This window comes from Luteibacter mycovicinus, assembly GCF_000745235.1.
Taxonomy (GTDB): Bacteria; Pseudomonadota; Gammaproteobacteria; order Xanthomonadales; family Rhodanobacteraceae; genus Luteibacter; species Luteibacter mycovicinus.
This window is the reverse complement of the sequence record NZ_JQNL01000001.1, coordinates 4,283,796-4,339,665: the sequence shown is the minus strand read 5'-3', so window position 1 is coordinate 4,339,665 and position 55,870 is coordinate 4,283,796. Positions and strand designations below refer to the sequence as shown.

The window sequence follows — 55,870 nt, the reverse complement described above, 5'->3', positions numbered from 1 at the left end:
TCGACCTCGTCGAGATCGAGGTACACCTGCGCCATGCGGTAGGTGAATGCATGGTCGTGAGGCGCGTGGCGATGGTGTGTCACCACGCCTTCGTAGATCGCGCTGGCGAAGCGACCGGTCATGCCATAGCCTCGCGACGTAGCGCCGCCACGCGCTCGAAGTCGTGCGAGAGTTCGACCGCGCTGCGCATGCCGTCCTCGTGGAAGCCCCAGCCCCAGTAAGCCCCGGCGAACCAGGTGCGACGCTGGCCCTGGATCTCGTCCTTGCGGGACTGAGCGGCGACCGAAGCGTGTGTGTAGACCGGATGGTGGTAACTCATGCGCCGCAGGATGCGCGCCGGGTCGATCGCGCCGGTCCGGTTGAGCGTCACGACGAACGGATCGGGCGAATCGATGCCTTGCAGCAGGTTCATGCAATAGCTGACGGTGCATGCGGCACCCGTTTCCGCGGGGACGAAAGCGTTCCAGGCGGCCCACGCCTTGCGCGACCTCGGCAGCAGTGAGGCATCCGTGTGCAGCACGGTATCGTTGGCCTGATACGTCATGGCGCCAAGCACGGATCGCTCGACCGCATCGGCGTCGCCGAGCAGCGCCAGCGCCTGGTCGCTATGGCAGGCCAGCACGAGTTCGTCGAAAGCTTCCGTGCCCGCGTGCGTCACGACTTCGACAGTATCGTCGTGGCGACGAACACCGACCACCGGCGTATTCAGGCGCTCCCGTACGTCCCAGCGTGAGCGCAACGCGTCGACGTACGTGCGCGAACCGCCTTCGACCACGCGCCACTCCGGCCGGTCGGTCAGCCGGAGCATGTGGTGATTGGCCATGAACTTGACGAGGTACTTCGCCGGGAAGCCGAGGATCGACGACGACGGCGACGACCACAGCGCGCAGGCCATGGGCACCAGGTGCTCATCACGAAAGGCTTCGCCGTAACCATGGGCTTCGAGGTACGCCCCCAGCGCGGGGCCTTCGCCAGGCACATCGAGCAGGCGCGGCGCTTCGCGATAGAACCGCGCCAGGTCCCTGAGCATCCCGAGGAAGCGCAGCGACACCAGATTGCGCCGCTGGCAGAACAACGTGTCCAGCGTGGTCGCGTTGTACTCGAGGCCCGTGGCATCGTTGCGGACCGAAAAGCTCATCGTCGTCGGCCGGGTCGCCACGCCGAGTTCGTCGAAGAACGCCGACAACAGCGGATAGTGCGCCCGGTTGTGCACGATGAAGCCGGTATCCACCGCGTATTCGCGACCCGCCTGGCTCACCCGGTGCGTATGGGTGTGGCCGCCGGGATAATCGTTGGCCTCGAACAGCGTGACCTCATGACGTCGCGACAGCAGCCAGGCGGAAGCCAGTCCGGCGATACCCGATCCCACAACGGCCACGCGCATGTCAGCCCCTCGCCTTTGCCGCGACCCACGCGGGAATCGGCTTCAGGTCACGGACCAGACCCAGCCACGACATGGCGACCAGGCCGTAGTACGTCATGTCGACCTCCCACCAGCGAAAGCCCTGACGAACGGTGCCCGGGAAAAAGTGGTGGTTGTTGTGCCAGCCCTCGCCGAAGGTGATCAGGGCCAGCCAGAGGTTGTTGCGGCTGTCGTCACGGGTCTCGAAACGCCGGCGCCCATAACGATGAGCCAGTGAGTTGATCGTGACCGTGGCGTGAAACAGCACGGTGGTGGAGATGAAGAATCCCCAGACCAGCATTTGCCAGCCGTCCGTACCCAGGCCGGGAGCCAGATAGTGCAGGAGCTTGCCCAGCCCGAACAGGGCGACGGCCAGCAGCACCGGCACGGCCGTGTCGAAACGGTCCAGCCAGCGCAGCTCGGGGTAGACGGCGAGGTCGGGAACGCGGTCGATCTGCGTCCGGAAGCCGCGCGGCGTCAGGAACCATCCCGCATGACTCCAGAGAAACCCATGGACGCGCGGCGAATGAGGGTCCAGCGGGGTATCGGTATGCTTATGGTGATGGCGGTGGTGCGCCGCCCACCACAGCGGACCGCGCTGCACGCAACTCGCGCCGATCACCGCGAAGACGAACTGCACCGCACGCGACGTACGGAACGTGCGATGCGAGAAGTACCGGTGATAGAACGCGGTAAGCGCGAACATCCGCAGCGCATACAGCGCGACGGCGACACCGATCGCTATGGGCGACACCCCGGTCCAGATCGCGCCAAGGCAGGCGAGATGCATGACCACGAACGGCGACGCGCGCAGCCAGTCGATCCGGTCGGCACGGGCCTCATCGGACGCATCGGCAACGGACGTATCGAACCAGCGACGCCATGCCGCCTTGCGAGGCGGCAGGGGGGCGTTCTGGATGGCATCGAAGGACATGGTCGTGGCTGCTCCCGTGGGTTCTCCACTCTATACGGGACGAGGCGTCAGGCGGATGCACGATCCTGGCCGCGATGCTCCGGGCACACGGTTCATGCTATAGAACGTGATGCAACGCTGACCGGCCCCGTCCGACCAAGGAACCCGACGTATGCCCGCCACCAGCCCCGCCGAGCGCGACGAGCTGAACCGACTTCTGCAACGCACCGCGGCCGGGGACGAACGCGCCTTCGCCGAGCTTTACCGTCGCATGTCACCACGCCTGTTCGGCGTGTGCGTGCGCGTGATGAACGATCGCGACGAGGCCGAGGAGGTCCTTCAGGAAGCCTTCGTCACCGTCTGGAAGCGCGCCGGCAGCTTCGACCCGGCATTGGCCAGCGCCGTCACCTGGCTGATGACCGTGGCGCGCAACAAGGCCATCGATCGCCTTCGACAGCGCCCGGACATGCGCCAGCAGCACGACGTCGACTTCGACGCCATGATCGACGACACACCCGGTCCCGCCCACGACGCGGAGAACGATGAGGAGTACCGCCGCCTGCGTGCCTGCCTGTCCGAGCTCGAGCAACAACAGCGTCGCTCGATCCGTGAAGCCTTTTTCGGCGGCGCTACGTATAACGAGCTGGCGGAACGTGCAAAGGTGCCCCTGGGCACCATGAAAAGCTGGATCCGTCGCGGTCTCCTGCAGCTCAGGGCATGCCTCAATCCATGAACAGTACTTTCGAAGCGGACAAGGACAACTTACGGTATGCCGAGTACGTTCTCGGCCTGCTCGATGCGGATGCGCGCGCCGCCGTGGCACGGGAGGTCGAGACCAGCCCCGAGGCCGCCGCCGCGGTGGCGCTGTGGCAGCGGCATCTGACGCCGCTCGCCCTGGAGATCGCCGACAAGGTGCCGCCCCCGCACGTATGGGCCGCGATCCGTCGTCGCCTCCGTTTCGACGCTCCCGCGGAACACCCCCGTACCAGTGTCTGGGACAACGTCGCGCTGTGGCGCTGGCTGGGTCTGGGCGCCACCGCCGTGGCCGCCTGCCTGCTCGTGCTGACCGTCACCCGGCCGACTACGCCGGTCGCTCCACCGGTCGTGACGGCGCCCAGCGGCCCGACGACGCTCATGGTCTCCACCATCGCCGGCGAAAGCGGTGTCGCCGGCTGGACCGCAACCATGGACATCGGCCGTTCCGAACTGCTCGTGGTACCGGCAAGCCCCGACGCGGTCGCCTCCGATCGGAACACCGAACTCTGGCTGATTCCGGAGGGCGGCAAACCGATTTCGGTCGGCGTCTTCCCGCCCACCGATCCCAAGCGGTTCCACCTGGAGAAGGCCCTCCTCGAGCGGCTCGGCCCGACAGCCGCGCTGGCGGTTTCGCTGGAACCGGTCGGCGGCTCGCCTACCGGCCAGCCCACGGGTCCGGTCATTGCCAAGGGGGCAATCCGCGCCGCGTGACGCGGAGGCGCTCCCGCTGGCTGCGAACTTCACACTTTTTGGCGAGCGTGCCGTAACAATGGCGTCATGGCCCTCAACCTGCCGCTCTTCCCGCCGATATGACTACTGCGTTGCAGTCGGGGGAAGGACGCCAATGAAAGCGCTCACCGCCGCGGCCCTCATCGTCGCGGCTCACGTTGCCGGTCTCGCGCTCTTCCCCGCGCGCGGGATGGCGGTGTCGTACGTTTTCTTTTTCTCCGTGGCCGCGCTGGCGATGGGCAGCGTCGTGCATGCCTGGCGTCGCTCGGGGCCGCCGCGCGACCGGCGCTGGTGGCTGCTCCTGGCCAGCCTCGCGCTCTGGGTCATCGGCATGTCGCTGTCCGCCCGGCAGAACTACGCACTCGACAACTCGAATCCCGCCCCTGGCGACAGCATGTTCTTCTACATCCTGTACGTCCTGCCGGTACTGGTCGCCGTGTCGTCCGCGCCGGTGGCCGCACGGAAACACTGGGCCATGGGGATCGACCTGATACTGGCCGCGCTGCTGGGCGTGCTGTTCTACGTACGTACGTTCTCGATCGTTTCGCTCGAAGGGGCCATGGGTCCGCAACAGGCCATCGATGTCGCGTACATGCTCGACTTCGAGAACGCGTGCCTGGCCGTCGCGGCTTCGCTGCGTTTCCTGGCCACCGACCGTAGCGACGACCACGCCTTCTTCCGATCGGTCATGTTCTTCTTCGTCAGCTACGCGTTCGCCGGCTACTTCTACAACCACTACGTCGCACTCGGCGGACATCCGGATTTCGGTACGTCGCCGTGGGACGCCTTGCTGGACGTCCCCTTTCTCGCGTTGTTCGTCGCCATCGCCGTGCGCCTTCCGCAGCGCCACTGGCATCCGCCCGTCTATCTCGTGCGCTTCGTGCAGAGCGCCAGCCCGACGTTTCTGGCCATGAGTGTTCTGGGCTTCGGCCTGATGGTCATTCCCGGCTATCCCTCGCTGGGTATCGCCGGCGCGATCGCCGCCGTGATCGGTATCGGTCTGCGCGGCACGCTTGCCCAGGTGGATCTGGTGGAAGAGGAATACCGCCTGTCGCGCAGTCGCGAGGAACTGCAGGGACTGGTCTTCGTCGACGCTCTTACCGGACTGGCCAACCGCCGGGCGCTCGACGAGCGCCTCCTGCGCGAATGGCATCGGCCGGGACAGCGCGAGCCCATCGGTCTCCTGATGATCGACGTGGACTACTTCAAGGAATACAACGACCGCTACGGTCATCTCGCCGGCGACGATTGCCTGCGCGCGCTCGCCGAGACACTGACCGCACGTGGCCTGCGCCCCAGCGACTTCATCGCACGCTTCGGCGGTGAGGAGTTCGCCGTGGTCGCCCCGGGCACACGGCTCGAGGAAGCGCTGGCCCTCGCCGATGATCTGCGCGCGCACGTCGAGGCCCAGGCGATCATCCACCCGATGAGCCCGTTCGGCGTGTTGACGATCACGATCGGCGTCGCGGCGTCGCAGCCATCGGCCAACAGCGGCCCGCTGGACCTGCTCAACGCCGCCGACCGTGCGCTGTACCGCGCCAAGCATGCCGGTCGCAATCGTGCCGGCGGGCCGGTCGAACCACGTAACGAAAGCTCGCGGGCCTGATCGCGTCATTGCTTTAACCCCGTTTGCCTTGCTTCCGCGTTTCACCGTCATGTCCCCCACGAGGTCGTGCACGATGAATACGCTACGCATCACTCTGCCCCTGCTGTTGGCCGGCCTGGTCGCCGCCGCCGGCAGCGCCGCGTCGTCCGGACAAACGGCGGCGCCACGCTCACGCGCATCCCTGCCCGAGCCGGTCGACACGGGCAATGACTGCTCCGCCCAGGCGTTTCCGCCGCGCTTCCGACATGGTGGGCCCATGAACGGGGCATACGCCGCGGCACCCGTCGCGGTGCCCGCGCCACCGCCTGCACCGCCTGCACCGCCTGCTCCGCCGGCACCTTCACCGGAGGCCGGGGCGCAACTATCGGCGGCACCGATCGCCTCGCTGGAGGCCGCCAGGGCGTCGCCCTCGCAAGGTGTGATGGCCGCGGGAACGATCGACCGCGACCATTACGCACACCGCGACGCCAACCCCGTGCATCTCGCCGCCGCCGATCCCGTGTCCACCTTCAGCATCGATGTCGATACCGGCTCGTACACGAACGTGCGGCACATGCTGAAGGAAGGGCGCCTGCCGCCTGCCGACGCCGTGCGTACCGAGGAATTCATCAACTACTTCGACTACGGCTACACGCCACCCACCACGCGTGCGCGTCCCTTCAGCGTCACCACCGAATTCGCACCGTCACCCTGGAACGCCGATCGTCAGTTGCTGCTTGTCGGTATTCAGGGCTACGCCGTGCCGGCCAGCGAGATTCCGGCGGCCAACCTCGTGTTCCTGGTCGACGTGTCGGGTTCGATGAGCGAGGAAGACAAGCTGCCGCTGTTGAAGGCCTCGCTGAAGCAGGTGGTGCCGAAGCTGCGCGCCCAGGACCGCATCTCGCTCGTGACCTACGCAGGCGCGACGTGCGTCGCCTTGCGGTCCACACCGGGCGACCAGCACGCGACCATCAACGCCGCGATCGATGCGCTCGGCGCGGGTGGGTCGACGAACGGTGCCGCGGGTATCGACCTTGCCTACGCGCAGGCGGCGAAGGGATTCATCAAGGGCGGCGTCAACCGTGTGATCCTCGCCACCGACGGCGATTTCAACGTCGGTACGGTGGGCGTGAAGGAGCTGAAGGATCGTATCGCCGAGAAGCGTAAAAGCGGTGTCGCGCTGACCACGCTGGGCTTCGGTGAAGGCAACTACAACGACGAAATGGCGGTGGAACTGGCCGATGCCGGCAACGGCAGCCATCACTACATCGACAGCCTCGAGGAGGGACGCCGCGTGCTGGTCGACGAGATGTCGGCGACGCTGCTTACCATCGCGAAGGACGTGAAGATCCAGGTCGAGTTCAACCCCGGTGTCGTCGCCGAGTACCGCCTCATTGGTTACGAGAAGCGTGTGCTGGCTCGCGAGGATTTCAACAACGACGCGGTCGATGCCGGCGAGATCGGTGCCGGTGCGAATGTCACGGCCCTTTACGAGATCACATTGAAGGGTGCGAAGGGTGCACGGATGGATCCGCTGCGTTACGGCGACACGCCGACGGCCTCGGCGGGGAACGAACTCGCCTTGCTGCGGATGCGCTACAAGTCGCCCGAAGGCGGTGCGAGTCGGTTGATCGAGCAGCCGCTTTTTCCGGTGGTGTCGGCGGCGCCGAGCGAGCGGATTCGATTCGCCGCCGCGGTGGCCGCGTTTGCCGAGAACCTGCGTGGCGGGAAGTATGCGGAAGGCTTCGATTATTCGAAGGTGACGGCGCTGGCGCGTGCGTCGCTGGGCGCGGACAAGGGCGGGTATCGCGCGGAAATGGCGCGGCTTGCCGAACTGGCCAGTGGGATGCAGACGGAGCCGGTGGCAATGCCGTAACCTTCCCGGCCATGGACGCTCCCCTGACCGACGATGGCGGACTGATGCTCGCCTGGACAGGTGGGGACGCGGCCGCGTTCAGGGAGCTGTACAGCCGGCACAAGGGCCCGCTGTACCGCTTCCTGCTGAAGACGGTCAAAGACCGCGCGCTGGCGGACGAGCTTTTTCAGGAAACCTGGAGCCGCGTCATCGTGGCGCGCGACCGCTACCGCCCCGACGCGAAATTCAGCACCTGGCTTTTGCAGATCGCGCACAACCTGGCGATCGACAGTTTCCGCCGCCAGCGACCACAGGCGGGCGAACGGGAAACCGAGGCGGTGTTCGCCGCGCAGGCCGCGCCCGAACGCGAGCAACCCGAACATGCCCTGTCCGATTTCGAACTGCGCCGGCGTATGCAGCGCGCGGTCGAAAGCCTGCCCGACGAGCAGCGCACGGCGTTCGTGCTGCGCATGGAGAATGAACTTTCCCTGGAGGAGATCGCCGCCATCACCGGTGTGGGACGCGAGACCGCCAAGTCGCGACTTCGCTACGCCATGGCCCGCATCCGCGAACTCGTAGCCGAATGACATGAATCCGAATACGCCCTCCCCCAGCGACGACGATCTGCCCGACGAGCAGGAGCTCAGGGCACTCTACGCGCGCCTGCCGAAAGTCGAACCCGACGCGTCGCTCGATGCGGCCGTCTTCGCCCAGGCGACACGTGCGACCCCGGTGCGGCGCCGGCCGCGGTGGCCCGTGGCGTCTGGCTCCGCCGCGGTGCTGTTGCTGGCTGTAGGTGTGGCCTGGCAGGTGCGCGACACGGCGCCCCTGACCGTGCGTCCCGAGGCCGTTCCTGCCGCGCCGTCGGCCGCGGCGCACACGGCCGAAGAAGCGAAGACTTCCGCCGTCCGGACGGACACGGGCGTCGACGGGACAACCGCCGAAGCGGCCAGGCCGTCGATGAAGGCGAGCACGGTCGCGCCGACGCCTCACCACACCGTTCGCAGTGCCCGCGTCGCCACCGAGGCGCCTGTCGTATCGTCCGCTCCCGTGGCGACACCCGCGCCGGCACTGGCCGAGGCTGACATGGCTCCGGTGCCCGCGCCGCCGCCTGCACCTCCTGCACCTCCTGCACCTCCTGCACCGCCCGCGCCGTCGGCTCTCGCGGAACCAGCGCCCGCCAGCGCATCCGGCGACAGCGATACCCATCGCGGCGCTGTCCCGTCGGAGGGCCTGATCACTCCGGACCCGAAGACCGATCTCCCGCCCGACGACCGCATCGGCGACATTCGCCGGCTGCTCAACCAGGGACAGCGCGACGAGGCAATCCGCCAGCTGCGCGACTTCCGACGCCGTTATCCTCACTACGACCTGCCCCAAGACCTCCGCGATCTGAATCCTTGAGCACACCGCTGGACACCCTCGCAGCCCCCTGGCAGCACGAAGAGGACATCAGGAAGAGCCGTTTCCTGGCCCAGGCGTCGCCGGTCTCCTCGCCCGCGGAAGCCCTCGCGTGGTTCGACGAGGCGGGCGACCCCGCCGCCACGCACAACTGCTGGGCCTACCGCATCGGCGACGCCTACCGCTTCAATGACGATGGCGAGCCCGGTGGCACCGCCGGCCGGCCGATCCTCGCGGCCATCGATGGCCAGGGTTGCGATCGCGTCGCCGTCCTGGTCACCCGTTGGTACGGCGGCATCAAACTGGGTGCGGGTGGCCTCGCCCGCGCTTATGGCGGCAGCGCCGCCGAATGCCTGCGCCTGGCACCCCGCACGCCCATCGTGCTGCGGGGGCAGCTGCTCCTGCACTGCGACTTCTCCGAACTCGCCCTGGTCGCCGCGCGTATCCGCGACATGGACGGCCTGATCGAGAGCGAGCGGTTCGTGGCCGACGGCGCCGATCTGGTGGTGAGCGCGCCACGCGACCGTCTCGACGCCATCGCGTCCCGCATCGTCGACGTATCCCGTGGCAAGATCCAGCCGCGACGCGCCGACGCAGGCGACGAGCGTTGAATACTGCACCGCCAGGCCCCATCCGTTGGCGAATGACTAAAGGAAGCCACCGCGCATGACCGTCGAACGCAGGGAGAAGTCACGCAAAATCGGTGCCTTGCGCAATCTGTGGCCCTTCATCAAGCCGCACAGGGGCTTGGCCATCGGGTGGCTGATCTTCCTCGCCATTTCCTCCGGTGCATCGCTGACCCTTCCCGTGGCCGTGCGGCACATCATCGACCGCGGTTTCCTCGCGGCCAATCTGTCCACCATCAACGGCACCTTCCTGGCGCTGTTCGGCGTGGCCATCGTGCTGGCCATCGCCACGGCCGCGCGTTACTACTGCATCGCCCTGCTGGGCGAGCGCTCGCTGGCCGAGCTGCGGACCTCCCTGTACAAGCATGTCATCCAGCTGGATGTGGGCTTCTTCGAAAGCACACGCGTGGGCGAGCTCACTTCCCGCCTCGGCACCGACACCGAGGTCGTCCAGACCCTGATCGGCTCGGGCATTTCCGTCGCGCTGCGCAGCGCCGTGATGCTCATCGGTGCCGCGGCGGCGATGGCCTGGACCAGCCCGCGGCTGGCGGGACTCACCGCGCTCGTGATTCCGGCCGTGATGCTCCCGATCCTGATCTTCGGCCGCCGGGTCCAGAAGCTGTCGCGCACCAGCCAGGACCGCATCGCCGACGCCGCCGCCGTCGCCAACGAAACGCTGAACGCGGCTCAGGCCGTGAAAGCCTATGCGCGGGAGCCGACGGAAAGCCGTCGATACGCGCATGCCATCTCGCTCGCACTGGCTACCGCGCGTCGTCGTATCGGTATGCGTTCACTGCTGACCGCCGCCGTGATCGTATTGATCTTCGGCGCCATCACGCTGGTGCTCTGGGCCGGCGCCCGTGACGTCATCGCGGGTACGCTGGAACCCGGCATTCTCAGCCAGTTCGTCCTCTACGCGATCTTCGCGGCGGGCTCGGTGGCGGGCCTCTCGGAAGTGTGGGGTGACGTGCTGCGCGCGGCCGGCGCCATGGAGCGCATCGGCGAGCTGTTCGCCGAGAAGGCGACTATCGCGACGCCCGACACTCCCGAATCGTTGCCGCGGCCGGTCAGGGGCGCCCTGCGCTTCGACCGGGTGCAGTTCCGCTACCCGTCGCGCCCCGATGTGGCTGCCCTGTCCGACTTCGACCTGGAGATCTCGCCCGGTGAAACGGTCGCGCTCGTCGGCCCTTCGGGAGCCGGCAAGAGCACGGTCTTCAGCCTGCTGCTGCGCTTCCACGATCCGGTCTCCGGCGCGGTTCGTGTCGACGGCGTCGACCTGCGTGCCCTCGCTCTTCCCGAGCTGCGCGGCGCGATTGCGCTGGTGCCGCAGGAAACCGTGATCTTCGGCGGCAGCGCCGCCGACAACATTCGCTTCGGCCGCGAGAATGCAACGGACGACGAGGTCCGTGAAGCCGCGCGTCTCGCGGAAGCCGATGGCTTCATCAGCGCCTTGCCGGAAGGCTATGAAGCGGCGCTGGGTGAGCGTGGTGTCCGCCTGTCCGGCGGCCAGAAACAGCGCATCGCGATCGCACGCGCGATCCTGCGCGACGCGCCGCTGTTGCTGCTCGACGAGGCGACCTCCGCGCTCGATGCGCAATCGGAGGCGGCGATACAGCACGCCCTGGAGCGACTGGAGAAGGGCCGGACCACCCTGGTGATCGCGCATCGGCTGGCGACCGTGCAGCGGGCGGACCGCATCGTGGTCATGGATGGTGGGCGGATCGTGGCGCAGGGAACGCATGAGTCGCTGCTGCGTGAGGGCGGGCTTTACGCCGAGCTGGCCAGGCTGCAGTTCGTGGCCTGAGGTCATCGGCGGAGACTTGGCTCTTGCCGTCATCCGCACACCGCGTTGACGCCCGTCTGCCTAACGTCGCCTCATGGATAGCGACCTTCTGCTACCCCGACCTGAAGGCCTTTACTGCCCGGCGGGGGACTTCTACATCGATCCGATGCAACCGGTACCGCGGGCCGTGGTGACGCACGCCCATGGCGATCATGCGAGATCGGGCAGCGGTCTCTATCATGTCGCCCGGGCCGGCGGCGGCCTCATGCGCGAGCGTCTGGGCGCCGCGTCGGACATCCGCGAGTTCGCCTATGGCGAGCGATTCACACTGGGTGAAACCGTGCTGTCGCTGCATCCCTCCGGGCACGTGCTCGGCGCGGCGCAAATCCGCATCGAAGGCCGAGGCCTCGTCGCGGTGGTTTCGGGTGACTACAAACGCGATCCCGATCCGACGTGCGTGCCTTTCGAGCCCGTGCCGTGCGACATCTTCGTCACCGAATCCACGTTCGGTCTGCCGATCTATCGCTGGCCACCCATGTCGGGCGTCGTCGAAGAGATCCTTGCATGGCTCGACGAATGCGCCGCGCGCGGCGTACCTGCCGTGCTGTTCTCTTACGCGTTGGGAAAAGCTCAGCGCATCCTTGCCGAACTGGCCACGCGCACCGACCGTACCGTGCATCTGCACGGCGCCATGGTCCGCCTCGTCGAGGCGTACCGCGAAGCCGGTGTCCACATGCTGCCCACGGTGCCGGTGAGCGATTCGGCGAAGGGGCGCGACTTCGCGGGCGAGCTGGTGATGGCGCCGCCGTCGGCCGCCGGCTCGCCATGGATGAAGCGGTTTTCCAAGGCGTCCACCGGCTTCGCCTCGGGCTGGATGCAGGTACGCGGCGCGCGGCGCCGACGCGGATACGACCGCGGCTTTATCGTCTCCGACCATGCCGACTGGTCGGGCCTGATCCGCAGTGTCGACGACTGCGGTGCGAAGCGCATCTATGTCACCCACGGCGATGGGGAGGCACTGATCCGCCATCTCCGCGAAACGGGTCACGATGCGCGACCGCTGCGGTCACTGGGTGGCGTCATGCCGGACGAACGCAGTAGTGAGGAAGGCGACTGATGCGCCGCTTCGCCCAGCTTTTCGAAGCGCTGGACCGCACCGCATCGACGTCGGCAAAGCGTGACGCCATGGCGGCTTACTTCGCGGTGGCGCCCGCTGAAGATGCGGCGTGGGCCGTCTATGTCCTCGGTGGCGGCAAGCTCAGACGCACCGCCAGCTCGACCGAGCTGCGCACCGCCCTCGCCGACGAAACGGGCTACGCCGACTGGCTCATCGACGACAGTTACCAGCACGTCGGCGACCTTGCCGAAACGATCGCGCTGATGTTGCCCGCGATCGACGACGAGGGCGAAGACACGCCACTGCACGTATGGATGGAAGCGCGCCTTCCCTCCATCGGCAAACTCGAACCGGGCGAGCGAATCGCCCTGCTCCGCGAATGGTGGCGATCCACGCCCAGGGAACAGATCTTCCTCGTCAACAAGCTCCTTACGGGCTCGCTTCGCGTCGGCGTGTCGCAGCGGCTGGTGGTACAGGCTCTGGCACAGTGGTCCGACCTTGCCACCGATCTCATCGCCCACCGTCTGAGCGGCACCTGGAAGCCGGGGGCGGAGGCCTTTCGCGCACTGGCCGGTCCGGAACGCGATGACGAACATGCGGGCGAACGTCCGTACCCGTTTTTCCTTGCCTCACCGCTGGAACAGGGTGTCGAGAACCTCGGCGACATCCACCAGTGGCTGGCGGAATGGAAATGGGACGGCATCCGCGCTCAGCTGATGCGTCGTGCCGATGGCGCACTTATCTGGTCCCGTGGCGAAGAACGCATGGATGGCCGCTTCCCGGAACTCGAGCAGGCCGCCGCCGACTTGCCTGACGGCTGCGTGATCGACGGCGAAATCCTGGCCTGGCTACCGGACGAGGCGCATCCCCTGCTCTTCGCCGCCTTGCAGAAGCGCATCGGCAAACTGAAGCCCGGCCCGAAGCTGCTGGCCGATACACCCGTGCGCCTCATGGCGTACGACGTGCTCGAACTCGGTGGGAAGGATCTGCGCGAACACCCGCTGGCCGAGCGCCGTGCACTTCTCACGAGCCTCCTGGAGGGACGGGGTCCGACGCTGACCGTGTCGCCCGCGGTGTCCGCGCCGGACTGGGCATCGCTCGCCGAGGTGCGCGCGGAGTCACGAGAACGCCGCACCGAAGGCCTGATGCTGAAACGCACCGACTCACCTTACCGCGTCGGACGCAAGCGCGGCGACTGGTGGAAGTGGAAGGTGGACCCGTACACCGTCGATGCCGTCCTGCTGTACGCGCAGCCGGGCCACGGTCGGCGCTCGGGCCTGTTCACCGATTACACGTTCGGCGTCTGGGACGGAGAGACGCTGGTACCTGTGGCCAAGGCGTATTCCGGCCTCGACGACAGCGAAATCGGCAAGCTGGACCGCTGGATACGCGCTCACACCATCGACCGCTTCGGCCCCGTGCGTTCGGTCGAGCCCACCCATGTCTTCGAACTCGCTTTCGAGGCGATCCAGGCCTCCGGCCGCCACAAAGCCGGCGTCGCGGTGCGTTTCCCACGCATCCTCCGCTGGCGTACCGACCTCGCGATACGCGATGCCGACAAACTCGACGACCTCCGCCGCCTGGCGTCGGGCTGAGGCTCGCCTCGTCGCCTGGTTCGCCGCGCAGGAGCGGCGACCGGCCCCGTTCCAGCGCGCCGCATGGCGCGCCTGGGCGGAGGGCCGCAGCGGGCTCGTGCATGCGCCCACCGGCACCGGCAAGACGCTGGCAGCGGCGGGTGGCCCCCTGATCGACGGATTGCTCCGGCCACGAACCGGTCTGCAGTTGTTGTGGATCACGCCACTGCGATCGCTGGCCACCGACACCACCCAGCACCTCACGGCAGCCGTCGAGGCGATGGAGTTGCCCTGGCGCGTACTTCGCCGCACCGGCGACAGTGGCAGCGCCGAGCGCGCCCGTCTGCGGCGTGGCGCCTGCGAGTTGCTGGTGACCACACCCGAGAGCCTGGCACTGTTGCTGAGCTATCCCGACGCGCGCGAACGCTTCGCCACGCTGCGCGGCATCGTCGTCGACGAATGGCATGAGTTGCTCGGCAACAAACGCGGCACCCTGCTCCAGCTCGGCCTGACCCGCCTGCGCCACTGGCTTCCCGAGCTGCGCACCTGGGGCCTCTCGGCCACGCTCGGCAATCTCGATGAAGCCCTGGGCGCGCTGGTCGGTAACGGCGAGAGTAACGGCGTCATGATCGGCGGCGGTGGCCGGAAGAAGACGTCGATCGAGACCGCGCTGCCCGAGGGCGGTGAACGGTTTCCCTGGGCAGGCCATCTCGGTTTGTCGCAGCTTCCGCGTGTACTCAAGGCGGTGCTCGACGCGCGCACGAGCCTCGTTTTCGCCAATACCCGCTCTCAGGCCGAGCTCTGGCACGAGGCGCTCGCCTCCGTCTGGCCGGAAGCCCCCGAGACGCTGGCCCTCCATCACGGCTCGATCGATCCGAAGCTGCGTCTGGCCACCGAAGAGAAACTGCGCATCGGCGCGCTGCGCTGTGTCGTCGCCACCTCCAGCCTCGACCTCGGCGTGGATTTTTCCAGCGTCGAGCGCGTCATCCAGATCGGCAGCCCGAAGAGCGTCGCGCGGTTGTTGCAACGTGCCGGTCGCAGTGGCCACCGTCCCGGCGTGCCGTCGAAGATCCTCTGCGTCCCCACCCATCTGCTTGAACTGGCTGAAATCGCCGCGGCACGACGCGCGCTCGCCGAGGGGCACCTCGAACCGCGTCACCCGATGCGCGGTTGCCTCGACGTGCTCGCGCAGCATCTGCTGACGATGGCACTCGGCGGCGGATTCACGGCGGACGAGGCGTATGCGGAAATCACCTCATCGCTGGCGTATGCCTCCCTGCCGCGCGAACGCTTCGACGCCGTGCTTGCTTACCTGCGCACCGGCGGCTCGGCACTCGCAAGCTATCCCGAATACCAGAAGCTCGCGACAACCGACGGTCGCTTTCACGTGGAGAGCGGCCGCATCGCACGCATGCACCGCCTGTCGATCGGCACGATCACCTCCGACGGCAGCCTCGCCGTGCGCTACATGAAAGGCGCGCGGCTTGGCACGGTGGAGGAAAGTTTTCTGTCGCGACTGCGTCCCGGCGACCGCTTCCTGTTTGCCGGACGCCACCTCGAGCTGGTTCGCGTCCGCGACATGACGGCCTACGTACGTGCCGCACCGAACCGTCGCGGCGGCGTTCCCCGCTGGATGGGTGGACGGCTGCCGCTATCGGGCGAGCTTTCGGACGAACTGCGACGCACCCTGGCGGGGCAAGGCCGGGAAGCCGAAATGCGCGCGCTGATTCCCCTGCTCTCGATCCAGCGCCAGCATTCGAGCGTGCCCGACCTTCATGAGACGCTCTGCGAAAGCACGCGTACGCGCGAAGGCGACTATCTGTTCGTGTATCCGTTCGCAGGGCGCCTCGCGCATGAAGGCCTCGCGGCGGTGATCGCACTCAGGCTCGCGCGCATCCAGCCCGGCGATTATGGCTACGCCGTCAATGACTACGGGCTCACGATCACCGCCGCGCGCATGCCTGCCATCGATGCGGAAATGATGCGCATGCTGCTGCATCCGGCGGGACTTCGCGACGACATTCGCTCGAGCGTCAATCTTTCCGAACTGGCGAAACGGCAGTTCCGCGAGATCGCACGCGTGGCGGGCCTGGTGTTCAACGGTTACCCGGCGCACAACAAGACGATGCGTCAGCTACAGGCTTCCAGTGGACTGCTTTACGACGTGCTCCGTCGCCACGATCCGGAGCACCCGCTGCTCTGGCAGGCGGAGCGCGAGGTGCTGGACCAGCAGCTCGACTACACGCGTCTGCGCCACTGCCTCGTCCGCGTCGCGCGGTCACGCCTGCTGTGGAACGAACCGAAGCGGCTCACGCCGCTGGCCTTTCCGCTGTGGGTCGAGCGGCTTCGTGGAGGCATCGCGGCGGACGACTGGAAAAGCCGGGTGGAACGCATGCTGGCGACGCTCGAAGCGGGAGCCGACCGATGACGACGCACGAGATCGAGGTTGCCGGTGAACGCCTCACCCTGCACAGCGAACGCGCCACCTACTGGCACGCGCAACGCATGCTGCTCGTGTCGGACGTACATTTCGGTAAGGGCGCCGTGTTCCGTCGCGCCGGCATCGCCGTACCCAGCGGCGACACGGCCGACGATCTGGCACGACTCGACGCCCTGATCGCCGCGTTCGCTCCCGCGACCATCGTGGTGCTCGGCGATCTGGTGCATGGCGCGGCCACGGAGCGCAGTGTCTGGGTGGAACGTGTGCGTCGGTGGCGACAGGCGCACGCGGATATCGCCATCATTCTGGTCGCCGGCAATCACGACCGTCACTTCGACGTGCGTCTGCTCGGTATCGACGTACGACCGGACCGGCTGCTGGTCCCACCGTTCGTGCTCGCGCATCATCCGGAGCCGCACGTCGATGGCTATACGCTATCGGGACACGTGCACCCGGGCGTCGTCGTCCGCGACGGCTGGCGTAAACATCGCCTGCCCGCCTTCGTCTTCGATCGCGAGGTGGCCATGCTCCCCGCCTTCGGTACGTTGACCGGCCTGCACGAAACGCCGGCAAAACCCGGTCGGCGCATCATCGCGGTGACCCCTGCCGGATTGTTACCTGTCATAGTGTAGATGGCATACTCCGCGGACATCCCGACACGGAGTGATACGCATGAAGCGTTTTATCGTTGGTGTGACGTCCCTTGCCATCACGGGACTGGCGTTGGCCGCTGGCCCGGGCGCGGTACGCAAACAGGTCGAGGCCAGCATGCTGCTCACCGGCACGATCGTCGTCGCGCCCGATGGAAGCGTGAAATCTTACGAGCTGGATAAGGCGGAAAAAATTCCCGCCAATATCACCGCTCTCGTGAGCAACGCGACGCAGCAATGGCACTTCGATCCGGTCATGCGTGACGGTCAGGCGGTCACGGCGAAAGCCCGCATGTCGCTGCGCGTCGTCGCAAAACATGAAACGCCCGATAGCGGCGATTACACGGCGCGCATCTCGGGCGCCACCTTCGGTGACTACGACGCCGCGTCGACGGACCAGATCACCTATATCGAACGCAATCCGCCCGTCTATCCACAGGTCGCAGCGCGCGGTCATGTGGGAGGAACGGTCTACGTCCTGCTGCGCATCGGGCGCGACGGCAAGGTGGTCGATGCCGAGGCGGAACAGGTCAACCTCAATATCGTTTCCAGCGACGCTGACATGAAGGCCTGGCGGAAAGTGCTGGCGAGCCCCTCCGTGACCGCCGCCAGACACTGGACGTTCCACATTCCGACCACCGGGCTGCATGCCAACGATCCCTATTACGTGACGCGCGTGCCCATCGTGTACCGAACCGAACGCACGAGCCCCGACGCCGAATACGCCACGTGGCAGGCCTATGTACCGGGCCCGAAAGATCGCGTCTCGTGGGCCGATGACGACCGCGCGGCCGGTGGCGGCACCGACGCCCTGCCCGACGGTCAGATCCAGCTCGTCGGTACGGGTCTGAAGCTGACGACGCCCGTGTCGAAGGGCTAGCGCGCGGGCTGGGTCGACGCTTCTCCCGCCATCAAGCCAGCGCGGCGACGATCGCGCGCACGGTCTCGACGTCCGTGCGCGTTTCACCCGCGCCCATGCCGAGTGGATCGACCGGCAGTTGCATGCCCGAAGGAAGCCGCCGCTTGGCTGAGGCGTGAAACTCCCGCGCACGCGTGGTCGCACGCAGTGCCGCGGCGTTGCCTGGCTCGACACCGGCGCCCGGCATGACGACGATACGGCCGCCTGCCTGGGCGACGAGCCTCGCCAGCGATGCCGCTCCGGCCACGGCACTCGGCATGCCCCCCGAGGTCAGTACCCGCTCGAAGCCAAGGTCGATCAGGACTTCCAGCGCCGCGCTGCGATCGGCCACCAGATCGAACGCACGATGGAAGGTCACACCCATCGTTCCCGCGGCGCGGATAAACATCCCACACGCCTCGGTGTCGATCTCGCCGTCGGCGGTCAGCGCGCCGACGACGACGCCATCGCAACCCAGATCGCGACAGTGCTCGATGTCGTCGAGCATCGCTTCGATCTCGACGTTCTCATAAAGAAAGTCGCCCCCGCGAGGACGAATGAGGACATACAGCGGAATCGTCAGGCCTTCGCGAGCGAGGGTGATCGTCCCGTGCGAGGGTGTGACTCCACCCTCGTCGAGGCTGGCGCACAGTTCGACACGACCTGCCCCGCCTTCCTGCGCGGCGAACGCCGAGGCCACGGAGTTGGCCGCGACTTCCAGCAAGGCCATGATCAGTAGGTGCTCTTGCCGGGAATCAGCGCATCCTGCTTTGTCGCGTCGCACACGGCGTACGAAAAACCTTTCTGGATCGACCACGCACCGACATTGCCCTTCTTGTCCAGGGCAAGAAAGCCGACCTGGAGATCTTTCGCTTCCGGCTTGCGCCTGAGGATACGTTCGACCGCTTCGCGGCAGGCATCCTCCGGCGAACGTCCCTGCCGCATCAACTCGACGACGAGGAAGCTGCCGACATTGCGAATCACTTCCTCACCGACGCCGGTCGATGTGGCGCCGCCGACCTCGTTGTCGACATAGAGTCCCGCGCCGATGATCGGGCTGTCGCCGACACGACCGTGGAGTTTCCAGGCCATGCCGCTCGTGGTGCACGCACCGGACAGGTTGCCCTTCGCGTCGATGGCGAGCATGCCGATCGTGTCATGGTTGCTCGCGTCGCCCGGTGTACCACCCGGACCGGCGTTGTAGCTCCTGACTTCGCTGTTGGCGACCGGCTTGTATTTCGCGGATTTGAGCCACTCGTGCCAGGCCTTGTCCGATTCCGGGGTCAGCAGCTCCTCGCGCGGAAAACCCTGCTCGAGGGCGAACTGCAACGCGCCGTCGCCGACCAGCAACACGTGCGGCGTCCGCTCCATGACCCGTCGCGCGACCGATATCGGGTGCGCAATGTGCTCGATGGCCGCGACCGCGCCACAGTTACCCTTCTCGTCCATGATGCTGGCATCGAGCGTGACCTTACCATCGCGATCCGGGTAACCGGCACGACCGACGCTGTGGTTGCGCATATCGGCTTCGGGCACGCGTGCCCCCGCCTCCACCGCATCCAGCGCCCGGCCACCACCGGCCAGCACCTTCCACGCCGCCTGATTGGCAGCCACGCCGAAGTCCCAGGTGGAACACACGCGAGGCAGCACGCCGCCGCCCTTCACCGACGGCGCTTTGGCGTCCGCCGCCAACCCCCTGGCGGTCAACGCCACACCGGAGGCGACCGTCGCCCCCTGGAGAAATCGCCTGCGATCCATGAAACCCCTCAGTCTTCAGCCACGCGTTTTTCGCGCCTCGTCCGATGTTCGCATGGGGCGACGGCATCCTGCCAGCCAGCCGGTTGCGGCTGCGGGCCGCAGAGACCGTCGCGGTATTCCGCCGTGGCCAACCGCCGCCAGGCGGCGTGCCGCGACAGGGTCGCGCCGAGCACACTCATCGCCGCCAGCATGACGAGGACGAAGACGAGTATCGAACCGCGGCAGGCGCTCATCGCCTGGCCACCACGCGAGAGAAGCGCGTCCCATCGGCGAACCGGATCGATACCTCGAGCAGCCGCGCCGCGTTCCCATGCCACTGCAGGAAGCGAACGCGTCGCACCCGACCGCTCTCATCGGGTACGTCCGCGAGCACATCGAGACCGACGATGTCATCGACCAACGCATCGCAGGCTTCGACACACCGTCGCAGGCCTTTGCCGACGAGCCAGTCGGCCGCATCGGTGTGCACGACGTAGGAACGGTAAGGTCTGCCCGCCGGAATGAGCGGGCAATCGCGCGCATCGGTACAGACGCCCCACGCCTTCGATTCGGCAAGGTCGTCCGCGAGGATGGCCAATGCCTGGCGAGCCGCATCGCTCCGCTCCATCGAGCGAAGATGCCGACGCGACGCCAGACCGGCCGATCCGAGTGAGACCGCCACCACACCCGCGACGATACCGGCGACCGCCATAGAGCAGAGAAGCTCCACGAGACTGGAACCACGATGCTTCATGGCTGAAACGACATCGCGACCAGAGGACGGCCGTCCCATGAGATGCGCACGACGCACACCGATCGATCCATGCAATGCAGCGTGTGCCGCGCAGCCGGGCCCAGTTGCTCGTGCAACGTCCGGTCGAACCGGTCCAGATCGTCCATGGCAAGTTCCGCCGGCGCACAGCCGTTCCCGCAGCCAGGCGAGCGACGAGCCGTTACGCCGTGGTAGTGGCCTGACCCCACTCCGGCGGGGTTCGAATGCATGCGCTCGCGAAAGTCGGCAATCGCCGACACCGCCGCCATGAGTCGTGATGCCTTCGCGTCAGCTTCGATGGAGGTGCTGAACCACGTGCCTGTCGCCGCACTGCCGATGGCGAACACGGCCAACGCAACGAGCGATTCGATGAGCGATGCACCACGGCAGGAATCTTTCATGCCGATAGATTGCGACCACTATCGCCGCGTCGATGCGCGCTTCCACAATCCGCTGGAGTCAGTCGTCTCCCATACGTCGCACGCGATGTGCCCGCGCTGTCGTGCATGCGCGATGCCTTCGCGCGGAAGGTGCACGCCTTTGGGCCTCGGGGAGCGGCTCTGCCGCTCCGTAAAGCCCACTGACCCGTCGAAAAAAACCCCGCGCCAGGGCGCGGGGTTTTCAAGACACCAGACCGTGACAATCAAGCCGCGATTTCGACGCCCGAAGCCTGCGCGCCCTTCGGGCCCGTGGTGACTTCGAATTTCACGCGCTGGCCTTCCTGCAGGCTGCGAAAGCCCTTGGAGTTGATAGCGGAGAAGTGGACGAATACGTCCTCCCCACCGTCCTCGGGCGCGATGAAACCGAAACCCTTGGCGTCGTTAAACCACTTGACGGTACCGAAACGCATTGCGGAGACCTCATACATGGAATTGGAAGCGCCCGGATATGGCGAGGCGTTCCCCATGGATCCCCTGATGCCTGCCCCCGCGGCGGTGGCAAGTATCATCAAGTTTCGGCGCAAAGCGCAACTGGGATTTTTTCGGGGTCAGGCCTCCGACAGCAACCGGCCGAGGATCGGCGCCACGTTGGCCGTGGCCGCCGCGAGGTGGGCGAAGATCTCCTCGATGCTGATTTCCGCCTCATCACCGGCCCCGGCCGCGAAGTTGGCCACCAGCGCCAGACAGGCGAATTCGAGATCGAGCTCGCGTGCCAGGGCCGCCTCAGGCATACCCGTCATACCGACCAGATCGCAGCCGTCACGCTTCATACGGGCGATTTCGGCACGCGTTTCCAGACGCGGCCCCTGGGTCACCCCGTGGCAGCCACCGTCGATGATCGCCAGGCCCTCGGCACGCGCCGCCGACAGGATCGCCTGGCGCAGGCTCTCCGTATAAGGCGCGCTGAAGTCGATATGGCGGACTTCGGCTCCGTCCACATCATTGAAACTGGTGTACCGACCGTGCGTGTAGTCGATGATCTGATCGGGCACGACCAGCGCACGCGGGCCCATGTCGTCGCGGATGCCGCCGACCGCATTCACCGCGACCACCCGGCGAGCGCCCAGCGCATGCAGTGCCCAGAGATTGGCGCGGTAATTCACCCGGTGCGGCGGCACCGTGTGGCTTTCGCCATGCCGTGCAAGGAAGGCCAGACGCTTCCCGCGGAAATCGCCGGTAACGACATCGCCGGAGGCGGGCCCGAAGGGCGTCTCCACGCTGTGACGCTGCGTGTTCTCGAGGCCTTCGAACTGGTACAGGCCGCTGCCGCCGATGACGGCGAGATCGATGGTCATCGGGTCAGTCCTTCAACGCGTGGATGGCCGGCAGGTTGCGGGCCTGCTCGTGATAATCCATGCCGTAACCAAAGACGTAACGGTCCGGCAGGTCGACACCGTTGAAGTCGGCTTCGATCCCGTGTGCGCGACGGTCGTGCTGTTTGGTGCAGAGCACGGCGAGCAGGACCTTCTTCGCGCCCATCGCGAGGCAGGCGTCGCGGACCGCCTTGAGGGTATGGCCTTCGTCGAGGATATCGTCGACGAGGACCACCGTGCGGTCACGCAGCGGGACTTCCGGACGGCGCAGCCAGTGCAGATCGCTGCCGCTGGTCTCGCCGCGATAGCGGGTGGCATGCACGTAGTCGAATTCGAGGTCGGTGCGGATCGCCAGGGCGAGCTGGCCGGCGAACACCAGCGCGCCGTGCATCACGGTGAGGAAGACCGGCACTTCACCGTCGAGAGCGGTATCGATCTCGCGGCCCAGGCGGGCGATTTCAGTGTCGAGCTGTTCGCGTGTGAACAGGATATCGGAGTGCGCGAGCGCGTACTCGAGCGAAGCTTGGGCGGTCATGGTGGAATCAGGGCTCCAGGGCGGTCACGCGCGCGATGAATCGTTCGCGCTGGGGATTGTCGACGAGGCCTTCCCAGGTCGAGCCGATCGCACCGCGCAGCGGAGCGATACGCTCGACCGGCGACGGACGGCGGCCCTTGACCGCCGCGATCGCCTCGGGAACGACGTCGGGAAAACAGGCGAGCACGAGATCGCAGCCCGCATCGAGGTTGGCGCTGACGCGCGCGGCGACACCGCCGACGCTGCCGGCCGCGGCCATGCTGATGTCGTCGCCGATCACGCAACCGCGGAAGCCGAGCTCGCCGCGCAGGATCTCGTCGATCCACACATGCGAGTAGCCGGCCGGCTGGTCGTCCACGGCCGTATAAACGACATGCGCGGCCATGACGGCCTCGGCACGTGCCTCGATGCCCGCGACGAAGGGCAGCAGGTCGGTGCTGAGGATCTCGTGCTTGCTGCGCGGATCGATCGCGGACGACAGGTGCGTGTCTTCCCTGACCGAGCCATGTCCGGGGAAATGCTTGAGTACGGCGGCCATGCCGCCGAGGTGCATGCCTCGCACGTAGGCCTGAACAAGATCGGCCGCAACGACGGGGTCGGCATGCAGGGCGCGATTGCCGATAGCCGCGCTGCCGCGATCGAGATCGGCAACCGGTGCGAAGCTGAAATCCACGCCGATGGCGCGCATTTCGCTGGCCATGATCCAGGCGTGTTCTTCCGCACGATCGATCGCCGCACCCGGATCGGTGTCGTACAACCGGCCGATCGCGGCCAGCGGCGGCAGACGTGTGAAGCCCTCACGGAACCGCTGAACGCGGCCGCCCTCCTGATCCACGCAGACCAGGACGTCCTCACCCGCCACATCACGAATGCTCTCGATGAGCGCGCTGACCTGCTCCCGCGATACGAAGTTGCGTGAGAAGAGAATGACCCCGGACACGCCGGGCGCCGTGAGCAAGGCATGCTCGTGCGCCTCGAGCTGCGTGCCGGCCAGGCCGACGATCAACATGCTGCGTCCTCCTTCCCTTCCCGTTCCGCGGCCGACCATGCCTTGAAAGGATGGTCGATCAGGTTGACGTTGTAATAGCGGACCGCGTGGCTGACCTCGGCACCCAGCCAGTCGGGTGTCGGGTAAGCGGCGTCCGCCGATGGCAGTTCCACCTCGGCGACGATCAGCCCGGCGTTATCGCCCAGGAATTCGTCGATCTCGAAGTGTGCGCCTTCGAGCATGACATGGTGACGAATCTTTTCCACCCGCCCGTCGGCAAGGTCGTCCAGCATCTGGCGGGCATCGGCGAGGGGCACGGCGTACTCGTATTCCTGACGCTCGATGCCGAGCGTGGCCGACTTGATGTTGAGCCACGCCTGCTCGCCGGACACCCGAAGCCGGACCGAAGATTTCGCTTCGCCCGAGGCCACGGCGGCACCGCTGACCAGATAACCCTGCGCCATGCGCTCACTGCGCTCGACCAGCGGGCGCCAGCCGTCGCCGGCGAGGAGGAATTTGCGTTCGATCTCGATACCCATGGGTCTCCGGTACTCAGCGGCGCTCGAACAGCGCGATGGATTCGACGTGCGCCGTGTGCGGGAACATGTCCATCACGCCCGCCGACACGAGGCGGAAGCCCTTGCCGACGAGAATGCCCGCGTCACGCGCCAGCGAGGCCGGGTGACACGACACGTAGACCACGCGGTCGGTGCCCTTGCGTGGGAGGTACTCGAGCACCTTGTCCGCGCCGGCACGCGGCGGGTCCAGCAATAGCTTGTCCCAGCGCTGGGTGGCCCACGGCTCGTTGCGCTGGTCGTCGAACAGATTGCCGACACGGAACGATGCGTTGGAAAGGCCGTTGCGCGCGGCGTTGGCGGCGGCGCGCTCGACCAGCCCATGCTCCCCTTCCACGCCGACCACCTCGCCCGCATGGCGCGCGATGGGCAAGGTGAAGTTGCCGAGGCCGCAGAACAGGTCCAGCACACGGTCCGTGGGTCTGAGGTCCAGCAGCTCCAGCGAGCGCGCGAGCATGCGCTGGTTCATCCCCGCGTTGACCTGGACGAAATCCAGCGGCTGGAACTCCAGCTCGACGTCGTCGGCCGGCACCGCGAACGCGAGCCGCGGCGACTCCGGCCAGATCGGATGGACGCTGCTGTGATTGCCGGGCTGAAGATAAATCGCGAAGCCATGCGCCTTGCCGAAGGCGATGAGCGCATCGCGGTCCGCGTCGCTCAACGCCGACATGTGCCGGAACACCAGAGCGATCATGTCGTCGCCCGCGGCGAACTCGATCTGCGGGATGTCCCGGGCCGCAGCCAGACCGCCGACCAGCTCGGCGAGCAACCCGACCTTCGGCCCCAGGGCAGGATGAAGCACCTCGCAGTGCTCGATCTCAGCGACGAAGCGCGGATTGGCCTCATCGCGGAAGCCGACCAGCACGCGCTCCTTCTTGGCCACGTAACGCACCGAGAACCGCCCCTTGCGGCGGTAGCCCCATGGCTGGTCCGTCAACGGGGGCAGCCACGACCCGGGCGTGACCTTGCCGATACGTTCGAAGTTGTCGGCCAGCACCTGCTGCTTCGCGGCGATCTGCGCGGCGGAATCCATATGCTGCAATGAGCAGCCGCTGCACTGACTGAAGTGCCGGCACTTCGGCTCGACGCGATCGGGCGAGGCATCGAGCACGCTGACGATTTCGGCGTCGTCGTAATGACGATGACGCTTGTAGTACTTGAGCAGCACCCGCTCGCCCGGCAGCGCGCCGGAGACAAAGGTGGCCTTGCCGTCGATGCGGGCGACGCCCCGGCCGTCGTGGCCGAGGCCGGTGATGGTGGCTTCGAATTCGGTCATGCGCTCAAAACGTAAAGCCCGGACGACGACGGTCCGGGCTGGCTGGGAGGAAGCCCGCGCCTGCGCGGCGGGCGGCCCTGGCGGAAGCCTACTTGCGCTTCCAGGCGCCGGAGGCGTCCCGATAATACCAGCCCGGCGGCGCGCGCTGGACCCAGCCATCGGCGAACGCCTTGCGGATCTGCGGCTCCCACTCCGGATGACCGTTGGCGCGGGCCACCGCGGCATACAGCGCATCGCGGTCGTTGTTTTCCTGGCCGACGATGCCATTGGCCTGCGAACGCTGATCCAGCGGCAACGCACCGGCGTCGCGCACGGCGACCAGGCCGTCGGATGTGAAGCCGACCGCGCCGCTGTCGAACAGGCCTTTGAGCTGACCGCTGAAACGACTGGTCATGCGTTGACGGATGGCATCGGTCTCCGGCGTGCGCACCTGGATATCCGGCGATTCCGCCGCCTGGGCCGCCGGGATGACCAGATCGAGCAGCGACGCGGACGGCTGCTTACCGGGCACCGGCTTCGGCTTGTCCGATTCGCCAGACGGCTTGGCGACGCCGCTGTCGTCGAGGACCGTGCCGATGAACTGATCGGCCGCCTTCTGGGCGGCGGCCTCGGGGAAGTAGACATTGATGGTGACGCAGCCGACGAGGGCCACGGCGGCCGCCAGCATCACGACGATCAAAGGCTTGCGCATCGTTCCTTTCCTCCGTTTCCTAATGAATGGTCGGGCCGTCGCCCTGCGTGGCGGCTTCGAGACGACGGACCAGCGTCGGCCAGTCGACCTCGCGCTGATGCCCGACGACCGTCAGCCGCGGCAATCCGCTGCCTTCGACGATAGTGTAGCCATCCTTCGCCGCGCCCAGCCCGCCCATGGAGCAAAGGTCGCCCTTGAGCGTGCAGGACAGGCCGATACGTTTGTAGCCGAAGGTCTTGAAGATCTTCAGCACCGTGCCCTGAAGGCCGCCGGCGATACCGCCGCCACCGACCGAGGTGAGGTTGTTCACCGCTTTCTGGCTGATCCGGCCACCGCTGTCCGCCAGCAGGTGGGCCTTGAACGCCGCAGGCTTCCAGCCGACCAGACGCAGGTCGTCGATCCCGCCGTCGAGGCGACCGGTGATGCTGCCGAAGTCGAAGACGGAGGTCATCAGCGCGAGATCGAGCTTACGCAGCGAAATGTCACCCGTGAGTATCGGCGCCGCGCTGAAGGGCTGCGCTAGGCTCATCCCGGTGATGTCGACGAAGCCGTCGAAGACGTTGAGCGAGAGACCACCGGCCAGTTCGACACGATCGTCGACGTAACGCAGCGAGGGCACCGCACCGCCTACCGTACCCCTGAACTCGGGCCAGCCGAGCGCCCGACAGAACGCCGCCATGTCGACCTGAGTCAGTGCAAGCGAGGTCTGCAGCCGGTCGCCACGCGTCGCGGCCGGCTTCCAGGCGAGGCTCTGCACGCGCAACTGACCATCGAGTACCGGAATGGCGAACGGCTTCTGCAAGGCCAGCGTGCCGCCCGTACTGCGCAGGGTGGCGTCCGCGGCACCGTTGGGGATGCGCTGCACCTGAAGCGCCCGCCAGCCGAGTTTCGTCGCGGGACGATCGTCCGTCACGTTCCAGTCGATCGCTCCGTGCAGGCCCTGCACGCCGAATTGGCCATCGCCGCGGGCAAGGTCGAGTCCCACGGTCTGCACGGCGAACGACTCGAGGCCCTTCGGTCCGAAGGCGAAATGGCCGGACGCGTCGCCGTCCGCGTCGAGCGACTCCACACCCATGCTGCGCAGCAGGCCTTTTCCGTAACGCGTGTAGGCGGCGGGAAACCGAGCGTTGAAGCGATCCAGCCGGAGGACGGAAAGATCGCCGGTAGCGGCGAAGTCCACCTCGCCCTCCAACTGCAACGCGTCCGGATCGGTCAGCCGCAGCTTCCGCACGGCGAGCGCGCCCTTCTGTGACCGCGCTGAAAGCGACAGTTGCACGGCGTGCCCCGGGAGATCCGCGTACAACGGTCCCAGCAGCAGAGCGCCGCCGCGCAACGCCGCATCGAGGTCGATCACGGTAGCGTCCGCCTGATTGTCCACGCCGAGGCGGCCGCTGCCGGACAGCTTTTCTCCCGCCAGCTTGCCTCCCGGGCTGTCGAAGCCGACGCCGTCGAGGGCGAACTGCCCCCCCGCCTGCAATCCGCCGTCGAGCACATCGAGCGCAAGATCCGCATTGACGCGGCCCGTGGTCGTACGTCCCGACCACACGTTCGAGAGAAGCCCCTGCAGCCAGCCGGCCGGCAGATTCTTGAGCGTTATCTGAGCATGGCTGGTCTGGTCCATCGGCAACGCGACCTGGGCCAGCGAGCTGTCCTGGCGGATCGATACCTCGAGCGTGTTCGCCGATTCATCGGCGGCCATGTGCACGGTCGCCCGCGTCCATGCGCCTCCCGGCGCGCCACGCAGGCGAAGGTCACCGTCGAAGTTCCATCGACCCAGTTCGTCGCGGTCGAGCCTGCCGGCAAGGTCCAGGCCGATCTTGCGCCAACCCATGGCGGCGATATCCGCCTTCTGGGCCGTCAGCGCGAGTGTCACGCCCGTGCCCCCGGAGACCGGCGCAATGTCGGCTTCCACGCCCGTCATGCTCAGGCCGGGCACCGCAACGCTGTCGGCGCCCACGGAAAGGCCCGCCCGCGCGCCGTCGGCCCAGGTCAGCGCGATCCAGGCGGCGAGAAAAAGGGCGAACGTGCGGGTTGATACCGGAAGCATGCTCCGCCATTCTGCCAAATCAAGATGAACAACACGGAACGTTGCATGGTCGAGTACGGCACGCCCCCTTCTTTTGCTTCCCCCGGACGCGCGATTCTCGTCGCCGACGACGACGCGCCGACCCGGCAGTTCCTGGATCTGGCGCTCCGTTCGCTGGGCTATCAGCCGACGCTGGCCGACGATGGAGAGCGCGCGGTTTCACTGGGTCGGACGCAGTCGTTCGCGGCCATGCTGCTGGATTGCCGCATGCCCGGGGGCGGCGCTCTGACCGTGCTTGCCGCGCTCCGTGGCGATGCGTCAGCCCTGTCGCGCGGCGCCGTGGCGCTGGCGACCAGCGCGGAGGTGCCTGCGGAGCTTCGCGACCGCCTGCTCGCCGCAGGCTTCGCCGGCGTCATCGAAAAGCCCTGCCAGATCACCTCGCTCAGGCATGCGCTCGCCGCGACCCTCGGCATCGACGAAGACCTGGGCGTACTCGACGACGAGCTGGGCCACGCGGCGAGCGGCGACGCGAGAACGCTTCTGGCGTTACGTCAGCTGCTGCGCGAGGAACTGACCGAACTCGATGCGGCCCTGGACGCACTTGCCGACCGCCCCACCGAATTGATCGAGCGCATGCACCGGCTGCGCTCCGCGTGTGGCTTTTGCGGAACGGCCCGACTCGGCGCTCAGGCCAAGGCGTTGCAAAATCATCTGCTGGAGACGCGGGCCGTTGTGCCGGCGGCGATCGACCGCTTCCGCATCGAGCTGAGAAAGGCCCTCGCCGCCCTTCCGCCGCGCCCCGCTTAGCGCAGCACGCGCCACGCTTTCAGCTCTCCCCCGCCGAGATGAAACGAGATGATCTGACGCATCATCCGGCGCAGCGAAGCGAGACCGGCCGTATCCGGAGCCTGATCGGCGGCCAGCGCGAGCAGATCGGCGCCACGAATGCCACGGGCGTCGCCCGCACGTCCGGGCAGGACGCCCGATTCGGGATCGTAGAAATAGGTCAGCAAGGGATCGAGCGGTTCCCCGTCGATCGCGTCGATGTCGAGCGGTAACGCATAGCCCAGCGCCTCAAGCATGTCGCGCTCGAACCGGCGCAGGGTCCACGCCAGCGGCTCGCCCACCGCCATGCGCCGCAAGGTGCGCTCGTAGTGATCAAAGAGGTCGGGATTGGGATCCTGACGGCCCGTGAGGCGGACCACGAGCTCATTGAGATAGAGGCCGGCCATGCCGGCGTCGCCGGTCAGGCGCTGCGCCACGCCCGAGGGCTCGGCGGTACGCAACGTCGCGAGTTCGCCCTTCATGATCAGGTCGAACGCGAGACGCTGGAAGGGCTCGAGCTGGGCCCTCTGGAGGCGCGCCCGCTCGTTACGCACGCCGCGCGCGACCACGCCGATACGGCCGTGGTCGCGGGTCAGGCACTCGACCAGCAGTGAGGTTTCCCGGTACGGCCGGGCGTGCAGAACGAACGCAGGTTGCTGCTCGACACGCATGGCGCGGGAGGCCCGTCGGGTTTATTCGTAGCCGAAACGCTTGAGCAGGTTTTCGTCGTCCGCCCAGCCCTCGCGCACCTTGACCCACAGTTTGAGGAACACCTTACGCTCGAACAGGTGCTCCATGCCCTTGCGTGCGGACGTGCCGATGGCCTTGAGCTGGGCGCCACCGTCACCGATGACAATGGCTTTCTGGCCGTCACGCTCGACCCAGATCACCGCATGGACCTCGGCGATCCCGTCGGGGCGGTCTTCGAAACGCTCGATCTCGACCGTGGTGGCGTACGGAAGCTCCTGGTCGAGACGCAGCATCAGCTGCTCACGGATCATCTCGGACGCCAGGAAGCGCTCACTGCGATCGGTGATCTCGTCTTCGCCGTACACCGCGGGCTGCTCCGGCAGACGCTTGAGGATGCCCTTCTCGAGGCCGTCCAGCCCCTTGGACTTCAGCGCGCTGACGTAATAGACGTCGTCGAACGGATGCTTCGCCATCAGATCGGCCACGAACGGCAGCATCGCCGTCTTGTCCTTCTGCAGGTCGACCTTGTTGATCGCCAGCAGCTTCGGCATGTCCTGCTGGGCAAGCGCGTCGTACATGGCGGCGTCTTCATCCGTCCAGCGACCGGCCTCGATCACCTGCACCGCGAGGTCCACTTCGGTGATCGCAGCGCGGGCGGCGCGGTTGATGCTGCGGTTCATCGCACGCTTCGCGCCACGATGGAGACCGGGCGTGTCGACGTAGAGAATCTGTCCCTCGGGCTTGGTCGAGATGCCGAGGATGCGGTGGCGGGTCGTCTGCGGACGATGGCTGACGATGCTCAGACGAACGCCGATGAGGGCGTTGAGGAGCGTGGACTTGCCGACGTTGGGTCGGCCCGACAGGGCCACATAGCCACAGCGGAAGTCGTCGTCGACGAGGGTGTCGTTCTCGGGGGTGTCGTTGTCGTTCATGTCTTTTTTTCCAGCAATCGGCGCAGCACCGCTTCCGCGGCATCCTGTTCGGCGGCCCGCCGGCTGCCACCGCGTCCCTCCACGCGGATCGGTTCCGGTTCGTCGATACAGCAGCTGACGTCGAAGATCTTGGCGTGGTCTTCGCCGGAGCTGTCGGTAAGTTCGTAAGTGGGCAGCGGCAAACCCCTGCCCTGCAGCCACTCCTGCAGGCGCGTTTTCGCGTCCTTGCTGGAGCGCTTGAGTTCTGCCACGCGGGGCGTGAAAAGCCTGCGCACGACCTGGCGGCAGGCATCGAAGCCGTCATCCATGTAGACAGCGGCGATCAGCGCCTCGAACGCGTCGGCAAGGATGGAGTCGCGACGGAAACCGCCACTCTTCAGCTCGCCCGGGCCGAGCTTGAGGACGTCGCCCAGTTCGAGTTCACGGGCGATGACGGCCAGGGCCTCGCCGTTCACGAGCTGGGCGCGCAGACGCGACAGCTCGCCCTCGCTGGCTTTCGGATGAACCTCGAAAAGCAGTTCCGCCACGATCGCGCCCAGCAGGGCGTCACCGAGGAACTCCATCCGCTCGTTGTTCGGCTTCCCGACGCTTCGGTGAGTGAGCGCCAGGGTGGCCAGGGTCGGGTTACGGAAGGAATGCGGAAACTGCACGAAGCCTCATTATTGCCCAACGGCACTCTTCAGCGGGACCGAATGGTCGAAATGCAACAGGAACGAGATGTTGTAAAGGAAAGGGATTTCCTTGTCGTAGTTCACGTTGAGCACGGCGCCGTTGTTGGCCCGGGTCACGGTCACGTCCTGCGGCTTGATCGTCGAATCGTCGACGTACTGGAAGCTCATCTTGAAAGCGAGCTGACGACGCGCCTGACCGACGTCCTCATTGCCGCCCTCGGTCGACATCTGGTTCATGGCCTTCACCACGCCCATGTACTCGATGTACGACGGAACGAGCTTCATCGCCATGAAGGCGAAAAAACCCAGTACCAGCAGAACGATGACGAAGCCGATAAGGGTAATACCCGACTGCCTGGATTTCATGCGTTGTTGTCCCCCCGTGAATACGCGCAGATTACCTTGTCCGCGGCCGTCCGCAACGCCCTCCCGCGTGACGGACGCCACTAATCCGGTCAATGGATGACCTTGCCCATCTTCGAGAAATCGAGGATGCCGTTGTCAAGACCGCGCCACGCCAGCCAGACGAAGAAGGCCTTGCCGACCAGGTTCTGTTCCGGCATGCAGCCCCACCAGCGGCTGTCGGTGCTGTTCATGCGGTTGTCGCCCATGACGATGTAGCAGCCCTTGGGTACTTCGGACGGCACCTTGTCGTTCGGGATGTCCATCGGCATGTTGTAAGCCGGGGTCAGCGCGATCGTGTGGTTGATGCTGCCCAGATGCTCGGTATACAGCTTGGAGCCGAAGGTCATCAGGAGGCGGTCTTCCGGACGGGTCATGCTGCCCTTGAACGGACCGATTTCATCGGCACCGACGCGTTCGCCATTGATGTAGAGCTCGCTGCCGCGGGTTTCGATACGGTCGCCAGGCAAGCCGATGACGCGCTTGATCCAGTTTTCGCCGGGGACCGGCTCGTGAGGATTGGCGCAGGTCACGTCGCCGCTGCGAATCGTATGGCCGCTTTCGTCCGTGCAGACGTAGCCCGGGAACCGGAACACCACGACATCGCCGCGGCGCGGTTCGCCGTTTTCGAGCAGCTTGTTGTTGAAGGCCGGCATGCGCAGGCCGTACGCGAACTTATTGACCAGGATGAAATCGCCGACGTCCAGCGTCGGCATCATCGAACCCGAGGGAATCCGGAAGGGCTCGGCGACGAACGAGCGCAGCAGCAGCACGACGAGGATGACCGGAAACAGCGAGCGCGCCCAGTCGACCGGCCACGGCTCGGGCTGCTCGGTACCCGACGCTTCGGTGCGGGCACGGCGCGACTTGGCCAGAAACAGCCAGTCGATCAGCCAGATGACGCCGAAAAGCACCGTAAGGCCGAGAAGAATCGCGGAAAAATCGAATGACGCCATGCCAACTCCGTAAGTCGTGTCGAGGGGCCCTGACGGCCCGTTCCGGCGCATCCGGCGCCGGCCTTCCATAAGTTCGAGGGGTTACGCCGTGCGGCGAGCTTACTTGTTGTCCTGCCTGAGCACGGCAAGGAAGGCTTCCTGGGGGATCTCCACGCTGCCGACCTGTTTCATGCGCTTCTTGCCTTCCTTCTGTTTCTCCAGGAGCTTCTTCTTACGCGAGACGTCGCCGCCGTAGCACTTGGCGAGAACGTTCTTGCGCAGTGCCTTCACCGTGGAGCGGGCAATAACCGCCGCGCCGATGGCGGCCTGGATAGCCACGTCGAACTGCTGGCGGGGAATGAGATCCTTCATCCGCTCGACAAGTTCCCGCCCGCGGCGGTCCGCGTGAGAACGATGAACGATCAGGCTGAGCGCGTCGACGCGATCGCCGTTGATGAGGACATCCACGCGAACGAACGGACCCGGATCGAAGCGCTCCAGGTGGTAGTCCATGGAAGCGTAGCCGCGGGACACGGACTTCAGGCGATCAAAGAAGTCGAGCACGACCTCGGCGAGCGGCAACTCGTAGGTCACCTGCACCTGGGTGGCCAGATATTGGATGGTGCGCTGTACGCCGCGCTTTTCCTCGCACAGCTTGATCACGTTCCCGACGTATTCGCCCGGGGTGAGGATGTTGGCGACGATGATCGGCTCACGGATCTCGACGATCTGCTGCGGCGGGGGCAGCTTCGCCGGGTTGTCCATGGCCAGCACGGTACCGTCGGTCTTGGCGACCTCGTACACGACGGTGGGCGCGGTGGTGATCAGGTTGAGGTCGTATTCGCGCTCGAGGCGCTCCTGCACGATCTCCATGTGGAGCATGCCGAGGAAGCCGCAGCGGAAGCCGAAGCCCATGGCCTCGGAGCTTTCCGGCTCGAAGAACATGGCGGCATCGTTGAGGCGCAGCTTGTCGAGCGCTTCGCGCAGTGCCGGATAGTCGTCGGCGGACACCGGGAACAGGCCGGCGAACACGCGCGGTTGCATGGTCTGGAAACCCGGCAGCGGTGCTTCGGCAGGCTTGCCGGCAAGCGTGAGCGTATCGCCGACCGGCGCGCCATGCACATCCTTGATGGACGCATTGATCCAGCCGACTTCGCCGGCGGAAAGCTTCTCGAGCTTTTTACGCTTCGGCGTGAACACGCCGACGTCGTCGACCAGGTGCGTGCGCCCCGTAGACATGACCAGGATCTTGTCGCCCGGCTTGATCTCGCCCTGCATGACGCGGACCAGCGAGACGACGCCGAGGTAGTTGTCGAACCAGGAGTCGATGATCAGCGCCTGGAGCTTGTCCGTATCGCCCGCCTTGGGCGCCGGAATGCGATGGATGATCGCCTCGAGCACTTCGATGACGTTCTGGCCGGTCTTGGCGCTGACGGCGATCGCGTCGCTGGCGTCGATACCGATGACGGCCTCGATCTCGGCCTTGGCCTTCTCCGGATCCGCCGTCGGCAGGTCGATCTTGTTGAGCACCGGAATGACTTCCAGGCCCTGCTCGATGGCCGTGTAGCAGTTGGCGACCGACTGTGCCTCGACGCCCTGGGCGGCATCCACCACCAGCAGCGCGCCCTCGCACGCCGACAACGAACGGCTGACTTCGTAGGAGAAGTCCACGTGGCCCGGGGTATCGATGAAATTCAGCTGGTAGGTCTTGCCGTCCCGCGCCTTGTACGGCAGCGAAACGGACTGGGCCTTGATCGTGATGCCACGCTCGCGCTCGATCGGGTTGTTGTCGAGGACCTGCGCTTCCATTTCGCGCTCGGACAAGCCGCCGCACAACTGGATGATGCGGTCGGCCAGCGTCGACTTGCCGTGGTCGATGTGGGCAATGATGGAGAAGTTGCGGATGAGTTCCATGGAGCGCCGTGGTCACGTTCACCATCGCTCGCGGCGCGAACGACGTGCAGCGGCCGTGAGGGCCGCTGCGAATCCGGCATTATCGCATGGAAGGCCACCCGCCGCCGACCGGCGAGTGGCCCACGGCCGCATCAGCGGTCGCTGGGGATGGTAACGCCGACAAACCGGGTGGCATCGTCGCGGCGAACGAGCAACATGGCGGTATCACCGGGCTTGATGTCCTTGCTCGCGTCACGGAAGGCCGCCGAGGAGCCCACCCGCTTCTGGTTGACCATCAGCACCACGTCGCCCGGCTGCAGACCGGCCCCCGCGGCGGCCCGGCCGGTCACCTTACTGACCACGACACCTTCGCCGGGCTTGAGCCCGAGCTCGGAGCGCGTGGACGCATCGATGTCCTGAACGGACAGACCCAGAGCCGCCGAGCTGCCCGACCCACCGCCGGCGGCCGCACCGGCTTCGGCCAGCGCGCTCTTGTCCCGGGGCAACTCACCGACCTTGACGTCGAGTGTCTGCTTCTTATGGTCACGGAGGATCTCGACCTTCGCCGTCGACCCCGGACGCGTGATGCCGACCAGCGGCGGGAGGTCGGGCGACTGAGTGATCGGCGTCCCGTTGAACGACAAGATGACGTCGCCCTGGCGGATGCCGGCCTTGTCGGCACCGCTCCCCGGCGTCACCTGGGCAACCAGCGCGCCGTTGGCATCCGGGAGGTCGAGGTTCTTCACGAACTGGTCGACCGGCTGCACGGTCACACCCAGCATGCCGCGCGATACGTAGCCCTTTTCCTTGATCTGCTGGACGACGTTCATGGCGACGTCGATGGGAATCGAGAACGACAGGCCCTGATAGCCGCCCGAGGTGGAGTAGATCTGCGAATTCACGCCGATCACCTGGCCCTGGAGGTTGAACAGCGGGCCGCCGGAATTGCCCCGGTTGATCGGCACGTCCGTCTGGATAAAGGACGTATAGGGCTGGTCGCCGCTGCCGAGGTTGCGCCCGACCGCGCTGATGATGCCGTGGGTGACCGTCGCGTCGAGCCCGAAGGGCGAGCCGATGGCCAGCGCCCACTGGCCGCGCCTGACGCTGCGCGAGTCGCCGATGGATACCGTCGGCAACGAGCTGCCGTCGATCTTGAGCAGCGCGATGTCGTACTGAGGGTCCTTGCCGACCACCCTGGCCGTAAACGTGCGTCGGTCCTGCAGCCGGATCTTGACCTCGTCGGCCTCGTCGACGACGTGGTCGTTGGTCAGTACATAACCATCGGCGGAAATGATGAATCCCGAACCCAGCGACGTCTGGTCGCGCGGCGGGGCCGGCATGCCCGGCATACCCGGCATACCGAAGAAGCGCCGGAGAAGCTCCTGCTGGTCGTCCTGCGCGGCGCCGTCCGCCGCCGCTCTGCCCTTCTTGTTCCCGCTGGTCTTCGCTTCGACGTGGACGACCGCCGGCGCGTTCTTTTCCACGATGCCCGTGAAGTCCGGCAGCGCCTGCGCCTGTGCGCCCGCACTTGCGACAACCAGTGCGCCAGTCATCAGGGCGCGCACATGCCAGAAAGCCATCAAAATTCTCCTTTTTTTAGCTACGGCTGCCCGTGCGGTATTCGCCGCACGGGGTTGGAATGATGGGGATGGGGATATGGCGCTGGGGAGCCTGTCGCCAACAGGGTTGGCTTCCACCGGGGCTGAACACCGGCAGCGGCTCCACCAGGGCCGGGCCTAGCGAGCCTGCGGGACGGCCACCGGCTGGACATAACGGCTACCGTCGGGACGGGTCAGCAACATGTAACCGTTGCCGTCCGGGCTCTCCGCAGCCCGGGCACGATGGATCTGGTAGGGCATCGAACGGGGAAGGTACGTGGCGCCGCCCTCGCTGGACCCGTCGAAGGCGGCCTTCTGCGTGAACTGCGAGGCGTTGTTACCCGTCAGCCACTGAGGCGCTACGGGAGCCGTCGCCGCCGACACGTCCGCCACTTCGTTGCCTTCCACCGCCGGGGCGTGCTGCGCGACGTCCGTCGCGGCCGAGTGCCGGCCGGCGGGCTGCGACAACATCAGCGCGGCCACGGCCACGCTCGCGGCAATCGCGCCACCGGCGGACCAGTGGAGCCAGCGGCGGCGCGGCGCGGCCGACACGACCACCGACTCCGCGTCGATAGCCGCCATGACCCGGCTGGCGAAGTCGGGCGACACCGACGGCCGGTCCTCACCGCGAAGACCGTCACGTCCCGCGTGATAACGCGACCAGACGTCCGCCAGACCGGCATCGGCCTCGATGCGGCGCAACAGGAAGCGGAGTTCCTCCCGTGACAGCTCTCCGTCCATACCGGCGGAAAGAATTTCCCGATTGGCTTCACTCATGGGCTGTGATCCTCGCGGTCGGACAACAACGGCCGCAGTTTTTCGTCGATGGCTTCGCGAGCCCTGAAAATACGCGAACGGACAGTCCCGATGGGACAGTCCATGGCGGCGGCAATTTCCTCGTAGCTCTTGCCGTCCACCTCGCGCAGGGTGATCGCGACCCGAAGTTCTTCAGGCAAGGCTTGGACAGTAGAAAATACCGTTTGTTCCACCTGCTCACGCATGAGTTCGCGCTCGGGGGTGGCGCTTTCGTGCATGCGCGTGGCGCCCGGCACGTAAACCGCATCCTCGATGTCGATGTCTCCCGTGGGCGGGCGGCGTCCCATGGCTACCAGGTGATTTTTCGCCGTATTCACGGCGATCTTGTACAGCCACGTATAAAACGCGCTTTCGCCACGGAAGGAGGCCAGGGCGCGCCACGCACGCACGAAAGCTTCCTGGGCGATGTCCTCGCACTCGGTCCGGTCATGCACGTAGCGCGAGATCAGCGCAATCACCTTGTGCTGGTATTTTCGGACAAGCAGGTCGAAGGCGCGGCGGTCTCCTTGCTGCACACGTTCAACAAGTGCTTGATCCAGTTCGTTTTCGCCCATCCGGGCCGTCTCCTTAACTCTTTCGGGGCCGTCGCGGGCGCAGCTGAGACAAGCTCAGGGAGGGCAAGTTCATTCGCCCTTCCCCTCCCGTCGCATCCGGAAAATATGCGGACCGCTGGCTGAACCACAAGTTTGGTCCTCGCCTTTTGCTTCCGTCAGGCGGGAACCGCGGCCCTTGCGTCATGGATGATGCGCTCCCGCTCGCCCAGCAGCTTTTCGAAGCTGATCACCGGCAGCGGGCGGCAGAACAGATAGCCCTGCAATTCATCGCAGCCGTTGGCGCGCAGGAATTGCAGATGCTGTTCGATCTCGACGCCCTCGGCCACGACACCCCGCTTCAGGCGATGTGCCATGTCGATCGTGGCGCGCACGATGGCCTCGTCGTCGGGATCGACACCGATGTTGCGCACGAAGCTCTGGTCGATCTTGATCCGGTCCGCCGGCAGGCGCCGCAAATAGTCGAGCGAGGCGGCGCCGGTACCGAAATCGTCGATGGCGATATGGCAGCCCATGGCATGCAGCGCATCGAGGGTCTCGACCAGATGCGGCACCGTCTTCACGCTGATGCTCTCGGTCACCTCGAGCTCCAGCAGGTGTGCGGGGAAGCCCGTATCGCGGAGGGCCGTGGCCACCACCTCGGCGAGGTTCGGCTGCATCAGCTGCACCGCGGACAGATTCACACCCAGACGCAGCTTGAGGCCGAACCGGTCCTCCCACGTCTTGGCCTGAGCGCACGCCGTTCGCAGGACCCATTCGCCGATCGGCACGATGAGGCCACTCGCCTCCGCCAGGGGAATGAAGAACGCCGGACTGATCATGCCCAGCTCGGGATGCTCCCAGCGGACGAGAGCCTCCATGCCGACGATGTCTTCGCTCGCCGCGGCCACCTGGGGCTGATAGAACACGCGAAGCTCGTTGTTACGGACGGCATGCCGAAGCCGCGATTTGAGCTCGGCGTTCTGCTGCTGCGAAGCATCCACGCTCGCCGCGTAAATCTGATAGTTGTTGCGGCCGAGGCTTTTCGCGCCGTACATGGCTTCATCGGCGTGACGCAGCAGCAACTCGCCTTCGGCGGCATCGTCGGGAAAAAACGAGATGCCGACCGACACGGTGACCTGCAGCTCCGAGCCGTCGTCCAGGGCGAGCGGCATCTCCATCGTCTGCACGACCTTTTCCGCGATGCGGAGCACGTCGTCGCGCTTGATGATGTGGCGCAGGATCATGGTGAACTCGTCGCCCGCGTACCGGGCCACGGTGTCGGACGCGCGGACGCTGGCACGCAGGCGGCGCGCGACGGCATTGAGCACCTGGTCGCCGACGGCATGACCGAGCGACTCGTTGATGCTCTTGAACCGGTCGAGGTCGACGAGCAACGTCGCGAACAGTTCACCCGTACGTTCCGCCTCACGGATGGTGGTCTCGAGGCGATCGTTGAACAGCAGACGGTTGGGCAATCCGGTCAGGGTGTCGATCAGGCCACGCACACGGCCCTGCTCCCGCGCCCGGCGCAATTCCAGCGCCGACGCGAAACGCGCCGTCGCGGCGCGCAGCGCCTGAGCCAGTACACGTCCATCACCGCCACTGCGACGACGCCCGGCAAGCATGGCACCCAGCACACTGCGTCGTTCATCCAGAAGGGGCAGCAGCGCGAACGAGGTGAGGCCGAGCGCCTCGATGAGCGGGTCACTCAGCGCGGCCCCTTCGCCCTCGACCAGACGCGAGAGCGACTCGCCGCCCAGACATACCCGCAACAGCGGCAGATCGCCGGCTTCCGGCCAGGTCGCGGGCGAGGGACCGTTCCAGATCCGGGCGAGAATCTCAGGGCCGGCGTCGCTTTCGGGCAAGGCCGACCAGATCGCCACGACGTCCAGTTCGAGCGCGTCGGCCAGCATTGCAGCTGCTTCATTCATGCCTTCGTCGTCACTGGGACAACCTTCGAGCACGGCGAGCAGCGACAGGGCCCGCGCCGCCATATCGGTGGCGCGCAGGTCCCGGAAGCCCACGGCGATGCGGTGTTCGCCATGATCCTTGCGGTGACGCACGTCGATCTCGCCGGTGATCTCGACACCGTCGCGGCGGCGCAACGTACATGCGATGGCGTCGCCGTCCGGAAGCGGCCATGTGGCGTCATGGGCGAGGTCGAAGAGCTCCGCGAGGGTCCGCCCCTGCACCGGTCCGTCGCCCGCGCAGAGACGCTCCATGGCTTCTCCGGTCTCGACGATGCAGCCGTCCGGCGTGGAAGCGATCACCCACGCGGCACCCGCATCGAAGGCGAAGCGGTAGTCGCGGATGGGCGTGGCCGGCACGGCCGACGCCGTCGTTCCCTGGGTGGCCTGACGCACTCGCTGGGCCAGTTCGGTGGGAATGGCGCCTTCGCGTAGCCAGTCGACACCCCCCTCGGGTGCGACGCCCGGCATATCGTCGACGACGTATACCGCAGGCAGTGAAGCGTATGCCGGGGATGCGCGCAGGATGCGAAGGCCCTGGGCGATATCGGCACTGTCATTTTCCCCGACCACGATCACGTGCAACGGCGGCGCGTCGGCCATCAGGGTTTCGAGCTGGGCGGCATCGCGCGCACTGAGCAGCACGAAATCGCCGTCGAGGTCGAGGGCATCGAAGATGGCGCGCCGCACATCGCGACGCGGAGTAAAGATGAGAACGCCAAGGGGCTCGGAAATGGTGGCCACGACGTCAGACGATCCAGCGGCCGTCGCGCAGGCGCGGCGCCGCCGTGCGGGAGCGCCAGTCGGCGTCGACCTGGACCACATCGTCTTCGAAAGTCGCCAGCAGGCTCGCGCTGGCCCCGATCAGGACCACGCGCCGCACATGGCCGGTGCTGGTCCGCGCCAGCTGCCGCAGCAACGCACCGTCCGTCGCACTGGGCACGCCCGGCGGCATGTCCAGCAGGTACACCCCGAAGTGCAGGCTCTGCAGGATGTAGCGAAGTGCGTCGCCCAGTCGGAGGCAACCGGGAACGCGCATCTGCGCGTCGCGAAGGCTGACCAGACCCTCGGCATTCCGCCACAGATAAACCGCCTGCCCCGACCGGCGTGCGACCAGTCGGAACTGGTCGACCAGCGAGGCCAGATCGGGCGCTTGCAAGGCGACCAACGGGCCCGGTGCCGCGAGGATCCGGTCGAAGACGTCCGTGGCTGCTAGGGCATCGGGTGGCATGAGGCATCGCTGGATGAAGAGACGTTCAGTATCGATCCAATACAGGGGAGTCCGCCAGTCACCGGCGTGAATTCGCCCACCATACGGGCGGGTATCTCGCATTCGGCCCGGCGGGAAGGTATGGTGATGCGCTCATTCGCCACCGCACGACGCCGCCATGTTCGAAGGACTCCGATTCAAGCACTGGAAGACCAGCGTGGGCGACGACGGCATCGTCGTCCTGACGTTCGACCGCGAGGGTTCCAGCGCCAACGCGCTGTCCCGCGAGGTCCTGGATGAACTGGACAAGCTCGTCGAGCGCCTCACCATCGAGGGCCCTCGCGGCGTGGTGATTCATTCCGCCAAGCCTTCCGGGTTCGCGGTGGGCGCCGATATCCGCGAATTCGTCGAGTACGCGCACACGGGCACGGTGCTCGAGAACATCGAGAACGGCCAGCGTGTCTTCGATAACCTCGCCCGCCTGCCGTGTCCGACGGTGGCCGCCATCCACGGCGCCTGCATGGGCGGCGGTACCGAACTGGCCCTCGCCTGCCGCCTGCGCATCGCCGCCGACGACGAGGCGACGAAGATCGGCCTGCCGGAAGTGATGCTCGGCATCCATCCGGGCTGGGGCGGATCGGCGCGCCTGCCACGTCTGATCGGTGCGCCCGATGCGCTGCCGGCCATGCTTACGGGCAAGCCGTTCAACGCCCGTCGCGCCAAAGCGGTCGGGCTGGTCGACCGCGTCGCCCGCCCGGACGAACTGCTCGCGGAAGCCAGACAGCTCGCACGCCGCCCCACACGGCGCCCGCTCGCGCAGCGCGCGAAGGCCTGGGCGACCAACACCCTGCCCGCACGCGCGATCCTGGCGCCGATGGTGCGCAAGCAGACGGCGGCCAAGGTACGTAAAGAACATTACCCGGCGCCGTTCGCGCTCATCGACGTCTGGGCACGCGGCGGGTCGAGCATCCAGCAACGACTCAGACTCGAAGCGAAGTCGGTGGCGAAGCTCGCCACCACGCCCACCGCGCGCAACCTCATCCGTATCTTCTTCCTGCAGGAACGCCTCAAGGGCCTCGGCGGCGGCACCGACCATGGCATCAAGCACGTGCATGTCGTCGGCGCCGGCACCATGGGTGGCGACATCGCCGCCTGGTCCGCACTGAAAGGGTTCGACGTGACGCTGCAGGACCGCGAGCTGCGCTTCGTCGAGCCGGCGATCGCGCGGGCCCGCACGCTGTTCGAGAAGAAGCTGAAAGCACCGGCCAAATTCGAAGCCGCCGTCGCGCGCCTGCGCGCCGACGTCGAGGGTAAGGGCGTCGCCGATGCCGACCTCGCGATCGAGGCGATCTTCGAGAACCCGGAAGCGAAGCACGCCCTGTACGCGACCATCGAGCCACAGTTCCAGTCGGACGAGATCCTCGCGAGCAATACGTCGTCGATCCCGCTCGATGAACTGCGCCAGGGCCTGAAGGCACCGCAGCGCTTCCTCGGGCTGCACTTCTTCAATCCCGTGGCGCAGATGCCGCTGGTCGAAGTCGTGCGCCACGACGCGCTCGATCCGGCGATCGAGAAGCGCGCGCTGGCCTTCTGCAAGGCCATCGGCAAGCTGCCGGTGCCGGTCAAGGGCACGCCCGGCTTCCTGGTCAACCGCATCCTCATGCCTTATCTGATGGAAGCGATGCGCCTCTACAACGAAGGCGTGCCCGGCCCGGTGCTCGACCGCGAGGCAAAGAAGTTCGGCATGCCGATGGGGCCGATCGAGCTGGCCGATACGGTCGGCCTCGACGTATGCGCCTCGGTGGGCAAGGAACTGGCACCCTTCCTCGGTCTGGAAATCCCGGCAGGCCTCGAGGAAAAGCTCGCCGCCAACAAACGCGGCAAGAAAGACGGCGAAGGCCTTTACGTCTGGAAGGAAGGCAAGCCGGACAAACCGGATGTCGATCCCGACTATGTGCCGCCGGCCGATATTCAGGACCGCATGATCCTGCCGATGGTCAACGAGGCCATCGCCTGCCTGGCCGAAGGCGTGGTGGACGATGCCGACCTCCTGGATGCCGGCGTGATCTTCGGCACCGGCTTTGCGCCGTTCCGGGGCGGCCCGATTCAGTACGTGCGCACCGAAGGCGTGGCGGCGATCCGCGAGCGCCTGGCGAAGCTCGAACAGAAGCACGGCGCGCGCTTCGCGAAGAAGGAAGGCTGGGATAACCCGGAGCTGTCGAGCCCGCCCGCATAACGGCGCGAGATCATCCTGGGGGCGAGGGCCGCGCGAGCGGCCCGACGCTCACCCCGATTTACCACATCAGATCGTCTGGCACGCCGTCATCCGCCTCGCTCACCGCGTTCGGATCCACCATCAACGCGATGAACTCCGGGGCGAGCTCGCGTAGCGCGTCAACGACGGACTTGTCGACCACCAGGTAACGACCGCCCTGCTGGACGACACCCAGTTCGCCCGCGTTGATCGCGGTGAGCTGCGCGGCATCGACGTGCACGCGACGAATCTTTTCACCGTACGGGAAGTGACGCACCTGATCGGCGTCAGCGAGGTTGAGCGCTTTACCCTTAAGCAACTCTTCAACCTTGCGTTTCTTTTCCTTACGCAGGCGCGCCACTTCAGCGGCTTCAGCCTCCGCCTTGCGACGCTCGGCCGATTCCGTCTGCGCGCGAATGGCATAGGCCCTGGCCAGATCCATCTCGCCATCGGTGCGTGCCGACTTCGCGCTCTGCGGCCGGCCAGCAGCCTGTCCGCGTCGTCCTTCCTGCGGACGGTTGTTTCCCGCGCCCTTACCGCCGCCGGCGCGGTCACCCTGAGGCCGGCCACCCTGCCCCTGCTTCGGCTTGCCACCATGACGCGGATTGTTGCCCGCGTAAGGCTGACCGCTCGCGCCACCCTGTTTCGGTGGCGGCGTGGACGCACGCTTTTCTTCGCGGACTTCCTTTACGAGGCCGCTCTTCAACAACTGGTCGCGCAGGGACTCTGCCATTCGGTAAGACTCGTTCCGTGTTTCAGTAATGCGGGGGCGGCGGTTCGTTCGCCGCGTCGCTGCCAACGCCGGTGCGCATGTTGACCAGATCCGAGCGAAGGTCGCGCACCGCGCGCTCCAGCCGGTCCAGTCGCCGGGCGATTTCCGTGTCGGCGGAAGAAAGTCCGTTCACCGTGTCGTCGATGAAGGAAAGACGCACCTCGAGCTCGGTCAGGCGATCGTCGTCGTGGTCAGCCACGGCGGCGTTCCGCGAGTCGGAATCTGGACATCGAGGCGTTCATGCGGCTCCAGGAAGCTCAGGCGAGCATGTGGTAACAGTCGATTGTAATCCGCCGGTGCCGCGGATCAAAGAAACCGGGCCAAAGAAAAAGGGCGCGGATTGCTCCGCGCCCTCGGGTGTCGCTTGTACGGCTGGGGCTTACTTGCCGCCCGCGCCCGGAGCCTGACCGGCGCCCGGACCCTGACCAGCAGGCGTCGGACCCGTCTTCAGCAGTTCGACGTCGAAGATGATCGTCGCGTTCGGCGGGAAGCCGTTTTCCGGCTTGGCGCCGTAAGCGATGTTCGACGGGATGAACAGCTTGTACTTGCCGCCGGTCTGCATCAGCTGCAGGCCTTCGCGGAAGCCCGGGATCACCGCGGCGAGCGGGATCTGGGCCGCACCCGGCGGCTGGTGGTCGGCCGAGGAGTCGAACTTCTCGCCGTTCACGAACGTACCGGTGTAGTTGATGCTGACCGTGTCGTTCGGGCCAGGACGCTGACCGGTACCGGCCTGGACGACCTGGTACTGCAGGCCGGAGGCCGTGACCTTCACGCCCGGAGCCGACTTGTTCTTCGCCAGGAAGGCGTCGCCTTCGGTCTTGTTCTGGGTCGCGACCTTGTTGTACTCAGCCTCGGCCTTGACCTTCAGCTGGGCCACGAAGGCCTCACGGACGGACTTGGCTTCCGCCTCCGACATGGTCGGCTTCTGGCCCGACAGGGCGGCCTGCAGAGCCTTGGCTACCGTGGCGGCATCCACTTCCTTCGCGACGAGCGGCGGAAGCGAGCTGGCAAGGTCCCAACCCACGACGTAGCTGGCCTTCTGCTTATCGACCGGTGCCGCGGAGGCAGCCGGCTTGGCGGCCTGGGCGGATGCGCCCGCAGCCGTACCCAGCGCAACCGCCAGGGCGACGGCCGTCATCGTGGGACGCAAAAAGTGCTTCATTGAATACTCCCTCTCTTGGAAAGATTCGGCGACGCCGCCGGTTTACACCTCCTTGTGGAGGCAGAATCGCCATTGTGCGGTGGTTCGCATCCTGCTTGCAATGACGGGTCGAAAGACAAGGTTTCACATGGAAAGTTCAGAAACCTTTCAAAAAACGGGACACGGGTCACTCATGGTGGTCCTGCCCGGGCTTGTCCAGGGTGTCGCGAAGGGCCGCCTGAAGCCGGGCGTGCACCTGCACCAGCACCCGCCAGAGCAGCCACGCCAGGCCGATGCCGACCAGTATCAGCACTCCCGCGACCTCCCGCGGCGGCAGGATCGTCGAGGCCAGCGCCGCGACCAGCAGGCCCATGATCAGCATGGACATCAGAGGCACGATGCGGGCCAGGATCGCCCGGATCCGGTAGGTCCGGCTGCCGAAGCGGTCGGGCACCGACAGTTCGGCCAGGAGCATGCCCAGCGCCTCGGCCTTGCGGTAGGTCGCCACGATCATCGGCAGCGAGACCAGCGCCGCCAGCGACCAGGCGAGAGTGCGCTGAACGGTCGCATCGGTGCTGACGATGTCCAGATGGAGGAAGCCCCGGCGATAAGCGAAGGCCGCCGCGATGAACACCGCGACCACCAGCGCCGTGTTGATGATCACGTGCCAGACCAGCCGGCGGATCATTTTCATCACGATGGCCCCCTGCCCCTGCAGGCCCAGGCTACCCATCCACTCCGTATAGGCGCCGAACACGCCGGTCACCCGTGACGGCAGCTTGCGCGCGAGGAAACTCGCCAGCGGATCGGACGCGCGCATCAGATAGGGCGTAAGGAACGTCGTGATGGCGGAGACCGCCACCGCGACGGGATAGAGGAAATTGCTCGTGACCTTGAGCGTGAGACCCAGCGAAGCGATGACGAAGGAGAATTCACCGATCTGCGCCAGCCCCATGCCGACCCGCAGCGAGGTGCGGCCATCGTTGCCGGCCACGAAGCTGCCGAAACTGCACGTAATGACCTTACCCACGACGACCGCGATGGTGACGATGGTGATCGGCCACGCGTACTGCGCCAGCAGCGCCGGATCGATCAGCATGCCGATAGCGACGAAGAAGATCGCGCTGAACATGTCGCGCACCGGCATGATGATCCGCTCGACGCGCGCCACGCTGTCCGACTCGGCGACGATCGCGCCGATCATGAAAGCCCCCAGCGCCACGCTGTAGCCCATTTCGGTGACCAGCAGGCAGAAACCGAAGCAGATACCCAGCACGGCGACCAGCAGCACGTCGTTGCGACTGACCCGCGCGATGTAGTCGACGACGCGCGGTACCAGCAGCAGTCCGACCACCAGCGAGACGGCCATGAACAGACCGAGGCGACCGATTGCGGCGAAGGCCTGCCCCGCCTCGACCCCGCCGGTGCTGGCGATACCGGTGAGCAAGGCCATCAACACGATGGCGAGCAGATCCTCGACGATGAGGATCCCGAACATGAGTTGTGCGAAGCGCTCGCGTTTCAGCCCCAGGTCTTCGAGCGCCTTCATGATGATCGTCGTCGACGAGATCGAAAGCATCGCGCCCAGGAAGATCGAATCCATCGCCGACCAGCCGAAGAACCGGCCGATCTCGTAACCGATCCAGACCATCAGCACGATTTCGGAGAACGCGGCCACGAGCGCCGCTCCGCCGACCGCGCGCAGCTTCTTAAGACTGAACTCAAGACCGAGCGCGAACAGCAGCAGGATCATGCCCAGTTCGGACAGCGTTCGAATCGTCTGTTCGTCGTGGATGAAGATCACCGGCAGCGTGTGCGGCCCGATCAGCAAACCCGCGATGATGTAGCCAAGCACGACCGGCTGCCGGAGACGCTGGAAAATAACCGTCGTCAGTCCGGCGACGAGCATCACCGTGGCGAGATCCTGGATGAAAACGATGCCGTGCATGCTTGTCCCTGTGTGTGCGAACAGACAGGTTAACCCGTGTTTCGTGATCGAGGGACGCGGCAGCCAAAACAACGATCGATGCATGACACACGCAAGTGATTGCTGCACCTCGTCATTCTGAATTCGTCGAAAATAAATTCAAAAAAAGTGTAACGAATGCTTGACGAAGCGACGGGTCGGACGTAATCTTTGCGGCTTCCAGCAGGGGGCCATAGCTCAGCTGGGAGAGCGCCTGCATGGCATGCAGGAGGTCGCCGGTTCGATCCCGGCTGGCTCCACCAACTTCTAAGACGTCCCCATCGTCTAGAGGCCTAGGACATCACCCTTTCACGGTGGCGACCGGGGTTCGAATCCCCGTGGGGACGCCACTTTCTGGTCCGCCAGGAAGTGAATGGACGGAGAAGTTGGTAGTTGTTGGAAGAGTTGGAACGTAGTGTGGAGCGGTAGTTCAGTCGGTTAGAATGCTGGCCTGTCACGCCGGAGGTCGCGGGTTCGAGTCCCGTCCGCTCCGCCATTACTTCTAAAAGGAATCCGCCATCTGGCGGATTTTTTTTGCCTGCAATTTCTCCGGAACTGTAGGAGCGCGCCTGCGCGCGACCGGTTCCGCCCTCTCGATACACAACCTGATCTCGTCGCGAAAAGCTTTCGCGCGCGAGGCGCGCTCCTACGGAAGCGGGCCGTCGACACGCGCCAGCGTCCCGATCGAATGGCCCTGCTCGGCCAGGTATTCCAGCCAGCGGCTGAGAAACCCGTTCATCCTCAGACGATGCTGAAACACCGTATGTGCCGCCGGAAACGGCCCCAGTACCTGCGACAGCTTACGACCGGGATGGCAATGCATGGCTTCGGCCACGTGGGCATCCGTGTACATGCGCAGCTGCGCGGACGGCGACGGCTGCCCGGTGACCTCGTCGACGAAGTCATAGGTCAGCTCGAGCTCCAGCGTATACGGATGCTTTTCCTGCACGTCCAGCCGCACCTTCAGCCCATCGTCGACATCGGAAATGTAACGGCCGGGCGTCAGCCGCTGTGGCGCGAACAGACGCGCCAGACGGTGGTAGTTCTCCGCATACAGACCCATCAGGAACTCGAAGCGTCCCGGGATCAGCGGCGTTGGGCGGTCGATGACGGCGGTCATAACGTGGGCGGGTCTCCGTAAACCGTGGCTCGGTCAATACATGTGTCGCTCGATCCCCAGGTATTCGAAGATCTTGCTCGAGATTTCCTCGATCGAGGTGTGCGTCGTGTTGAGGACCGGGATGTTTTCCCGCCGCATCACCTTGTCGGCCTGCTCCAGTTCCCAGCGGCATTGTTTCAACGTGGCGTAGCGGCTGCCGGGACGGCGCTGCTCGCGGATCTGCGCCAGGCGGACCGGGTCGATGGTGAGCCCGAAGAGCCGGCTGCGATAGGGGCGGAGGCGCGTCGGCAGTTCCAGCTTGTCGAGATCGTCGTCCGTGAGCGGATAATTGGCGGCACAGACGCCGTAATGCAAGGCCATGTACAGGCAGGTCGGCGTCTTGCCGGACCGCGACACGCCCACCAGCACGACATCGGACTGGTTGTAGTCCACGTCGAGGCCATCGTCGTGAGCCAGGGCGTAGTTGGTCGCTTCGATGCGAGCCTCGTAACGCTCGAAATCGACCAGACCATGAGAGCGGTTCACCGCACCCGACTGCTTGGCCCCCAGTTCCGCCTCGAGCGGCTCGATGAAAGGCGCGAACACGTCAAGCATCAGCGCGCCGCTACCCGCCACGATGTCGCACAGTGCCCTCGAGGTCATCGTATTGACGACGATGGGGCGGTGTCCGTCCTGCGCGTATTTGGTCTTGATCCGGAGCGAGGCGGCTTCGGCCTTCTGCGCGTTGTCGATGAAGGGCAGCCGGTGGGTATCGAACTGCACCCCGTCGAACTGGGCGAGCATGCTGTTGCCGATGGTCTCGGCCGTAATGCCGGTGGAGTCGGAAATGAAGAAGACGGTACGCCGCATCGAACGGTTTCCTTGGGTTGGTTCCGTGACCGCCACCTTAAGACCAATACGTCTTCATAACCATCCACCCCGCATTATCACGGGCGATTTGTGCATCGCCGCTTGTCAGCCAGACCATACCACCGCGACAATGCGCCGATTTTTCCAGCGCGGCCCGCCGCCCAACCGATGTGAGGAACTTCCTTTGAGCGACCTGGTACTTTGGCTCGACGCGCTACGCATGACCGACCTCGGCAAGGTGGGTGGCAAGAACGCCTCCCTCGGCGAGATGATCGGCAACCTGGCGAAACTGGGTGTCTCCGTGCCGGGTGGCTTCGCCACCACGGCCGATGCCTTCCAGACCTACCTCGAAAAGAGCGGCCTCGCGAAGCGGATCCAGGAGCGCCTGGCCACGCTCGACGTGGACGATGTGGATGAACTGACTCGCGGCGGCAAGGAAATCCGTGGCTGGATCGTCGACACCGCCCTGCCCGCCGACCTCGAGCAGGCCATCCGCGACGCTTACATCAAGCTCTGCAAGGATGCCGGCGCCGACGACATCGCCGTGGCCGTGCGTTCCTCCGCCACGGCCGAGGATCTCCCCGACGCCTCGTTCGCCGGCCAGCAGGAAACCTTCCTCAACGTGGTCGGCATCGACGACGTACTGCATAAGGTCAAGGAAGTCTTCGCCTCCCTGTACAACGACCGGGCCATCGCCTATCGCGTGCACCAGGGCTTCAAGCACGAGGACGTCTTCCTGTCCGCCGGCGTGCAGCTGATGATCCGCTCGGATGTCGGTGCGTCGGGCGTACTGTTCACGCTCGACACCGAATCCGGCTTCCGTGACGTCGTCTTCGTCACCGGCTCGTACGGTCTGGGCGAGATGGTGGTCCAGGGTGCGGTGAACCCGGATGAGTTCTACGTTTTCAAGCCCACGCTCAAGGAAGGCAAGCCTGCCGTCCTGCGCCGCAGCCTGGGCGCCAAGCAGCAGCGCATGGTTTATTCCGATGAGCCCGGCGAGCGCGTGCGCATCGAAGAAACCCCGGCCGAGCTGCGTCATCGGTTCTGCCTTGACGATGCCGACGTCGAGGAGCTCTCGCGCCAGGCCCTCGTCATCGAAAAGCACTACGGCCGCCCGATGGACATCGAGTGGGCGAAGGACGGCAACACCGGCAAGCTTTACGTCGTGCAGGCCCGCCCCGAGACCGTGAAGTCGCGCTCGCACGCGACCACGCTCGAGCGTTTCCAGCTCAACGAGAAGAGCAAGGTCCTGACCGAAGGCCGCGCCATCGGTCAGAAGATCGGTTCGGGCAAGGCTCGCGTCATCCGGTCGCTGGCCGATATGAACAAGGTGCAGCCCGGTGACGTGCTGGTGGCCGACATGACCGACCCCGACTGGGAGCCGGTGATGAAGCGTGCCGCGGCCATCGTCACCAACCGCGGCGGTCGTACCTGCCATGCGGCGATCATCGCCCGCGAGCTGGGCGTGCCCGCGGTGGTCGGTTGCGGCAATGCGCTGGAGTCGATCCCGGATGGCGCGGAAGTCACCGTCTCCTGCGCCGAAGGCGATACCGGCACGATCTACGAAGGCCTGCTGAAGTTCGACCGCATCACCGCCGACCTCGGCGCGATGCCGGAGGCCCCGCTCAAGATCATGATGAACGTGGCCAACCCCGAGCGCGCCTTCGACTTCGGCATGCTGCCGAACGCGGGTATCGGTCTGGCCCGCCTCGAAATGATCATCGCCAGCCACATCGGCGTGCATCCCAGGGCGCTGCTGGAGTACGGCAAGCAGGATGCCGAGACCCGGGCCCGGATCGACGCGCGCATCGCCGGCTACAAGGATCCGGTCTCCTTCTATGTCGACCGCCTCGCCGAAGGCATCTCGACCATCGCCGCCTCCGTCTACCCGAAGCCGGTGATCGTGCGCCTGTCCGACTTCAAGTCGAACGAGTACGCGGGTCTGCTCGGCGGTTCGCGCTACGAGCCGCATGAAGAAAACCCGATGATCGGCTATCGCGGCGCCAGCCGCTATGTTTCGCCGGACTTCGCCGAATCGTTCGCGCTGGAGTGCAAGGCCGCCAAGTACGTGCGCGAGGTCATGGGCCTGACCAACGTCTGGGTCATGATTCCGTTCGTCCGCACGCTGGACGAAGGCCGCAAGGTCATCGAGGTACTGCGCAAGAACGGCCTGGTCCAGGGCGAGCACGACCTGAAGGTCATCATGATGTGCGAGGTCCCTTCCAACGCCCTGCTGGCGGACGAGTTCCTCGACATCTTTGACGGCTTCTCGATCGGCTCGAACGACCTCACCCAGCTGACCCTCGGCCTCGACCGCGACTCAAGCATCGTCGCCAACCTGTTCGACGAGCGCGACCCGGCGGTGAAGAAGCTGCTGGCCATGGCGATCAAGACCGCGAAGGCCAAGGGCAAGTACATCGGCATCTGCGGCCAGGGCCCGTCGGATCATCCGGACCTTGCCGAGTGGCTGATGGAACAGGGCATCGAGTCGGTGTCGTTGAATCCGGATACCGTGGTCGATACGTGGCTACGTCTGGCCAGGAAGAAGGCCGGCTGATGGATCGGCTCTTTCCTTAGTCCGGAAAGAGCATCGCCAGCAGGCTTGGCTCCCACCCGGCGATCACACCCCGGTGGGAGCCGTACCTGTTGACGATTACAGGTGCACCGTCACGCCCGCCACCCGATACCGCTCCACCACTGCCGGATCCGTATCCGCCGCCACCACCAGATGCGAGACGCCGCTGATCGGCGCCGTGTGATGTGTCGCCGAGGCCACCAGCTTGTCCGGGGTGGCGATCGCCACCGTCTCACCACTCGCCTCGATGATCGCCTGCTTGAAGACGGTTTCTTCCTCGTCGTACGTCCATAAGCCGCGTTGCGGATCGATGGCGCAGACGCCCGGGAAACACAGATCGGCGCGAATGTCCTGCGCCTGTCGCACCGTACGTGAGCCGATCGCGCCACCGATGGCCGGATCGAGTTTGCCGCCGAGCAGGATCACGTCGAAACCGGGTCGTCCCAGCACCGCGAGGGCGACGTCGGGGGCATTGGTCACCACGGTCAGGTCATGGTGCTCCGGCAACATCCTCGCCAGAACCGTGTTGGTCGAGCCGGCATCGATGAAAAGAATCTGGCCGCTACCGACCAGACCGATCGCGGTACGTGCAAGCGCCCGCTTCAGTTCCGTGCGCTCCGCATGGCGCTCGCCCAGCGGCGGAATGCTCACCGCCAGTAACGCGCCACCGTAAACGCGCCGACACAGACCCTGCCCCGCCAGATCGCGCAGATCACGCCGGATGGAGTCTTCCGACACCCGGAATTCCTGCGCGAGTTCCGCCGCCACGACTTTCCCGTCGCGTCGCAGACGCTCGAGGATCAGCTGCTGACGCTCGCGAGGCAGCGTAATGTCGACCGACGCATTCATGCCGACAGGAAACCCAGGGCAATCAGTTCGTCGCGCAACTGACGCGGCGTGTGGAAATGGATGCCATGAATGCCCAGGGCGTCGGCGGCGTCGACATTGGCCTTGTTGTCATCGATGAAGACGGCCGTCGCCGGATCGATGTCATATCGCTCGAGCAGTGTCTGGTAAAGCCTGGGGTCGGGCTTGATCATGCCCTCTTCGCCCGACACGACGATGCCGTCGAACAGGCCCAGGAAATCGAAGCGTTCCCGCGCGAACGGAAAGGTCTCGTGCGACCAGTTGGTCAGGCCATACAGCGGATGACCCGCCTCTTTCAGCTCACGCAGAATGTGCAGGCTGTCGTCGATGGCGCCGCCCAGGGTTTCTTCCCAGCGGTGCTGATAGGCGGCGATCAGTTCGGCCTTGGTGGGATGTTCGTCGGTAAGAAGGCGAACCGCCTCATCCCATGAACGACCCGCGTCCTGTCGCAGGTTCCATTCCGGCGTGGTGACTTCGGCAAGGAAGGTTTCCATCGCCTGTTCATCGTCACCGAACAGCTTGCGATAGAGGTAGCGCGGGTTCCAGTCGATCAGGACACCGCCGAAATCGAAGATCACGACATCGCGTTTCTTATGCATGGAAAACTCCGTTCAACGGCGCACGATAGAGGCGCAAAGGGAAACCACGACGAGCAGACTGGCGACCCCCGCCAGGGCGATCGAAAGGCTGCTGGCGTGGGCGACGAAACCGATGACCGCGGGCCCGGCCAGCATCCCCGCATACCCCAGCGAGGTGACCGTGGCGATGGCGATACCCGGCGAGGTGTTCTTCTGCCGCCCCGCCGCGCTGAACAGGACGGGCACGATGTTCGACGCGCCGATACCGACCAGGACGAAACCCAGCAAGGCGACGGGGCCCCAGGGCAACAGCGTGGCAAGGAAGAAGCCGGCCGCGGCGATCAGGCTGCCCATCCGCACGATGGTGGTCGCTCCCAGCGAGGCCGTGATGCGATCGCCCAGCAGGCGCCCGATCGCCATGGCGACGGAGAACGCCGCGTACCCCAGGCCAGCCACGGAAGGATCGAAACCACGCGAGAAGCGCAGGAATACCGCACTCCAGTCGAGCATCGCACCTTCCGCAAGGAAGACGACCATGCACAGGAAGCCAAGCAGGAAGACGGCGCCACTCGGCATACGGAAGCCCGCATGCACGTCGCCCGAGCCATCGTCGTGCCGGACAAGGAAGTGTCGCCACTGGGTACCCACGATGAGCAGCATCAGCACGGAGACCGCGATGGCACTGCCGGTCAATGGCGCACCGAACCGAAGCAAGGCCGCCATACCGGCGGAGCCGGCCAGACCTCCGACGCTGAAAAGCCCGTGAAAACCCGACATCATCGGCCTGCCCTGCTGCTTCTCGACGTCGACCGCATGCGCATTCATGGCGACGTCGACCACACCGAGGGATGCACCGAAAAACAGGAGCGCCGCGCCAAGCCACCAGACATTCGGCGCAAGGGTCAGCAAGGGCAAGGCGAGGCAGACGAGAAGCCCGCTCACGCCGATCACATCGCGGTGGCCGAAGCGATGGCTGAAGAAACCGGCCAGTGGCATCGCCGCTGTCGCTCCGCACCCCATGCACAAGAGAACGAGGCCCAGCGTGGCATCGTCCAGACCCAGACGAGCCTTGGCGTAGGGCACCATCGGTGCCCAGCTGGCCATGCCGATGCCGGATAACAGGAAGATCAATCGGGTAGCGCGTACAGGCTTCATGCAAATTCCGGGGACGAGGAATGCGCATCAATGTATTCAATCATGCATAAACGTGCAATAGAGCGCATCCCTCTTGCACCGGTTGCCCGACCTATGTACAAATGTACACATGTCGACACCTACCCTCACAGAGCGTCAGCAAAAGACCCTCGCATTTCTGCAGGAATACCTGCAGACGCAAGGCCTGCCGCCCACGCTGCGCGAAATCGCCGATGCCCTGGGCTTCCCCAGCCACAGCTCCGCACAGGCCTGCGTCGAGTCGCTGGTCCGCAAGGGCGTGCTGGAACGTTCCCCGCAGCATCGTGGCCTGCGCCTTTCGGCCGGCAACGCCGCCATCATGCGTACCGCCGCCGCTAACGACCTCCCGCTGATCGGTCGCGTGGCCGCCGGCTCGCCCATCCTGGCCGAGGAAAACATCGAGTCGCAGCTCGAGGTCGATCCTTCCCTGTTTCGTCCGCGCGCCGATTACCTGCTGCGCGTGGTGGGTCTGAGCATGCGCGACGCCGGCATCCTCGACGGCGACCTGCTCGCCGTCCACAAGACCGCAACCGCCACCGATGGCCAGATCGTGGTCGCCCGGCTGGACGACGAAGTCACCGTCAAACGCCTCAGGCACGAGCGCGGCCGGCTTCTGCTGCTGCCCGAAAACCCCGACTTCAGCCCGATCGAAGTCGACCCCCGTCGCCATGCGTTCGCCATCGAAGGGCGTTACGTCGGCATCATCCGCAGGACCTGACCATGAACGCCATCGCCACTCCGACCCTCGCCCAGGTGCTCGACCATCCCGGTATCTGGCGCCGTTCCGCTGACCGTCAGCCGCGCGTACGTGCGCTGTCCACCGGCTGGACCTCCCTGGACCAGAAGCTGCCCGGCGGGGGCTGGCCGCAAGGCGCGCTGAGCGAAATCCTGTTCGAACACGATGGGCTGGGTGAGCTCGACCTGGTGATGCCCGCGCTTGCCGCGCTCACCCAGGAACACCGTCGCGTGATCTTCGTCGCACCGCCCTACCTGCCTTATGCACCCGCGCTGGCGGCGGCCGGTGTCGACCTGCGCTTCCTGCACGAAATCCATGCCGGCAGCACCGAGGCCGCATGGAGTATGGAGCAGTGCCTGCGTTCCGGCTGCTGCGGCGCCGTGGTCGGCTGGTTGCCCGACATCGATTACCGCAGCCTGCGTCGCCTGCAGCTGGCCGCCGAAAGCGGCGACGCCTGCGCCATGATCTTCCGCCCGGCCGGGCACGCCGAGCAGAACAGCCCGGCGGCACTACGCCTCAAGGTCAGCAACAGCGACGAGGCCACCTATGTGGATGTCCTCAAGTCGCGAGGACTGCTGACCACCACCGCTCCGCTGCTGCGCATGCGGGCCTGATGGAAACCGTCATGACGCCGCTTCCCGCTCGCCGTCATGACGGACGCTCCGTCGTCGCTTCTTATACGCAGCCATGCTTTGGGCCTGTCTCCGTTTTCCCGGTCTGGCGTTCTCCGCCGCCTTTGCCGCGACACCGGAGGCAGGCCCCTCCGCCTTGCTCAATACCCGTGCGCGCCAGCGCCTGATCGCCGCCGCCAATCCGGAGGCCAGCACATTCGGTGTGCGCCGTGGGCAGAGCCTCGCCGCCGCACGCGCGCTTTGCCCCGCCCTGGAAGTGCGCCCTCGCGACCGTGAGGCCGAGGCGCGCCTGCTCGCCGAACTCGCCGCGTGGTGCTACCAGTTCAGTGGTCATGTCAGCCTGGTCCCGCCAGGCGCCATCCTCATGGAACTGGGTGCCAGTCTGCGTCTGTTCGACGGCTGGCCCGTGCTGGCGGAACGACTGTGCCATGGCCTTAGCGAGCAAGGTCATGTACACACCATGGCCGCCACTCCCTTCCCGGCCGCCTCATGGGTGTTCGCCGCTCATGCGGACGGCATGGTGCTGCCCGAGCGCGAAGGCGTCATACGCATGTTGGGCGCCTTGTCGCTCGATCGGGCGGGCTTGCCGGCAACCACGGTGAAATCGCTGCACGCGATGGGCTTTCGTCGTCTCGACGAGGTCTTTCGCCTTC

The 55,870-nt window shown here is 66.0% G+C and carries 55 protein-coding genes and 3 tRNA genes (2 of these 58 only partly in view); 22 read left to right on the top strand and 36 right to left on the bottom strand.

The genetic code is table 11. From position 1 onward, the window contains the following. The 3 genes in view from FA85_RS19425 to FA85_RS19415 are tightly spaced (at most 1 nt apart) and all read right to left on the bottom strand, a layout consistent with a single transcriptional unit that may run on beyond the window. Positions 1-122, bottom strand: the 5' portion of a protein-coding gene (locus tag FA85_RS19425) for a DUF1365 domain-containing protein (RefSeq protein ID WP_036113706.1). Its footprint begins 640 nt before the window's first position; 122 of the gene's 762 nt are visible here — the first part of the coding sequence; the start codon lies at positions 120-122; its stop codon lies beyond the left edge, outside the window. After that, positions 119-1,384 (bottom strand): NAD(P)/FAD-dependent oxidoreductase, encoded by a 1,266-nt coding sequence (locus FA85_RS19420; RefSeq protein WP_036113708.1) that lies wholly within the window; start codon positions 1,382-1,384, stop codon positions 119-121. Before FA85_RS19420 ends, FA85_RS19425 begins: the two co-directional genes overlap by 4 nt. Before the next feature lies 1 nt (position 1,385). Beyond that, the gene (locus tag FA85_RS19415; RefSeq protein ID WP_036113711.1) at positions 1,386-2,336 is read right to left on the bottom strand and encodes an acyl-CoA desaturase; all 951 of its coding nucleotides are present in this window, start codon (positions 2,334-2,336) and stop codon (positions 1,386-1,388) included. A 151-nt stretch (positions 2,337-2,487) separates the two neighbouring features. On the opposite strand from FA85_RS19415, the gene FA85_RS19410 reads away from it, so the two are divergent. The 13 genes from FA85_RS19410 to FA85_RS19350 all read left to right on the top strand — a co-directional run bounded on the left by FA85_RS19410 (position 2,488) and on the right by FA85_RS19350 (position 17,711). Further along, on the top strand, positions 2,488-3,048 hold the full coding sequence (locus FA85_RS19410) for a sigma-70 family RNA polymerase sigma factor (protein ID WP_036113714.1): 561 nt from the start codon (positions 2,488-2,490) through the stop codon (positions 3,046-3,048). Then, complete coding sequence (locus FA85_RS19405) at positions 3,045-3,782, top strand: anti-sigma factor (RefSeq protein ID WP_036113717.1); 738 nt, start codon at positions 3,045-3,047, stop codon at positions 3,780-3,782. Before FA85_RS19410 ends, FA85_RS19405 begins: the two co-directional genes overlap by 4 nt. A 133-nt stretch (positions 3,783-3,915) precedes the next feature. Beyond that, on the top strand, positions 3,916-5,406 hold the full coding sequence (locus FA85_RS19400) for a GGDEF domain-containing protein (protein ID WP_036113718.1): 1,491 nt from the start codon (positions 3,916-3,918) through the stop codon (positions 5,404-5,406). Positions 5,407-5,479: 73 nt separating this feature from the next. Further along, the gene (locus tag FA85_RS19395) at positions 5,480-7,261 is read left to right on the top strand and encodes a vWA domain-containing protein (RefSeq protein ID WP_036113721.1); all 1,782 of its coding nucleotides are present in this window, start codon (positions 5,480-5,482) and stop codon (positions 7,259-7,261) included. An 11-nt stretch (positions 7,262-7,272) separates the two neighbouring features. Further along, a complete protein-coding gene (locus FA85_RS19390; protein WP_036113724.1) occupies positions 7,273-7,827 on the top strand; it encodes an RNA polymerase sigma factor in 555 nt (184 codons plus the stop codon). 1 nt (position 7,828) lies between these two features. Next, positions 7,829-8,644: a hypothetical protein gene (locus tag FA85_RS19385; protein ID WP_036113725.1), complete on the top strand. Its 816-nt coding sequence runs from the start codon at positions 7,829-7,831 to the stop codon at positions 8,642-8,644. Then, a complete protein-coding gene (locus tag FA85_RS19380; protein WP_036113728.1) occupies positions 8,641-9,252 on the top strand; it encodes an IMPACT family protein in 612 nt (203 codons plus the stop codon). Before FA85_RS19385 ends, FA85_RS19380 begins: the two co-directional genes overlap by 4 nt. A gap of 55 nt (positions 9,253-9,307) precedes the next feature. Beyond that, entirely contained in the window at positions 9,308-11,071 is a 1,764-nt protein-coding gene (locus FA85_RS19375; protein ID WP_036113730.1) for an ABC transporter transmembrane domain-containing protein, read from the top strand. Positions 11,072-11,144: 73 nt separating this feature from the next. Continuing rightward, positions 11,145-12,167 (top strand): ligase-associated DNA damage response exonuclease, encoded by a 1,023-nt coding sequence (locus FA85_RS19370; RefSeq protein ID WP_036113733.1) that lies wholly within the window; start codon positions 11,145-11,147, stop codon positions 12,165-12,167. Then, positions 12,167-13,762 (top strand): ATP-dependent DNA ligase, encoded by a 1,596-nt coding sequence (locus FA85_RS19365; protein WP_036113736.1) that lies wholly within the window; start codon positions 12,167-12,169, stop codon positions 13,760-13,762. Before FA85_RS19370 ends, FA85_RS19365 begins: the two co-directional genes overlap by 1 nt. Next, the gene (locus FA85_RS19360; protein ID WP_036113741.1) at positions 13,719-16,169 is read left to right on the top strand and encodes a ligase-associated DNA damage response DEXH box helicase; all 2,451 of its coding nucleotides are present in this window, start codon (positions 13,719-13,721) and stop codon (positions 16,167-16,169) included. The genes FA85_RS19365 and FA85_RS19360 overlap by 44 nt, the downstream gene beginning before the upstream one ends. Continuing rightward, positions 16,166-16,813: a ligase-associated DNA damage response endonuclease PdeM gene (gene pdeM, locus FA85_RS19355; RefSeq protein ID WP_036113744.1), complete on the top strand. Its 648-nt coding sequence runs from the start codon at positions 16,166-16,168 to the stop codon at positions 16,811-16,813. Before FA85_RS19360 ends, pdeM begins: the two co-directional genes overlap by 4 nt. Before the next feature lie 40 nt (positions 16,814-16,853). Further along, positions 16,854-17,711 carry an energy transducer TonB gene (locus FA85_RS19350; RefSeq protein ID WP_036113747.1) on the top strand — a complete coding sequence of 286 codons (858 nt, stop codon included), beginning with the start codon at positions 16,854-16,856 and terminating at the stop codon, positions 17,709-17,711. 31 nt (positions 17,712-17,742) lie between these two features. On the opposite strand, the gene FA85_RS19345 is transcribed toward FA85_RS19350, so the two are convergent. From FA85_RS19345 to FA85_RS19285, 13 genes are all read right to left on the bottom strand, one after another. Further along, the gene (locus FA85_RS19345; RefSeq protein WP_036113751.1) at positions 17,743-18,459 is read right to left on the bottom strand and encodes a copper homeostasis protein CutC; all 717 of its coding nucleotides are present in this window, start codon (positions 18,457-18,459) and stop codon (positions 17,743-17,745) included. A gap of 2 nt (positions 18,460-18,461) precedes the next feature. Further along, positions 18,462-19,487 carry a glycosylasparaginase gene (locus tag FA85_RS19340; protein ID WP_036113754.1) on the bottom strand — a complete coding sequence of 342 codons (1,026 nt, stop codon included), beginning with the start codon at positions 19,485-19,487 and terminating at the stop codon, positions 18,462-18,464. Between the two features lie 8 nt (positions 19,488-19,495). Then, on the bottom strand, positions 19,496-19,720 hold the full coding sequence (locus FA85_RS19335; protein WP_036113757.1) for a hypothetical protein: 225 nt from the start codon (positions 19,718-19,720) through the stop codon (positions 19,496-19,498). Then, positions 19,717-20,220, bottom strand: coding sequence for a type II secretion system protein (locus tag FA85_RS19330; RefSeq protein WP_197056606.1), 504 nt, complete (start codon positions 20,218-20,220; stop codon positions 19,717-19,719). Before FA85_RS19330 ends, FA85_RS19335 begins: the two co-directional genes overlap by 4 nt. Further along, positions 20,217-20,639 carry a type IV pilus modification PilV family protein gene (locus FA85_RS19325; protein ID WP_036113761.1) on the bottom strand — a complete coding sequence of 141 codons (423 nt, stop codon included), beginning with the start codon at positions 20,637-20,639 and terminating at the stop codon, positions 20,217-20,219. Before FA85_RS19325 ends, FA85_RS19330 begins: the two co-directional genes overlap by 4 nt. A 242-nt stretch (positions 20,640-20,881) precedes the next feature. Further along, entirely contained in the window at positions 20,882-21,088 is a 207-nt protein-coding gene (locus FA85_RS19320; RefSeq protein WP_036117760.1) for a cold-shock protein, read from the bottom strand. 138 nt (positions 21,089-21,226) lie between these two features. Next, a complete protein-coding gene (locus FA85_RS19315; protein WP_036113764.1) occupies positions 21,227-21,973 on the bottom strand; it encodes an S-methyl-5'-thioinosine phosphorylase in 747 nt (248 codons plus the stop codon). Between the two features lie 4 nt (positions 21,974-21,977). Further along, positions 21,978-22,526: a hypoxanthine-guanine phosphoribosyltransferase gene (locus FA85_RS19310; protein WP_036113767.1), complete on the bottom strand. Its 549-nt coding sequence runs from the start codon at positions 22,524-22,526 to the stop codon at positions 21,978-21,980. Positions 22,527-22,533: 7 nt separating this feature from the next. After that, positions 22,534-23,535 (bottom strand): beta-N-acetylhexosaminidase, encoded by a 1,002-nt coding sequence (nagZ, locus tag FA85_RS19305; protein WP_036113769.1) that lies wholly within the window; start codon positions 23,533-23,535, stop codon positions 22,534-22,536. Then, the gene (locus tag FA85_RS19300) at positions 23,529-24,053 is read right to left on the bottom strand and encodes a CYTH domain-containing protein (RefSeq protein WP_036113772.1); all 525 of its coding nucleotides are present in this window, start codon (positions 24,051-24,053) and stop codon (positions 23,529-23,531) included. The genes nagZ and FA85_RS19300 overlap by 7 nt, the downstream gene beginning before the upstream one ends. 13 nt (positions 24,054-24,066) lie before the next feature. Further along, positions 24,067-25,365 carry a 23S rRNA (uracil(1939)-C(5))-methyltransferase RlmD gene (gene rlmD, locus FA85_RS19295; RefSeq protein ID WP_036113775.1) on the bottom strand — a complete coding sequence of 433 codons (1,299 nt, stop codon included), beginning with the start codon at positions 25,363-25,365 and terminating at the stop codon, positions 24,067-24,069. Positions 25,366-25,453: 88 nt separating this feature from the next. Then, positions 25,454-26,056: a YdbL family probable chaperone protein gene (locus FA85_RS19290; protein WP_036113778.1), complete on the bottom strand. Its 603-nt coding sequence runs from the start codon at positions 26,054-26,056 to the stop codon at positions 25,454-25,456. Between the two features lie 19 nt (positions 26,057-26,075). Beyond that, a complete protein-coding gene (locus FA85_RS19285; RefSeq protein WP_036113781.1) occupies positions 26,076-28,103 on the bottom strand; it encodes a translocation/assembly module TamB domain-containing protein in 2,028 nt (675 codons plus the stop codon). 45 nt (positions 28,104-28,148) lie between these two features. On the opposite strand from FA85_RS19285, the gene FA85_RS19280 reads away from it, so the two are divergent. Next, on the top strand, positions 28,149-28,889 hold the full coding sequence (locus FA85_RS19280; RefSeq protein ID WP_036113783.1) for a response regulator: 741 nt from the start codon (positions 28,149-28,151) through the stop codon (positions 28,887-28,889). On the opposite strand, the gene recO is transcribed toward FA85_RS19280, so the two are convergent. The 11 genes from recO to FA85_RS19225 all read right to left on the bottom strand — a co-directional run bounded on the left by recO (position 28,886) and on the right by FA85_RS19225 (position 40,575). After that, entirely contained in the window at positions 28,886-29,578 is a 693-nt protein-coding gene (gene recO, locus FA85_RS19275; protein WP_036113785.1) for a DNA repair protein RecO, read from the bottom strand. The two genes, FA85_RS19280 and recO, sit on opposite strands and share 4 nt — an antisense overlap. A 21-nt stretch (positions 29,579-29,599) precedes the next feature. Beyond that, positions 29,600-30,529, bottom strand: coding sequence for a GTPase Era (gene era, locus FA85_RS19270; protein WP_036113787.1), 930 nt, complete (start codon positions 30,527-30,529; stop codon positions 29,600-29,602). Continuing rightward, positions 30,526-31,179, bottom strand: coding sequence for a ribonuclease III (gene rnc, locus FA85_RS19265; protein ID WP_036113792.1), 654 nt, complete (start codon positions 31,177-31,179; stop codon positions 30,526-30,528). The genes era and rnc overlap by 4 nt, the downstream gene beginning before the upstream one ends. Positions 31,180-31,188: 9 nt before the next feature. After that, positions 31,189-31,566, bottom strand: a complete 378-nt coding sequence (locus FA85_RS19260; protein WP_036113794.1) for a DUF4845 domain-containing protein — start codon at positions 31,564-31,566, stop codon at positions 31,189-31,191. Positions 31,567-31,655: 89 nt separating this feature from the next. Continuing rightward, positions 31,656-32,558, bottom strand: a complete 903-nt coding sequence (lepB, locus tag FA85_RS19255; RefSeq protein WP_036113797.1) for a signal peptidase I — start codon at positions 32,556-32,558, stop codon at positions 31,656-31,658. Positions 32,559-32,657: 99 nt separating this feature from the next. Further along, positions 32,658-34,451: a translation elongation factor 4 gene (lepA, locus tag FA85_RS19250; RefSeq protein WP_036113799.1), complete on the bottom strand. Its 1,794-nt coding sequence runs from the start codon at positions 34,449-34,451 to the stop codon at positions 32,658-32,660. Positions 34,452-34,582: 131 nt separating this feature from the next. Continuing rightward, positions 34,583-36,010 carry a Do family serine endopeptidase gene (locus FA85_RS19245; RefSeq protein WP_036113800.1) on the bottom strand — a complete coding sequence of 476 codons (1,428 nt, stop codon included), beginning with the start codon at positions 36,008-36,010 and terminating at the stop codon, positions 34,583-34,585. A gap of 156 nt (positions 36,011-36,166) precedes the next feature. Beyond that, positions 36,167-36,805: a sigma-E factor negative regulatory protein gene (locus FA85_RS19240; RefSeq protein WP_036113801.1), complete on the bottom strand. Its 639-nt coding sequence runs from the start codon at positions 36,803-36,805 to the stop codon at positions 36,167-36,169. Next, entirely contained in the window at positions 36,802-37,398 is a 597-nt protein-coding gene (gene rpoE, locus FA85_RS19235) for an RNA polymerase sigma factor RpoE (RefSeq protein WP_036113803.1), read from the bottom strand. The genes FA85_RS19240 and rpoE overlap by 4 nt, the downstream gene beginning before the upstream one ends. A gap of 155 nt (positions 37,399-37,553) precedes the next feature. After that, positions 37,554-40,088 carry a putative bifunctional diguanylate cyclase/phosphodiesterase gene (locus FA85_RS19230; protein WP_239739817.1) on the bottom strand — a complete coding sequence of 845 codons (2,535 nt, stop codon included), beginning with the start codon at positions 40,086-40,088 and terminating at the stop codon, positions 37,554-37,556. A gap of 4 nt (positions 40,089-40,092) precedes the next feature. After that, positions 40,093-40,575, bottom strand: coding sequence for a hypothetical protein (locus FA85_RS19225; RefSeq protein WP_036113804.1), 483 nt, complete (start codon positions 40,573-40,575; stop codon positions 40,093-40,095). A gap of 157 nt (positions 40,576-40,732) precedes the next feature. Between FA85_RS19225 and FA85_RS19220 the strand changes: the two genes are divergently transcribed. Next, positions 40,733-42,790 carry a 3-hydroxyacyl-CoA dehydrogenase NAD-binding domain-containing protein gene (locus tag FA85_RS19220; protein WP_036113806.1) on the top strand — a complete coding sequence of 686 codons (2,058 nt, stop codon included), beginning with the start codon at positions 40,733-40,735 and terminating at the stop codon, positions 42,788-42,790. Between the two features lie 58 nt (positions 42,791-42,848). On the opposite strand, the gene FA85_RS19215 is transcribed toward FA85_RS19220, so the two are convergent. From FA85_RS19215 to FA85_RS19200, 4 genes are all read right to left on the bottom strand, one after another. Next, positions 42,849-43,541 carry a DUF2058 family protein gene (locus tag FA85_RS19215; RefSeq protein ID WP_036113811.1) on the bottom strand — a complete coding sequence of 231 codons (693 nt, stop codon included), beginning with the start codon at positions 43,539-43,541 and terminating at the stop codon, positions 42,849-42,851. Positions 43,542-43,563: 22 nt separating this feature from the next. Then, on the bottom strand, positions 43,564-43,779 hold the full coding sequence (locus FA85_RS19210; protein WP_036113814.1) for a SlyX family protein: 216 nt from the start codon (positions 43,777-43,779) through the stop codon (positions 43,564-43,566). 180 nt (positions 43,780-43,959) lie between these two features. Further along, positions 43,960-44,742, bottom strand: coding sequence for an FKBP-type peptidyl-prolyl cis-trans isomerase (locus FA85_RS19205; RefSeq protein ID WP_036113817.1), 783 nt, complete (start codon positions 44,740-44,742; stop codon positions 43,960-43,962). A gap of 166 nt (positions 44,743-44,908) precedes the next feature. Next, positions 44,909-46,669, bottom strand: a complete 1,761-nt coding sequence (locus tag FA85_RS19200) for a cation:proton antiporter (RefSeq protein ID WP_036113820.1) — start codon at positions 46,667-46,669, stop codon at positions 44,909-44,911. Positions 46,670-46,874: 205 nt separating this feature from the next. On the opposite strand from FA85_RS19200, the gene FA85_RS19195 reads away from it, so the two are divergent. The 3 genes from FA85_RS19195 to FA85_RS19185 all read left to right on the top strand — a co-directional run bounded on the left by FA85_RS19195 (position 46,875) and on the right by FA85_RS19185 (position 47,183). Continuing rightward, positions 46,875-46,950 (top strand) — tRNA-Ala (locus FA85_RS19195). Between the two features lie 11 nt (positions 46,951-46,961). Further along, positions 46,962-47,037: transfer RNA gene (locus FA85_RS19190), tRNA-Glu, on the top strand. A gap of 69 nt (positions 47,038-47,106) precedes the next feature. Further along, positions 47,107-47,183, top strand: a tRNA-Asp gene (locus FA85_RS19185). 150 nt (positions 47,184-47,333) lie between these two features. Here the strand turns inward: FA85_RS19185 and FA85_RS19180 are convergent. Together FA85_RS19180 and ppsR are read right to left on the bottom strand one after the other, a co-directional pair. Then, positions 47,334-47,807, bottom strand: coding sequence for a DUF1249 domain-containing protein (locus tag FA85_RS19180; RefSeq protein ID WP_036113823.1), 474 nt, complete (start codon positions 47,805-47,807; stop codon positions 47,334-47,336). Positions 47,808-47,840: 33 nt separating this feature from the next. Beyond that, positions 47,841-48,656, bottom strand: coding sequence for a posphoenolpyruvate synthetase regulatory kinase/phosphorylase PpsR (gene ppsR / locus FA85_RS19175; protein WP_036113827.1), 816 nt, complete (start codon positions 48,654-48,656; stop codon positions 47,841-47,843). A 184-nt stretch (positions 48,657-48,840) separates the two neighbouring features. On the opposite strand from ppsR, the gene ppsA reads away from it, so the two are divergent. Further along, complete coding sequence (gene ppsA / locus FA85_RS19170; protein WP_036113831.1) at positions 48,841-51,213, top strand: phosphoenolpyruvate synthase; 2,373 nt, start codon at positions 48,841-48,843, stop codon at positions 51,211-51,213. Between the two features lie 96 nt (positions 51,214-51,309). Here the strand turns inward: ppsA and FA85_RS19165 are convergent, their stop codons facing one another. Genes FA85_RS19165 through FA85_RS19155 form a run of 3 tightly spaced genes read right to left on the bottom strand, consistent with a single transcriptional unit; the run spans position 51,310 to position 53,831 of the window. Further along, on the bottom strand, positions 51,310-52,080 hold the full coding sequence (locus FA85_RS19165; protein WP_036113833.1) for a DeoR/GlpR family DNA-binding transcription regulator: 771 nt from the start codon (positions 52,078-52,080) through the stop codon (positions 51,310-51,312). Further along, positions 52,077-52,697 carry an HAD family hydrolase gene (locus FA85_RS19160; RefSeq protein WP_036113836.1) on the bottom strand — a complete coding sequence of 207 codons (621 nt, stop codon included), beginning with the start codon at positions 52,695-52,697 and terminating at the stop codon, positions 52,077-52,079. Before FA85_RS19160 ends, FA85_RS19165 begins: the two co-directional genes overlap by 4 nt. Positions 52,698-52,709: 12 nt before the next feature. After that, positions 52,710-53,831: an MFS transporter gene (locus FA85_RS19155; RefSeq protein WP_036113839.1), complete on the bottom strand. Its 1,122-nt coding sequence runs from the start codon at positions 53,829-53,831 to the stop codon at positions 52,710-52,712. A gap of 109 nt (positions 53,832-53,940) precedes the next feature. On the opposite strand from FA85_RS19155, the gene lexA reads away from it, so the two are divergent. The 3 genes from lexA to FA85_RS22490 form a co-directional block, all read left to right on the top strand. Further along, complete coding sequence (lexA, locus tag FA85_RS19150) at positions 53,941-54,567, top strand: transcriptional repressor LexA (RefSeq protein WP_036113842.1); 627 nt, start codon at positions 53,941-53,943, stop codon at positions 54,565-54,567. Between the two features lie 2 nt (positions 54,568-54,569). Then, entirely contained in the window at positions 54,570-55,199 is a 630-nt protein-coding gene (gene imuA, locus FA85_RS19145; protein ID WP_036113845.1) for a translesion DNA synthesis-associated protein ImuA, read from the top strand. Positions 55,200-55,272: 73 nt separating this feature from the next. Continuing rightward, positions 55,273-55,870, top strand: partial view of a Y-family DNA polymerase gene (locus tag FA85_RS22490; protein ID WP_036113846.1) — the 5' end (the start) only. The gene runs 812 nt beyond the window's last position; the window shows 598 of its 1,410 coding nt (coding positions 1-598); it begins with the start codon at positions 55,273-55,275; the stop codon falls past the right edge of the window.

What these genes read in the sequence shown, in the direction of transcription:
- FA85_RS19420 (WP_036113708.1), bottom strand. Translation starts at nt 1,384, where the DNA reads ATGCGCGTGGCCGTTGTGGGATCGGGTATCGCCGGACTGGCTTCCGCC.
- FA85_RS19415 (WP_036113711.1), bottom strand. Translation starts at nt 2,336, where the DNA reads ATGTCCTTCGATGCCATCCAGAACGCCCCCCTGCCGCCTCGCAAGGCG.
- FA85_RS19410 (WP_036113714.1), top strand. Translation starts at nt 2,488, where the DNA reads ATGCCCGCCACCAGCCCCGCCGAGCGCGACGAGCTGAACCGACTTCTG.
- FA85_RS19405 (WP_036113717.1), top strand. Translation starts at nt 3,045, where the DNA reads ATGAACAGTACTTTCGAAGCGGACAAGGACAACTTACGGTATGCCGAG.
- FA85_RS19400 (WP_036113718.1), top strand. Translation starts at nt 3,916, where the DNA reads ATGAAAGCGCTCACCGCCGCGGCCCTCATCGTCGCGGCTCACGTTGCC.
- FA85_RS19395 (WP_036113721.1), top strand. Translation starts at nt 5,480, where the DNA reads ATGAATACGCTACGCATCACTCTGCCCCTGCTGTTGGCCGGCCTGGTC.
- FA85_RS19390 (WP_036113724.1), top strand. Translation starts at nt 7,273, where the DNA reads ATGGACGCTCCCCTGACCGACGATGGCGGACTGATGCTCGCCTGGACA.
- FA85_RS19385 (WP_036113725.1), top strand. Translation starts at nt 7,829, where the DNA reads ATGAATCCGAATACGCCCTCCCCCAGCGACGACGATCTGCCCGACGAG.
- FA85_RS19375 (WP_036113730.1), top strand. Translation starts at nt 9,308, where the DNA reads ATGACCGTCGAACGCAGGGAGAAGTCACGCAAAATCGGTGCCTTGCGC.
- FA85_RS19370 (WP_036113733.1), top strand. Translation starts at nt 11,145, where the DNA reads ATGGATAGCGACCTTCTGCTACCCCGACCTGAAGGCCTTTACTGCCCG.
- FA85_RS19365 (WP_036113736.1), top strand. Translation starts at nt 12,167, where the DNA reads ATGCGCCGCTTCGCCCAGCTTTTCGAAGCGCTGGACCGCACCGCATCG.
- FA85_RS19360 (WP_036113741.1), top strand. Translation starts at nt 13,719, where the DNA reads ATGCCGACAAACTCGACGACCTCCGCCGCCTGGCGTCGGGCTGAGGCT.
- pdeM (WP_036113744.1), top strand. Translation starts at nt 16,166, where the DNA reads ATGACGACGCACGAGATCGAGGTTGCCGGTGAACGCCTCACCCTGCAC.
- FA85_RS19350 (WP_036113747.1), top strand. Translation starts at nt 16,854, where the DNA reads ATGAAGCGTTTTATCGTTGGTGTGACGTCCCTTGCCATCACGGGACTG.
- FA85_RS19345 (WP_036113751.1), bottom strand. Translation starts at nt 18,459, where the DNA reads ATGGCCTTGCTGGAAGTCGCGGCCAACTCCGTGGCCTCGGCGTTCGCC.
- FA85_RS19340 (WP_036113754.1), bottom strand. Translation starts at nt 19,487, where the DNA reads ATGGATCGCAGGCGATTTCTCCAGGGGGCGACGGTCGCCTCCGGTGTG.
- FA85_RS19335 (WP_036113757.1), bottom strand. Translation starts at nt 19,720, where the DNA reads ATGAGCGCCTGCCGCGGTTCGATACTCGTCTTCGTCCTCGTCATGCTG.
- FA85_RS19330 (WP_197056606.1), bottom strand. Translation starts at nt 20,220, where the DNA reads ATGAAGCATCGTGGTTCCAGTCTCGTGGAGCTTCTCTGCTCTATGGCG.
- FA85_RS19325 (WP_036113761.1), bottom strand. Translation starts at nt 20,639, where the DNA reads ATGAAAGATTCCTGCCGTGGTGCATCGCTCATCGAATCGCTCGTTGCG.
- FA85_RS19320 (WP_036117760.1), bottom strand. Translation starts at nt 21,088, where the DNA reads ATGCGTTTCGGTACCGTCAAGTGGTTTAACGACGCCAAGGGTTTCGGT.
- FA85_RS19315 (WP_036113764.1), bottom strand. Translation starts at nt 21,973, where the DNA reads ATGACCATCGATCTCGCCGTCATCGGCGGCAGCGGCCTGTACCAGTTC.
- FA85_RS19310 (WP_036113767.1), bottom strand. Translation starts at nt 22,526, where the DNA reads ATGACCGCCCAAGCTTCGCTCGAGTACGCGCTCGCGCACTCCGATATC.
- nagZ (WP_036113769.1), bottom strand. Translation starts at nt 23,535, where the DNA reads ATGTTGATCGTCGGCCTGGCCGGCACGCAGCTCGAGGCGCACGAGCAT.
- FA85_RS19300 (WP_036113772.1), bottom strand. Translation starts at nt 24,053, where the DNA reads ATGGGTATCGAGATCGAACGCAAATTCCTCCTCGCCGGCGACGGCTGG.
- rlmD (WP_036113775.1), bottom strand. Translation starts at nt 25,365, where the DNA reads ATGACCGAATTCGAAGCCACCATCACCGGCCTCGGCCACGACGGCCGG.
- FA85_RS19290 (WP_036113778.1), bottom strand. Translation starts at nt 26,056, where the DNA reads ATGCGCAAGCCTTTGATCGTCGTGATGCTGGCGGCCGCCGTGGCCCTC.
- FA85_RS19285 (WP_036113781.1), bottom strand. Translation starts at nt 28,103, where the DNA reads ATGCTTCCGGTATCAACCCGCACGTTCGCCCTTTTTCTCGCCGCCTGG.
- FA85_RS19280 (WP_036113783.1), top strand. Translation starts at nt 28,149, where the DNA reads ATGGTCGAGTACGGCACGCCCCCTTCTTTTGCTTCCCCCGGACGCGCG.
- recO (WP_036113785.1), bottom strand. Translation starts at nt 29,578, where the DNA reads ATGCGTGTCGAGCAGCAACCTGCGTTCGTTCTGCACGCCCGGCCGTAC.
- era (WP_036113787.1), bottom strand. Translation starts at nt 30,529, where the DNA reads ATGAACGACAACGACACCCCCGAGAACGACACCCTCGTCGACGACGAC.
- FA85_RS19260 (WP_036113794.1), bottom strand. Translation starts at nt 31,566, where the DNA reads ATGAAATCCAGGCAGTCGGGTATTACCCTTATCGGCTTCGTCATCGTT.
- lepB (WP_036113797.1), bottom strand. Translation starts at nt 32,558, where the DNA reads ATGGCGTCATTCGATTTTTCCGCGATTCTTCTCGGCCTTACGGTGCTT.
- lepA (WP_036113799.1), bottom strand. Translation starts at nt 34,451, where the DNA reads ATGGAACTCATCCGCAACTTCTCCATCATTGCCCACATCGACCACGGC.
- FA85_RS19245 (WP_036113800.1), bottom strand. Translation starts at nt 36,010, where the DNA reads ATGGCTTTCTGGCATGTGCGCGCCCTGATGACTGGCGCACTGGTTGTC.
- FA85_RS19240 (WP_036113801.1), bottom strand. Translation starts at nt 36,805, where the DNA reads ATGAGTGAAGCCAATCGGGAAATTCTTTCCGCCGGTATGGACGGAGAG.
- rpoE (WP_036113803.1), bottom strand. Translation starts at nt 37,398, where the DNA reads ATGGGCGAAAACGAACTGGATCAAGCACTTGTTGAACGTGTGCAGCAA.
- FA85_RS19225 (WP_036113804.1), bottom strand. Translation starts at nt 40,575, where the DNA reads ATGCCACCCGATGCCCTAGCAGCCACGGACGTCTTCGACCGGATCCTC.
- FA85_RS19220 (WP_036113806.1), top strand. Translation starts at nt 40,733, where the DNA reads ATGTTCGAAGGACTCCGATTCAAGCACTGGAAGACCAGCGTGGGCGAC.
- FA85_RS19215 (WP_036113811.1), bottom strand. Translation starts at nt 43,541, where the DNA reads ATGGCAGAGTCCCTGCGCGACCAGTTGTTGAAGAGCGGCCTCGTAAAG.
- FA85_RS19205 (WP_036113817.1), bottom strand. Translation starts at nt 44,742, where the DNA reads ATGAAGCACTTTTTGCGTCCCACGATGACGGCCGTCGCCCTGGCGGTT.
- FA85_RS19200 (WP_036113820.1), bottom strand. Translation starts at nt 46,669, where the DNA reads ATGCACGGCATCGTTTTCATCCAGGATCTCGCCACGGTGATGCTCGTC.
- FA85_RS19180 (WP_036113823.1), bottom strand. Translation starts at nt 47,807, where the DNA reads ATGACCGCCGTCATCGACCGCCCAACGCCGCTGATCCCGGGACGCTTC.
- ppsR (WP_036113827.1), bottom strand. Translation starts at nt 48,656, where the DNA reads ATGCGGCGTACCGTCTTCTTCATTTCCGACTCCACCGGCATTACGGCC.
- FA85_RS19165 (WP_036113833.1), bottom strand. Translation starts at nt 52,080, where the DNA reads ATGAATGCGTCGGTCGACATTACGCTGCCTCGCGAGCGTCAGCAGCTG.
- FA85_RS19160 (WP_036113836.1), bottom strand. Translation starts at nt 52,697, where the DNA reads ATGCATAAGAAACGCGATGTCGTGATCTTCGATTTCGGCGGTGTCCTG.
- FA85_RS19155 (WP_036113839.1), bottom strand. Translation starts at nt 53,831, where the DNA reads ATGAAGCCTGTACGCGCTACCCGATTGATCTTCCTGTTATCCGGCATC.
- lexA (WP_036113842.1), top strand. Translation starts at nt 53,941, where the DNA reads ATGTCGACACCTACCCTCACAGAGCGTCAGCAAAAGACCCTCGCATTT.
- imuA (WP_036113845.1), top strand. Translation starts at nt 54,570, where the DNA reads ATGAACGCCATCGCCACTCCGACCCTCGCCCAGGTGCTCGACCATCCC.